Annotated in this window: 57 protein-coding genes (2 of these 57 cut by a window edge); 32 read left to right on the top strand and 25 right to left on the bottom strand. The window is 65.2% G+C overall.

Translation table 11 applies throughout. From position 1 onward, the window contains the following. From CO669_RS04245 to adhP, 7 genes are all read left to right on the top strand, one after another. Positions 1-290, top strand: partial view of an XdhC family protein gene (locus CO669_RS04245; RefSeq protein WP_097658284.1) — the 3' portion only. The gene continues 34 nt to the left of window position 1, outside the view; 290 of the gene's 324 nt are visible here — the last part of the coding sequence; the start codon falls outside the window, past its left edge; the stop codon is at positions 288-290. Positions 291-292: 2 nt separating this feature from the next. Beyond that, positions 293-994 (top strand): XdhC family protein, encoded by a 702-nt coding sequence (locus CO669_RS04250; RefSeq protein WP_097658286.1) that lies wholly within the window; start codon positions 293-295, stop codon positions 992-994. After that, positions 991-2,595: an NTP transferase domain-containing protein gene (locus CO669_RS04255; protein WP_097658289.1), complete on the top strand. Its 1,605-nt coding sequence runs from the start codon at positions 991-993 to the stop codon at positions 2,593-2,595. Before CO669_RS04250 ends, CO669_RS04255 begins: the two co-directional genes overlap by 4 nt. Positions 2,596-2,819: 224 nt before the next feature. After that, a complete protein-coding gene (locus CO669_RS04260; protein ID WP_097658290.1) occupies positions 2,820-3,209 on the top strand; it encodes a DUF4189 domain-containing protein in 390 nt (129 codons plus the stop codon). A 292-nt stretch (positions 3,210-3,501) separates the two neighbouring features. Then, the gene (locus tag CO669_RS04265; RefSeq protein WP_143278616.1) at positions 3,502-3,840 is read left to right on the top strand and encodes a hypothetical protein; all 339 of its coding nucleotides are present in this window, start codon (positions 3,502-3,504) and stop codon (positions 3,838-3,840) included. Positions 3,841-4,114: 274 nt separating this feature from the next. Next, complete coding sequence (locus tag CO669_RS04270; protein ID WP_097658294.1) at positions 4,115-4,525, top strand: DUF2000 family protein; 411 nt, start codon at positions 4,115-4,117, stop codon at positions 4,523-4,525. A 135-nt stretch (positions 4,526-4,660) separates the two neighbouring features. Continuing rightward, the gene (gene adhP / locus CO669_RS04275) at positions 4,661-5,686 is read left to right on the top strand and encodes an alcohol dehydrogenase AdhP (RefSeq protein WP_097658295.1); all 1,026 of its coding nucleotides are present in this window, start codon (positions 4,661-4,663) and stop codon (positions 5,684-5,686) included. Positions 5,687-5,690: 4 nt separating this feature from the next. Here the strand turns inward: adhP and CO669_RS04280 are convergent, their stop codons facing one another. The 3 genes from CO669_RS04280 to CO669_RS04290 are packed head-to-tail and all read right to left on the bottom strand — an operon-like array spanning position 5,691 to position 6,913. Then, complete coding sequence (locus CO669_RS04280; protein WP_097658297.1) at positions 5,691-6,104, bottom strand: GFA family protein; 414 nt, start codon at positions 6,102-6,104, stop codon at positions 5,691-5,693. A gap of 12 nt (positions 6,105-6,116) precedes the next feature. After that, positions 6,117-6,581: an SRPBCC family protein gene (locus CO669_RS04285; protein WP_097658299.1), complete on the bottom strand. Its 465-nt coding sequence runs from the start codon at positions 6,579-6,581 to the stop codon at positions 6,117-6,119. Continuing rightward, entirely contained in the window at positions 6,578-6,913 is a 336-nt protein-coding gene (locus CO669_RS04290) for an ArsR/SmtB family transcription factor (RefSeq protein ID WP_011088398.1), read from the bottom strand. Before CO669_RS04290 ends, CO669_RS04285 begins: the two co-directional genes overlap by 4 nt. Before the next feature lie 98 nt (positions 6,914-7,011). Between CO669_RS04290 and CO669_RS04295 the strand changes: the two genes are divergently transcribed. The 7 genes from CO669_RS04295 to CO669_RS04325 all read left to right on the top strand — a co-directional run bounded on the left by CO669_RS04295 (position 7,012) and on the right by CO669_RS04325 (position 13,402). Then, positions 7,012-7,698: a TetR/AcrR family transcriptional regulator gene (locus CO669_RS04295; protein ID WP_502694452.1), complete on the top strand. Its 687-nt coding sequence runs from the start codon at positions 7,012-7,014 to the stop codon at positions 7,696-7,698. Further along, complete coding sequence (locus CO669_RS04300; protein WP_097658300.1) at positions 7,695-8,483, top strand: HlyD family secretion protein; 789 nt, start codon at positions 7,695-7,697, stop codon at positions 8,481-8,483. The genes CO669_RS04295 and CO669_RS04300 overlap by 4 nt, the downstream gene beginning before the upstream one ends. Further along, the gene (locus tag CO669_RS04305) at positions 8,480-9,412 is read left to right on the top strand and encodes an ABC transporter ATP-binding protein (protein WP_097658302.1); all 933 of its coding nucleotides are present in this window, start codon (positions 8,480-8,482) and stop codon (positions 9,410-9,412) included. Before CO669_RS04300 ends, CO669_RS04305 begins: the two co-directional genes overlap by 4 nt. Beyond that, positions 9,409-10,590, top strand: a complete 1,182-nt coding sequence (locus CO669_RS04310) for an ABC transporter permease (protein WP_097658304.1) — start codon at positions 9,409-9,411, stop codon at positions 10,588-10,590. The genes CO669_RS04305 and CO669_RS04310 overlap by 4 nt, the downstream gene beginning before the upstream one ends. A gap of 28 nt (positions 10,591-10,618) precedes the next feature. Then, positions 10,619-11,926 carry an adenylate/guanylate cyclase domain-containing protein gene (locus CO669_RS04315; RefSeq protein WP_097658305.1) on the top strand — a complete coding sequence of 436 codons (1,308 nt, stop codon included), beginning with the start codon at positions 10,619-10,621 and terminating at the stop codon, positions 11,924-11,926. A gap of 145 nt (positions 11,927-12,071) precedes the next feature. After that, positions 12,072-12,287, top strand: coding sequence for a hypothetical protein (locus tag CO669_RS04320; RefSeq protein ID WP_097658307.1), 216 nt, complete (start codon positions 12,072-12,074; stop codon positions 12,285-12,287). 200 nt (positions 12,288-12,487) lie between these two features. Further along, on the top strand, positions 12,488-13,402 hold the full coding sequence (locus CO669_RS04325) for a PhzF family phenazine biosynthesis protein (protein ID WP_097658946.1): 915 nt from the start codon (positions 12,488-12,490) through the stop codon (positions 13,400-13,402). Positions 13,403-13,518: 116 nt separating this feature from the next. On the opposite strand, the gene CO669_RS04330 is transcribed toward CO669_RS04325, so the two are convergent. After that, complete coding sequence (locus CO669_RS04330; protein WP_097658309.1) at positions 13,519-13,980, bottom strand: DUF488 domain-containing protein; 462 nt, start codon at positions 13,978-13,980, stop codon at positions 13,519-13,521. A gap of 8 nt (positions 13,981-13,988) precedes the next feature. Beyond that, on the bottom strand, positions 13,989-14,825 hold the full coding sequence (locus CO669_RS04335) for a DUF72 domain-containing protein (RefSeq protein WP_097658311.1): 837 nt from the start codon (positions 14,823-14,825) through the stop codon (positions 13,989-13,991). 101 nt (positions 14,826-14,926) lie between these two features. Here CO669_RS04335 and CO669_RS04340 point away from each other — a divergent pair, with 101 nt between their 5' ends. The 4 genes from CO669_RS04340 (at position 14,927) to CO669_RS04355 (ending at position 18,478) form a co-directional block, all read left to right on the top strand. Further along, positions 14,927-15,307 carry a hypothetical protein gene (locus CO669_RS04340; RefSeq protein WP_097658312.1) on the top strand — a complete coding sequence of 127 codons (381 nt, stop codon included), beginning with the start codon at positions 14,927-14,929 and terminating at the stop codon, positions 15,305-15,307. Between the two features lie 65 nt (positions 15,308-15,372). Then, positions 15,373-15,576, top strand: coding sequence for a hypothetical protein (locus tag CO669_RS04345; protein ID WP_097658947.1), 204 nt, complete (start codon positions 15,373-15,375; stop codon positions 15,574-15,576). Positions 15,577-15,834: 258 nt separating this feature from the next. Next, the gene (locus CO669_RS04350) at positions 15,835-16,968 is read left to right on the top strand and encodes a glycosyltransferase family 2 protein (RefSeq protein ID WP_097658314.1); all 1,134 of its coding nucleotides are present in this window, start codon (positions 15,835-15,837) and stop codon (positions 16,966-16,968) included. Between the two features lie 7 nt (positions 16,969-16,975). Then, a complete protein-coding gene (locus tag CO669_RS04355) occupies positions 16,976-18,478 on the top strand; it encodes a glycosyltransferase family 39 protein (protein ID WP_097658315.1) in 1,503 nt (500 codons plus the stop codon). Positions 18,479-18,670: 192 nt separating this feature from the next. Here the strand turns inward: CO669_RS04355 and CO669_RS04360 are convergent, their stop codons facing one another. Continuing rightward, positions 18,671-20,557, bottom strand: coding sequence for a CHASE2 domain-containing protein (locus CO669_RS04360; protein ID WP_097658317.1), 1,887 nt, complete (start codon positions 20,555-20,557; stop codon positions 18,671-18,673). 59 nt (positions 20,558-20,616) lie between these two features. Beyond that, a complete protein-coding gene (locus CO669_RS04365; protein WP_198963829.1) occupies positions 20,617-21,138 on the bottom strand; it encodes a FecR domain-containing protein in 522 nt (173 codons plus the stop codon). Between the two features lie 665 nt (positions 21,139-21,803). On the opposite strand from CO669_RS04365, the gene CO669_RS04370 reads away from it, so the two are divergent. Further along, positions 21,804-22,892 (top strand): DUF2778 domain-containing protein, encoded by a 1,089-nt coding sequence (locus CO669_RS04370; RefSeq protein ID WP_198963830.1) that lies wholly within the window; start codon positions 21,804-21,806, stop codon positions 22,890-22,892. 63 nt (positions 22,893-22,955) lie between these two features. Here the strand turns inward: CO669_RS04370 and CO669_RS04375 are convergent, their stop codons facing one another. From CO669_RS04375 to CO669_RS04390, 4 genes are all read right to left on the bottom strand, one after another. After that, positions 22,956-23,780, bottom strand: a complete 825-nt coding sequence (locus CO669_RS04375; protein WP_097658323.1) for an SDR family NAD(P)-dependent oxidoreductase — start codon at positions 23,778-23,780, stop codon at positions 22,956-22,958. 82 nt (positions 23,781-23,862) lie between these two features. Continuing rightward, complete coding sequence (locus CO669_RS04380) at positions 23,863-25,218, bottom strand: caspase family protein (RefSeq protein WP_097658325.1); 1,356 nt, start codon at positions 25,216-25,218, stop codon at positions 23,863-23,865. A gap of 109 nt (positions 25,219-25,327) precedes the next feature. Continuing rightward, on the bottom strand, positions 25,328-25,957 hold the full coding sequence (locus CO669_RS04385; protein WP_097658327.1) for a glutathione binding-like protein: 630 nt from the start codon (positions 25,955-25,957) through the stop codon (positions 25,328-25,330). Between the two features lie 11 nt (positions 25,958-25,968). Continuing rightward, complete coding sequence (locus CO669_RS04390; RefSeq protein WP_097658329.1) at positions 25,969-26,562, bottom strand: cysteine hydrolase family protein; 594 nt, start codon at positions 26,560-26,562, stop codon at positions 25,969-25,971. A 129-nt stretch (positions 26,563-26,691) separates the two neighbouring features. Between CO669_RS04390 and CO669_RS04395 the strand changes: the two genes are divergently transcribed. From CO669_RS04395 to CO669_RS04405, 3 genes are all read left to right on the top strand, one after another. Beyond that, positions 26,692-27,531 (top strand): LysR family transcriptional regulator, encoded by an 840-nt coding sequence (locus CO669_RS04395; RefSeq protein ID WP_097658330.1) that lies wholly within the window; start codon positions 26,692-26,694, stop codon positions 27,529-27,531. A gap of 128 nt (positions 27,532-27,659) precedes the next feature. After that, the gene (gene lepB, locus CO669_RS04400) at positions 27,660-28,409 is read left to right on the top strand and encodes a signal peptidase I (RefSeq protein WP_097658332.1); all 750 of its coding nucleotides are present in this window, start codon (positions 27,660-27,662) and stop codon (positions 28,407-28,409) included. 97 nt (positions 28,410-28,506) lie between these two features. Beyond that, positions 28,507-28,794: a GIY-YIG nuclease family protein gene (locus CO669_RS04405; RefSeq protein ID WP_097658334.1), complete on the top strand. Its 288-nt coding sequence runs from the start codon at positions 28,507-28,509 to the stop codon at positions 28,792-28,794. A gap of 324 nt (positions 28,795-29,118) precedes the next feature. Here the strand turns inward: CO669_RS04405 and groL are convergent, their stop codons facing one another. Then, the gene (gene groL, locus CO669_RS04410) at positions 29,119-30,759 is read right to left on the bottom strand and encodes a chaperonin GroEL (RefSeq protein WP_097658335.1); all 1,641 of its coding nucleotides are present in this window, start codon (positions 30,757-30,759) and stop codon (positions 29,119-29,121) included. Between the two features lie 45 nt (positions 30,760-30,804). Beyond that, positions 30,805-31,119, bottom strand: coding sequence for a co-chaperone GroES (locus CO669_RS04415; RefSeq protein WP_097658337.1), 315 nt, complete (start codon positions 31,117-31,119; stop codon positions 30,805-30,807). A 378-nt stretch (positions 31,120-31,497) separates the two neighbouring features. Between CO669_RS04415 and CO669_RS04420 the strand changes: the two genes are divergently transcribed. Continuing rightward, complete coding sequence (locus CO669_RS04420) at positions 31,498-31,785, top strand: usg protein (protein WP_097658338.1); 288 nt, start codon at positions 31,498-31,500, stop codon at positions 31,783-31,785. Positions 31,786-31,952: 167 nt separating this feature from the next. Here CO669_RS04420 and CO669_RS04425 read toward each other — a convergent pair whose 3' ends face one another. Next, complete coding sequence (locus CO669_RS04425) at positions 31,953-34,082, bottom strand: O-linked N-acetylglucosamine transferase, SPINDLY family protein (RefSeq protein ID WP_097658340.1); 2,130 nt, start codon at positions 34,080-34,082, stop codon at positions 31,953-31,955. Between the two features lie 208 nt (positions 34,083-34,290). Between CO669_RS04425 and CO669_RS04430 the strand changes: the two genes are divergently transcribed. After that, positions 34,291-34,818 (top strand): cupin domain-containing protein, encoded by a 528-nt coding sequence (locus CO669_RS04430; protein ID WP_097658342.1) that lies wholly within the window; start codon positions 34,291-34,293, stop codon positions 34,816-34,818. Positions 34,819-34,935: 117 nt separating this feature from the next. On the opposite strand, the gene CO669_RS04435 is transcribed toward CO669_RS04430, so the two are convergent. Then, complete coding sequence (locus CO669_RS04435; protein WP_097658344.1) at positions 34,936-36,186, bottom strand: NupC/NupG family nucleoside CNT transporter; 1,251 nt, start codon at positions 36,184-36,186, stop codon at positions 34,936-34,938. 154 nt (positions 36,187-36,340) lie between these two features. On the opposite strand from CO669_RS04435, the gene CO669_RS04440 reads away from it, so the two are divergent. Next, the gene (locus CO669_RS04440) at positions 36,341-37,579 is read left to right on the top strand and encodes an MFS transporter (RefSeq protein ID WP_097658345.1); all 1,239 of its coding nucleotides are present in this window, start codon (positions 36,341-36,343) and stop codon (positions 37,577-37,579) included. Positions 37,580-37,788: 209 nt separating this feature from the next. On the opposite strand, the gene CO669_RS04445 is transcribed toward CO669_RS04440, so the two are convergent. From CO669_RS04445 to CO669_RS04470, 6 genes are all read right to left on the bottom strand, one after another. Next, entirely contained in the window at positions 37,789-38,547 is a 759-nt protein-coding gene (locus CO669_RS04445) for an SDR family oxidoreductase (RefSeq protein ID WP_097658347.1), read from the bottom strand. 26 nt (positions 38,548-38,573) lie between these two features. Further along, on the bottom strand, positions 38,574-39,332 hold the full coding sequence (locus tag CO669_RS04450; protein WP_097658349.1) for a proteasome-type protease: 759 nt from the start codon (positions 39,330-39,332) through the stop codon (positions 38,574-38,576). Positions 39,333-39,485: 153 nt separating this feature from the next. Beyond that, positions 39,486-39,893 carry a carboxymuconolactone decarboxylase family protein gene (locus tag CO669_RS04455; RefSeq protein ID WP_097658351.1) on the bottom strand — a complete coding sequence of 136 codons (408 nt, stop codon included), beginning with the start codon at positions 39,891-39,893 and terminating at the stop codon, positions 39,486-39,488. 66 nt (positions 39,894-39,959) lie between these two features. Further along, entirely contained in the window at positions 39,960-40,802 is an 843-nt protein-coding gene (locus tag CO669_RS04460) for a transglutaminase family protein (RefSeq protein WP_097658353.1), read from the bottom strand. Positions 40,803-40,906: 104 nt separating this feature from the next. Then, the gene (locus CO669_RS04465; RefSeq protein WP_097658354.1) at positions 40,907-41,851 is read right to left on the bottom strand and encodes an alpha-E domain-containing protein; all 945 of its coding nucleotides are present in this window, start codon (positions 41,849-41,851) and stop codon (positions 40,907-40,909) included. 4 nt (positions 41,852-41,855) lie between these two features. Beyond that, positions 41,856-43,274 carry a circularly permuted type 2 ATP-grasp protein gene (locus CO669_RS04470; protein WP_097658356.1) on the bottom strand — a complete coding sequence of 473 codons (1,419 nt, stop codon included), beginning with the start codon at positions 43,272-43,274 and terminating at the stop codon, positions 41,856-41,858. Between the two features lie 281 nt (positions 43,275-43,555). Here CO669_RS04470 and CO669_RS04475 point away from each other — a divergent pair, with 281 nt between their 5' ends. Genes CO669_RS04475 through CO669_RS04485 form a run of 3 tightly spaced genes read left to right on the top strand, consistent with a single transcriptional unit; the run spans position 43,556 to position 45,526 of the window. Further along, on the top strand, positions 43,556-44,293 hold the full coding sequence (locus CO669_RS04475; RefSeq protein WP_097658358.1) for a competence/damage-inducible protein A: 738 nt from the start codon (positions 43,556-43,558) through the stop codon (positions 44,291-44,293). Positions 44,294-44,330: 37 nt separating this feature from the next. After that, entirely contained in the window at positions 44,331-44,858 is a 528-nt protein-coding gene (gene gpt / locus CO669_RS04480; protein ID WP_097658360.1) for a xanthine phosphoribosyltransferase, read from the top strand. Between the two features lie 50 nt (positions 44,859-44,908). Beyond that, entirely contained in the window at positions 44,909-45,526 is a 618-nt protein-coding gene (locus tag CO669_RS04485) for a hypothetical protein (RefSeq protein WP_097658362.1), read from the top strand. 16 nt (positions 45,527-45,542) lie between these two features. On the opposite strand, the gene CO669_RS04490 is transcribed toward CO669_RS04485, so the two are convergent. Continuing rightward, positions 45,543-46,565 carry a methionine synthase gene (locus CO669_RS04490; RefSeq protein WP_097658364.1) on the bottom strand — a complete coding sequence of 341 codons (1,023 nt, stop codon included), beginning with the start codon at positions 46,563-46,565 and terminating at the stop codon, positions 45,543-45,545. 133 nt (positions 46,566-46,698) lie between these two features. Between CO669_RS04490 and CO669_RS04495 the strand changes: the two genes are divergently transcribed. From CO669_RS04495 to CO669_RS04510, 4 genes are all read left to right on the top strand, one after another. Beyond that, entirely contained in the window at positions 46,699-47,400 is a 702-nt protein-coding gene (locus tag CO669_RS04495) for a glutathione S-transferase N-terminal domain-containing protein (RefSeq protein WP_097658366.1), read from the top strand. A gap of 146 nt (positions 47,401-47,546) precedes the next feature. Beyond that, complete coding sequence (locus tag CO669_RS04500) at positions 47,547-48,155, top strand: 2-hydroxychromene-2-carboxylate isomerase (protein WP_097658367.1); 609 nt, start codon at positions 47,547-47,549, stop codon at positions 48,153-48,155. After that, positions 48,155-49,132 carry an NADPH:quinone oxidoreductase family protein gene (locus CO669_RS04505; protein WP_097658369.1) on the top strand — a complete coding sequence of 326 codons (978 nt, stop codon included), beginning with the start codon at positions 48,155-48,157 and terminating at the stop codon, positions 49,130-49,132. The genes CO669_RS04500 and CO669_RS04505 overlap by 1 nt, the downstream gene beginning before the upstream one ends. 108 nt (positions 49,133-49,240) lie before the next feature. Beyond that, entirely contained in the window at positions 49,241-51,289 is a 2,049-nt protein-coding gene (locus CO669_RS04510) for a methyl-accepting chemotaxis protein (RefSeq protein WP_245444157.1), read from the top strand. A gap of 30 nt (positions 51,290-51,319) precedes the next feature. On the opposite strand, the gene CO669_RS04515 is transcribed toward CO669_RS04510, so the two are convergent. From CO669_RS04515 to CO669_RS04525, 3 genes are all read right to left on the bottom strand, one after another. Beyond that, complete coding sequence (locus CO669_RS04515; RefSeq protein ID WP_097658371.1) at positions 51,320-52,210, bottom strand: crotonase/enoyl-CoA hydratase family protein; 891 nt, start codon at positions 52,208-52,210, stop codon at positions 51,320-51,322. A gap of 126 nt (positions 52,211-52,336) precedes the next feature. Next, positions 52,337-53,770, bottom strand: coding sequence for an amidase (locus CO669_RS04520; protein WP_097658372.1), 1,434 nt, complete (start codon positions 53,768-53,770; stop codon positions 52,337-52,339). A gap of 2 nt (positions 53,771-53,772) precedes the next feature. Next, positions 53,773-54,571 carry the 3' portion of a M20 aminoacylase family protein gene (locus CO669_RS04525; RefSeq protein WP_097658374.1) on the bottom strand. Its footprint extends 365 nt past the window's final position, so 799 of the gene's 1,164 nt are visible here — the last part of the coding sequence; the start codon falls outside the window, past its right edge; it ends in the stop codon at positions 53,773-53,775.

Here is a 54,571-nt window from a genome sequence, read left to right on the forward strand (position 1 = left end):
CGGAGGACTGGCAGAAGGCCGGCCATGGCGTCGCGCTGGCGACCGTTGTGGAGACCTGGGGCTCGGCGCCGCGCCCGGCTGGCTCCAGCCTCGTGATCAACGACGAGGGCACGTTCCTGGGTTCGGTCTCCGGCGGCTGCGTCGAAGGCGCCGTGGTCACCGAGGCCATGGACGTGATCCAGAGTGGCAAGCCCAGAATGCTGGAGTTCGGCGTCGCCGACGAGACCGCCTGGAATGTCGGGCTGTCCTGCGGCGGCACCATCCGCGTCTTCGTCGAGAAGGTCGGCTAGCCGTGAAGCTCGCAATCCTGCACGAACTCAACGCCGAACGCGCCGCGCGCCGGCCGGCGATCCTGGTGACCGACACCGAGAGCGGCGAGCAGCGCCTGGTGAAAGCCGCGGATTTCGCCAAGGATCCGCTGCGCACTGAGCTGGAAAAGCAGCTTCGCATGGGCAAGAGCGCCAATGTCGAGGCCGGCGGCAAGAAGCTGTTCCTCAACGTCTACGCGCCGACCGCAAAGCTCGTCATCATCGGCGCAGTCCATATCAGCCAGGCCCTGGCGCCGCTGGCGCGTTCGCTCGGCTATGACGTCACGGTCGTCGATCCCCGCACGGCCTTTGCGAGCCCCGAGCGCTTCCCCGACATTCCGCTCGTTGCCGAATGGCCTGATACGGCGCTGCCGCCGCTCAATGTCGATGCCTACACCGCCTTCGTCGCGGTGACTCACGATCCCAAGATCGACGATCCCGCATTGCTGCATGCCTTCGAGCGCGGCTGCTTCTATATCGGCGCGCTCGGCTCGCGGAAGACGCATGCCAAGCGCGGCGATCGGCTGCGGGCGCAGGGCGCGAAGGAAAGCGACATCGCGCGCATCCACGCGCCGATCGGGCTTGCGATCGGCGCCGTCTCCCCGTCCGAGATCGCGGTGTCCATCATGGCGGAGATCACGGCGGTGCTCCGTCTGCCTCCCAAAGAAAAAGAAGAAGCGGCATGAAATTCGGTCCGGCGACCCCTCAGGATGCGATCGGCGGGGTGACCGTCCACACCCTGCGCCAGGGACCGCTGGTGCTGAAGAAGGGCACGACGATCGGCCCCGCTGAGGTCGAGCAGCTCACGCGCGCCGGCATCAAGGACATCGTCGTGGTGCGCATGGAGGCGGGCGACGTCTCCGAGGACGTTGCGGCCGCCAGCATCGCGCTGGCCGTCGGGGGCGAAGGCATCCATGTCGAGCGCGCCTTCACCGGCCGCGCCAATCTGTTTGCGGCACAGCCGGGCGTGCTGGTGATCGATCGCGCCGCGGTCGACCGCATCAACAATATCGACGAGGCCATCACCTTTGCGACGCTCAACGCCTACAAGCCGGTGGTCGAGGGCGAGATGGTCGGCACCGTCAAGATCATCCCGTTCGGCGTCGAGGGAAATTTGCGCGATGCCGCGGTGAAGGCCGCGGGCAAGGACGTGCTCAGAATCGCGCCTTACGTGATCAAGCGCGTCGGCGTGGTCTCGACCCTGCTGCCGGGCCTGTCCTCCAAGGTGATCGACAAGACGCTGCGCGTCACCGCCGAGCGGCTTGCGCCGGCCGGCGCCGGCATCATCGCCGAACGGCGGGTCCAGCATGACGAAGCCGCGCTGTCGGCCGCGATCAAGGAATTGCTCGCGCTTGGCGCCGAGCTCGTCATCGTGTTCGGGGCCTCCGCGATCGCCGATCGCCGCGACGTGATCCCCGCGGCCGTCACCGGCATCGGCGGCGAGATCGAGCATTTCGGCATGCCGGTCGATCCCGGCAATCTCTTGCTGATCGCGCGGGCCGGCGGCGTGCCGGTGCTGGGTGCGCCGGGCTGCGCGCGCTCGCCGGTCGAGAACGGGTTCGACTGGGTCTTGATGCGGCTGCTCGCCGGCATCAAGGTGACGCGCTCCGAGCTGATGGGCATGGGCGTTGGCGGCCTGTTGATGGAGATCGTGACGCGCCCGCAGCCGCGCGCGACAGCGGAGACCGAGGGCAACAGCCACGTCGCCGCCATAGTGCTCGCGGCGGGACGCTCCACACGCATGGGCGGGCCGAACAAGCTGCTCGCCGAGCTCGACGGCAAGAAGCTGGTACGGATCGCGACCGAGCAGGCGCTCGCTTCAAAGGCGTCCGAGGTGATCGTCGTCACCGGCCACCAGACCGAGCTGGTCGAGCAGGCGCTTCAGGGGTTGAAGGTGCGGTTCGTCAAGAATCCCGATTTTGCCGGCGGCATTGCGAGCTCGGTCAAGGCGGGCATCGCCGCCGTGCCGGAGGCTTGTGACGGCGCCTTGGTCTGTCTCGGCGACATGCCGCTGATCGATGCCGGCCTGATCGACCGTCTCATCGACGGCTTTGCGCCGGACCGCGGCAACCTCATCGTCGTGCCGGTCAGCGAGGGGCGCCGCGGCAACCCTGTGCTGTGGTCGCGCCGCTTCTTCAAGGAGTTGATGACCCTCGACGGCGACGTCGGCGCGCGTCATCTGATCGCCAGGCACGCCGAGGCGGTCGCCGAAGTGCCGGTGGACGGCGAGAGTGCCTTCCTCGACATCGACACGCCGCAGGCATTGGAAGCGGCGAGACGCGGATGACGGTGCCGCAAATGTCGGTGCCGTAGGGTGGGCAAAGGCGCGGAGCGCCGTGCCCACGATCTCTCTCACGCAATCTGCAATTCGTGGGCTCGCTGCGCTTTGCCCACCCTACGGCACTGTCCGTGGGGACACATTACATCTCGCCGATTTCAACCACCCGTTCACCATCTGGAAACGACCGCCGCTTAGAGTTCCCCCACCTGCCTTGGGGGGGGGGTTTTTCCATGGCTTCGAACGTCGTCGCGCGCCGTTGCGCGATGTTTTTCTTTGCGCTGTCCGTTTGTGTCGCCGGCGCTCGCCACATCACGGATGCGCATGCGGCCGGCGCATTTGCGGTCGGCAAGTGCGGCGCCTATGGCCAGGCTTATGACTATGGCCACGAGCACGAGGCGCGGGCCGCGGCGCAGAAGCAGTGCAAGGGCGACTGCACGACCGTGACGATGAAGCGTGCCTGCGCGGCGATGTCGGTCGATCTGTCCAATCCGTGTGGCGCCTATGGCTATGCCGTCAAGCCGAAGATCTCCGCCACGCTCAATGCCGCCACGCGCGAATGCTACAAATACGGCGGGAAGGAATGCGTGATCCGCGCGTGGGTCTGTGACGCCAAGGGGTAGTTTGCCGTTGTCGGGCGCGCGCCTTTTGGCGCACGCTTCAGGCTGCAATTGCACATCGGAAAATCCTTAGGCTCCGCCGTGCATCGAAGACGTCGAGTTTCCTGAAAATCCCTGTGCCGCGGGCATTTCCCATATCGCTCGATTGGCGGCGACAAGACCACGATGAGACGCAATCTCCGACGACCGGTTTGGTAGTTCCAATCGTGCATTTCAACTTTTGGTCGCGAATACGCTGGCTTGTTTGATCTCGGTATGCGACCTTGCATTGAGCGAACTCGAACCGGGAGCGAAAATGAGAACGATCAATTGGGTGTGCACCAAGTCCGCTGGCTGGAATTGGCAGGGAGCAAATGGTGCGACGAATGAACCCAATCAGATGACGGGAACCATCAACCTCGGGACGAACACGGAGTTTTGGTGGCAGTGCGAATCTCTGATCCTGGATGGAAAGACCGTCGGTACGGCGGCGATCCGGCATTATCAGGAAGGTGGTCAGGATCTGATTCAAGTGTTCACGGACGCCAGAGGCGCTTGGCACGACCAGCCGTCGACTGGCAACTCCGTAGCCAGCCAAACGGGCGAGACAGGCAAGAGCGGGGGCATCAGTCTGACGGCTGCTTTCGTTGACTAACCCTCGCGTCGTCCAGACCTGCGATTGACCGTCGCGCGTCTTGACGCATGCGGAGGCCGGTAGGGTATCGATCGCGGCCGCATTGTCGCGGTCGATACGGCCAGTCCATGCCGCGCTCATGGTTATGCCGTGGAGCCGAGAAGTTTCAGCTCGTCCAACCCCGCAATCAGAAAATGCTGGGCCTGGGCCTGCGACGCGAAGGCGTAGTTCCTCTTTTGCTGTCGTTCCGGTACGATGCATGGCATCGCGTCTGGAATGACGTTTGGGGAATTGCATGCAGTTCGATACCAAGATCGCCGTCGTGATCCGCTCCGATCTTCAGGCCTGGCAGAAGCTCAACGTCGCGTCGTTTCTCACCAGCGGCATTGCCGCGGCCTTTCCGGACTGCATCGGCGAGCCCTATGAGGACGCCTCGGGCACGAACTATCATGCGCTGATCGGTCAGCCGATCCTCATCTACGGCGCCGACGGCCCTGCGCTGTCGCGGGCACTCGATCGCGCGCTCGCGCGCAACGTCAAGCCGGCGGTCTACACCGAGGACATGTTCAGCACGACGCATGATGCCGCCAATCGCGAGGCGGTGAGGGCAGTGGCGCGCGCCGATCTCAATCTCGTCGGTCTCGCCATGCGCGCCGAGCGCAAGGTGATCGACAAGGTCCTCGACGGGCTGAAGTTCCATAGCTGACAGAGATTCGGCCCGGCGTCATTGTGGTGTCATGATGAGGCCGGCCTTGCGCAAACTTTGTGCTGTTTGACCCCCATCAAAGGAGCGCCGGGCGGCGTCGCTATTCTGCCTCGCAACACGCAGAGGAGCAGACAGATGCCGACCATGAAAGCCGCAATCGTCAAGCAATTCGGCAAGCCCCTGGTGATCGAGGACGTGCCGGTGCCGCAGCCCGGTCCCGGCGAGGTTCTGGTCAAGGTCAAGGCCTGCGGTGTCTGCCACACCGATCTGCATGCAGCCTCCGGCGACTGGCCGGTGAAGCCGGTTCCGCCTTTCATTCCCGGCCACGAGGCCGCGGGCATCGTCGCGGCGCTCGGGCCCGGCGTGAAGAATCTGAAAGTGGGGGATGCCGTCGGCGTCGCCTGGCTGCATGACGCCTGCATGTCCTGCGAATATTGCGAGACCGGTTGGGAGACGCTGTGCGAGCACCAGCACAACACCGGCTACAGCGTGAACGGCGGCTTCGCCGAATATGTCATCGCCTCGGCCGCCTTTGCTGCCAAGCTGCCGGCGACGGTCGATTTCGCCGCCATCGCGCCGATCCTGTGTGCCGGCGTCACCACCTACAAGGGCTTGAAGGAGACCGAGGCCAGGCCCGGCGAGTGGGTGGTGATCTCAGGCGTTGGCGGGCTCGGCCACGTCGCGGTTCAGTACGCCAAGGCGATGGGGCTCAAGGTTGCGGCAGTCGATATCGCCGAGGACAAGCTCAAGCTCGCCCGCGAGACTGGCGCCGATCTCGCCGTGAACGCGCTTGCAGCCGATGCGGTGGACAAGGTGCTGGCGGCAACTGGCGGCGGGGCTCATGGCGTGCTGGTGACAGCGGTCTCGACCCCGGCATTCGCCCAGGCGCTGAAGATGGTGCGCCGGAAAGGCACCGTCAGTCTCGTCGGTCTGCCGCCGGGCGAATTCCCGACGCCGATCTTCGACGTGGTGCTCAAGCGCATCACGGTGCGCGGCTCGATCGTCGGCACGCGGCGCGACCTCGACGAAGCCGTCGCATTCGCCACGGAGGGCAAGGTGAAGGCCGAGGTGACGAAGGTGCCGCTCGCGCAAATCAACGACGTCTTCGATCGGATGAAGGCCGGCAAGATCGACGGCCGCATGGTGCTCGATTTCGACTAGGGCTTCATGCCGGCGGCATGCCCGCGAACTTTGGCAGGCTGGGACCGATATGATCCCAGCCTTGTCCGCGCGCAGCGTAGGTCACCGCCTGCGGCCTGTAGCGCGCGGGTTCGTCGAGACTTGCGGCGCGGATCGTGAAGATGTCGGGCTGCGCTGCGAAGGTCATGTAGACCGCAACGCCGCATTGCGGGCAGAAGCCGCGCGTCTTCACATTGCCGCTGTCGCCGACCATGTCCCAGTGCTTGGCCTCGCCAGTGACCGTGATGCCGGCCCGCGCGAACGTCGCGTAGGAACCGTGGCCGCTGCCGCTCTCCCGCTGACAGTCGCGGCACTGACAATGATTGCTGAACAGGGGCTCACCCGGAATCGAATAGCGGATCGTGCCGCAGGCGCAGCCGCCGGTATAGGGCTTGTCCATCGCGCTGCGTCCTCAACTGTCTTCGCCGGCGATGGTATCGAGCCGCTGCAGCACCTTGACCCAACCGTCGCTCATGTTGCGATACGCCGTGTCGTTCTTCGGCGTCACGAAGCCCGAATGCACCACGCGCACGCGCGTGCCCGCTTCGACCGATGTGAGCGACCAGGTGACGACGGTGTCGAGCGCCGAGCCGTAGCCGCTGTTGCTTTCGTCGCCGCCCTTCCAGGCATAGGCGAAGCGCTGGTTCGGCACGACCTCCAGAACGCGGCAGTGGATCGTGCCGTCCCACGCGCCCGCCGGATTGGTCTTGAACGTAAAGGTGTTGCCTTCCACGGCTTCGAAGCCGGTCGGCGGCATCAGCCAGCGCGCGATCAGCTCGGCGCTGGTCAGCGCCCTCCAGACCGTCGCGACGGCGTGAGGGAAGACCTCGTCGATGACGATGTTCTGAGTTTGGACCTTGGAAGCAACTGCACTCACGGATCGATCTCCTTCAAGAGGTCACGCAGGTTCTGGAAGCGCTCGCGCCAGAACACGCCGTAATGGTCCATCCAGGTGACCAGGGGCTCGAGCCCTTGCGGCGCGGCGCGGTAGTAGACGTTGCGGCCCTCGGCGCGCTCGGCGACGAGGCCAGCCTGCTTGAGGGACTTCAGGTGTTGCGAGATCGCGCCCTGGGTGACGCCGCTGCCGCGCGTCAGCTCGGCGACGCTGATCTCCTTGCTCTCGAACACGCGCTCGAACACGGCGCGCCGCGTCGGGTCGGCGAGGGCGCGCATGACGGTGGTGACGGGGTTTGGAGCAGCTTCGATCATGTCGACTAATTAGCAGATACTAATTAATTAGCAAGAACTAATTTATTAGGTCTGGCAATCATATTGACTATGACTGACTAGTCAGTCAAATATTGAGCATGCCGAAGAAGCCGACCATGCCTGCCAAGCCGTCTGCAGAGAGTGGAGGGCATGCGCCCACGTCCGGCGGACAGATGCCTCCGTCGAGCCGTGCGGCGCGCACGCTGGAGCGGCGCGCGGCGATCGTGGAGGCGGCGATGGAGGAGTTCATCGCCCGCGGCTTCGCCGCCACGCGCCTCGACGACATCGCCAAACGGGCCGGCGTCGCCAAGGGCACGATCTACCTGCACTTCAAGGACAAGGAATCGATGTTCGAGGAGTTGGTGCGGATCGTGATCGTGCCGGTGGTGGAGCGGCTGACCGCGCTGCCGCCGCCGACCGGCTCGGTACGCGACCTCATCGAGGTCTTTGCCGGCAACTTCCTGAAAGAGGTCATCGGCACCAGGCGCGGCGATCTGGTGCGGCTGATTGTGGCGGAGGGGCCGCGTTTTCCCGCCGTCGCCGATTTCTACTACCGTGAGGTCGTCTCGCGCGGAATCGCGGCCATGCGCGCCCTGATCGAGCTCGGCATCGCCCGCGGCGAGATCCGCGAAAAGGATCTCGGGCGCTATCCGCAGATCCTGGTCGCGCCCGCGATGATCGCGGTGATCTGGCAGAGCCTGTTTGCGCGGCATGCGCCGCTCGACGCGCAGGACATGCTGCGCGTCCATCTTGATTTGATTTTTGGCGAACGGAGGACGACATGAGGTCGTCACGCGCACTTGCTGCATTTGCATTGGTCGTCGCGCTCGCAACCGGCCTCGCCGGGTGCAAGGAGAAGCGCGATCCTGGCTTCCAGGGCTGGGTCGAGGCCGACATGATCTATGTCAGTCCCGATGAAGCGGGGCGGGTGACGAAGCTTGGCGTGCGCGAGGGCGATGAAGTCAAGGTCGGCGATCAGCTCTATTCCGTCGACGACGACCTTCAGCTTGCCGATCTCAACCAGAACAAGGCGACGCTCGCGAATGCGCAGCAGACCTATGATCGCGCGGCCTCGCTGAGCAAGACCGGCTCGGGCACGCAGGCCAATCTCGATTCCGCGGTGTCCGCCTTGCGCGTCGCGGAAGCGCGGGTGGCGACGTCGGAGACGCGAATGGCACGGCGCAAAGGCTTTGCGCCCGTTGCCGGCACCATTCAGCAGATCTATTTCCGCGAGGGCGAGATGGTGGCAGCGCAACGACCGGTGCTGTCGATCATGCCGCCCGGCAACATGAAGCTGCGCTTCTTCGTGCCGGAGACCGCGCTGCCGAAGCTCGCGATCGGCGACACCGTCCGCATCTCCTGCGACAATTGCGCGGCCGATCTCACCGCGAAGATCTATTTCATCGCGACCTCGGCCGAATATACCCCGCCGGTCATCTACAGCCTCGATGAGCGCAACAAGCTGGTCTATCTGATCCAGGCGCGGCCTTCGCGCCCCGACGCGCTGCGGGTCGGCCAGCCGATCGACGTCTATCTCAACCCGAAGACACCGGTGGCGGACAAGCGATGAGCGTTAGCAGCGGCATCGCGATCGACGTCAAGGGCCTGAGCAAGTCGTTCGGCGGCCGCGAGGTCGTGCACGATCTGTCGATGCAGGTGAGGCGCGGCTCGATCTACGGCTTCCTCGGGCCCAACGGCTCGGGCAAGACCACGACCATCCGCATCCTCTGCGGGCTGCTCACGCCTGACAGCGGCGAGGGCACCTGCCTCGGCTACGACATCCTGAAAGATGCCGAGAAGATCAAGCGCCAGGTCGGCTACATGACCCAGCGCTTCAGCCTGTACCAGGATCTCTCCGCGCGTGAGAACCTCGAATTCGTTGCGCGGCTCTACGGTCTGGCCGATGCGCAAGGCGCTGCGCGCGACATGATCAAGCGGCTCGGGCTCTCCGGGCGCGAGGAACAACTCGCCGGCGAGCTCTCGGGCGGCTGGAAGCAGCGGTTGGCGCTCGGGGCCTGCACGCTGCCCAATCCGCAATTGCTGCTGCTGGACGAGCCCACCGCCGGCGTCGATCCCAAGGCGCGGCGCGACTTCTGGAACGAGATCCACGCGCTGGCGGCCGAGGGCCTCACCGTACTGGTGTCCACCCATTACATGGACGAAGCCGAGCGCTGTCACGAGATCGCCTATATCGCCTACGGCCATCTGCTGGCGCACGGCACCGTGGAGGAGGTGATCGCGAAATCCGCGCTGACGACCTACACCGTGACGGGCGACGACCTCAACGGCCTGACATCCGAGCTCACCGGCAAGCCCGGGGTCGACATGGTCGCGCCGTTCGGTACCTCGCTGCACGTGTCCGGCCGTGACGTTGCGGCGCTCGAAGCCAGCATCGCGCCGTGGCGGCGAACAAGCGGCTTGCACTGGCACCAATCGTCGCCCTCGCTGGAAGACGTGTTCATCGAGCTGATGGGGCGCTCCAGGGACAATTTCCAATGAGCGCCGTCGATCGTCCGGCTCCAGCCCAGGGCCCAGTCCCAATCCACGCGGTCCGCGAGCGCTTCGGTTTCCTGCGGCGCTCCTATGCGATGCTGATCAAGGAGTTCATCCAGCTCAAGCGCGATCGCGTGTCGTTCGCGATGATCGTGATGCTGCCGGTGATGCAGCTCATGCTGTTCGGCTATGCCATCAACACCACCCCGCACCATCTGCCGAGCGCGGTGCTGCTCCAAGAGGATTCCGATCTCGCCCGCTCGATCCTGAAGGCGCTGGAGAACACCGCCTATTTCCGCTTCCTTTATGAGGTGCACGACGTCGACGATTTCGACAATCTCCTGAAATCCGGCAAGGTGCTGTTCGGCGTCGAGATTCCGCGCGGATTCGAGCGGGCGGTGCGGCGCGGCGACAAGCCGGCGCTGCTGGTAGCGGCCGATGCGACCGATCCGGTGGCGGCCAGCGCGGCGATGGGCTCGCTCGGCATGATCGTGCAGACCGCGCTCAAGCATGATCTCTATATCGGCGATCCCCCGGAGATGCCGTTCGAGATCCGCGCGCATGCCCGCTACAATCCGGCAGCTAGCTCCAGCCTCAACATCGTGCCGGGCCTCGTCGGCACCATCCTCACCATGACCATGCTGATCTTCACCGCGCTGTCGGTGACACGCGAGGTCGAGCGCGGCACCATGGAGAGCCTGCTGTCGATGCCGATCAAGCCGGTCGAGGTGATGTTCGGCAAGATCGTGCCCTACGTGCTGGTCGGGTTCCTCCAGGCCTTTCTCATCATCGGCATCGGCGTCGGCCTGTTCGGCGTCCCCGTGCTCGGCAATCTGTTCCTGCTGGCGCTGCTCTCGACCCTGTTCATCACCACCAATCTGTCGATCGGTTACACCATCTCGACGGTGGTGCAGAACCAGCTCCAGGCCATGCAGATGTCGATGATGTTCTTCCTGCCGAGCATTCTGCTGTCCGGCTTCATGTTCCCGTTCGCGGGGATGCCGACCTGGGCGCAATATGTCGGCGAATGCCTGCCCCTGACCCACTATCTGCGCATCGTCCGCGCCATCATGCTGAAGGGCGCGACCATGCAGAACTTGCGTTTCGACACGCTGGCGCTGGCGGCCCTGATGCTGTTCGCGATGACCATCGCCGTGACGCGCTTCCGCCGCACGCTGGATTGAGGCACAATGCCCCGGAATCGAGGGGCGAATGGCCAGATTTGCGAGCAGGAGGACACGGCAGCACGCCGTGCTATCGGAGGATTTCGAACGCGAGCTGACACGCGAAGTGCTGCGCACCGAGCTGCTCCGGGTGCGGGCGCTGATCACGACCGGCTGCGTTATGGTGCTGTTCCTCACCGCGATGTATCTGGTCGATCCCACTGTGGTGAACAGGGTGTGGCGCGGCACGGAAGGGCTCGTCGAGGTCTACGGCCTTCTCGGCGGCTTCATCCTGTTCGAGGTCTGGGTCCATACCCAGATCAGGAACAATCTCAAGCTCGACCGCGACGTGCCGGTGGTCCGGCGCTATGTCGGCGCGTTGATCGAGACGTCGCTGCCCACCGTCATCCTCGTCCTCCAGATCCGGACCTTGGGCGCGAGCCAGGCGCTCGGCTTCGCGGTGCCGCTGATCTATTTCATCTTCGTCATCCTCTCGACCCTGCGGCTCGATTTCTACCTGTCGACGTTCACGGGTTTCGTCGCGGCGGCCGAGCTGTTCGCCGTCGCGCTGATCTACGATTCTGCCAGTGGTGCCGGTGAGCCGCAGGCCTATTTCCATGCCGTGCGCAGCACCATCATCCTGATCTGTGGCGTGCTGGCGGGCGCCGTCGGCGCGCAGCTCCGTCGCCAGTTCGCCGCGAGCATTGCGGCGGCGACCGCGCGCGACCGGGTGACGAACCTGTTCGGCCAGCATGTCTCGCCGCAGGTCGTGGAGCAACTGATGGCGGCAGGGACCAGCACCGGCGGGGACGTCCGCCGCGTTGCGGTGATGTTCGTCGATTTCCGCGGCTTCACGGCCGGCGCGCAATCGCGTACCCCGCAGGAAGTGGTGGATCGGCTCGACGGCGCCTTTGCGGTGCTTGTGGACATTCTCGACCGTCACGGCGGCATCGTGAACAAGTTCCTCGGCGATGGCTTCCTCGCTCTGTTCGGCGCGCCGCTGGAAGCCTCCGACGCCGCGCAGCGGGCGGTTGCCGCGGGCCGCGACATGCTGCACGCAATGGGCCGCATCAACGCGCAGACGAGCTGGCCGCTGCGCATCGGCATCGGCATTCATTTCGGCGAGGTCGTCGCCGGCAATATCGGCTCGCCCCGGCGCAAGGAGTACACCGTCATCGGCGACACCGTGAATTTCGCCTCGCGGCTGGAAGCGCTGAACAAGGAGTTCGGCTCGCAGCTCCTGATTTCGGCGACCGTGCGCGAGGCGCTGGGCGAGGCCGGCAGCGACGCTGTCGCGCTCGGCGAGGTCGCCGTGCGAGGCTATGAGCAGAAGGTGGCGGTGTTTCAATTGGGGTAGCGCGCCTTCACGCGGGAGTCGCGGTTCGTTGAAGCGCCGTCGCGCTGCGTTGAAGACGCGTGATGACATATCCCTGCTAGCTTTCGGGTCCTGCACTGTGGAAGCCGAATGTCTCGGCTTTCACTCTTCACCCCGGAGAAAGCCAATGACCCGATTGACCCTTGTTGCGGCCGTCCTGCTCGCCGCAGCCGCCACCCAGACCCAGGCCGCAACGGTGCGCCACGCTGCCCCGCCGCGCGCGGCCGTCACTCAAGCGATGACCGACACCTGCGTCAGGGCTCCGGCGGAAGGCGCGTATGCCTCCGCGCCCTACACGCAGCCGCCGTGTCTGCCGAACACGGGCTACGCGTACGCTTACTGACGATCGCGCCAGACGATGTCGGGTTGGCGGATTCCGCCAGCCCGACCTCGATAGATGACTGCAGTCCGTCAGCCCTCCAACACGCCATTCGCTATTGCTCCGATTGCTCCGAATTTTGGGGCATGACGAGCGATGTCGCCGGCCTGTAAAGTCCCGGCGATGCGGCCGGTTGCGGCCGCGACTTGCATGGGGAAGTGACGATGCTGCGCCGCTACATCACCGTCGACGTGTTCACCGACCGCGCTTTCGGCGGCAACCAGCTTGCCGTGGTGCTCGACGCCGGCGGGCTTTCGTCCAGGCAGATGCAGGCGATTGCCACCGAATTCAACTATTCCGAGACCACCTTCGTGCTGCCGCCGCGCGACAAGGCCCATGATGCGGAGGTGCGCATCTTCACGCCGGTCCGTGAGATGCCGTTCGCAGGCCATCCCAATGTCGGCACGTCCTTCGTGCTGGCGAGCCTTGCGAAGGAGCCGAAGCCGCGCCTGCTGTTCGAGGAGATCGCGGGCCTCGTGCCGGTCGACATCTTCAGGGAGCAGGGAAAGGTGGTCAGCACCGAGCTGACCGCGCCGCAGCCGCTGTCGCGGCTTGCGCAGCTTTCGGCCGAGGACGTCGCAGCCTGCATCTCGTTGAGCGCCGATGACATCAGGACCGATCGTCACGCCCCGCAGGTCGTTGGCGTCGGGACGCCCTTCGTGGTCGCGGAAGTGCATTCGCGCGATGCGCTGAAGCGGGCGAGGTCCGACGCGGCGGCCTTCGGCAGGCTCTTGCCGCGCGACGGTGCAGTCTCGGTGTGGTTCTACACGCGCGATGTGCCCGCGGCGGAGGCGCCGAGCGAGATCCAGGCGCGGATGTTCATGCGCGGTGCCGGCGGCTACGCTGAGGATCCGGCCACCGGCAGCGCCACGGTTGCCGCGGCCGCACTGTTCGCCGATCTCGATCCCGTGCGCGATGGCGAACTCAAGCTCACGGTCGGCCAAGGCTTTGACATGGGTCGGCCGAGCATTCTGCTGACGCGCGTGCGCAAGCAGGACGGCAAGATCGTCTCCGCCCATGTCGGCGGCAGTTGTGTGCAGATGATGGAGGGGACGTTCAAGCTGACGGGGGAGGGGTAACTGGTCATTCCGGGGCGCGCGTAGCGCGAACCCGGAATCCATTTATCCACCCACTCTGCCGCTCCATGGATTCCGGGTTCGCGCCAAGAGGGCGCGCCCCGGAATGACGACAATAGCTACACCTGCCGCCCCGCCAAATTCGTCACCGTCACCCCATCGCGCTCCTCGATGATCTCCGCGATCATCTGGCGATGGCAGTGGGTGTGATCGCGCTCGTAGCAGAGCAGGCACACCGGGCCCGCCTTCTTCACCAGCGCCGAGAGCTCGTCCATGGCTTCCCTGGCCTCGGGTGCCTTCAGATGCTTTGAGAAGATCTTCTCCAGCAAATCGTACTGCCCGCTGCGGGCGGCGAGGCGGCCTTCCTTCGGCGTGCCGAGCGCGGCGAGATGGACATAGGCAATGCCGCGCTCGTCGAGCCCTGCCGCAAGCTGCTTCTTGGAAAAGCCCGGCCGGCGCGACGACGTCACGGCGCGCACGTCCACCACGAGCTTGACGCCGGCCTGGTCCAACTCGTCCAGCACGGCCTTGGACGGCGTCTGCTCATAACCGATGGTGAAGAGCTTCTTCGCTTTTGCCATGGGGCGCCTCAGCTGACCCGCGCGATCAGTTCCATGGCGCCGTGCGGTGCGCGCACCTTGCCCTCGTGAATGACATAGGCGAACACGTCGCGCGGCTCCTTCTTGGGCTTGGCCTCGTCAACTTTCGGCAGGTCGTCCGGTTCGCCGCCTGCGGCCCAATCCTTGAAGCGCCCGGCCCAGGCATCGAGCTGCTTCGGCGGGTAGCACGTCTTGATCTCGTCATTGCCCTTCTGCAAGCGCGCATAGACGAAGTCGCCGGCGACGTCGGCGATGGCGGGATACTTGCCGTGCTCGGCGAACACGACTGGCGTCTCGAACTCGCGGATCAGCGCCACGAAGTCCGGCGTGCAGAAGCTGTCGTGGCGGACTTCGACGACATGGCGCAGCGCGCGTCCGTCGAGCTTGCGCGGCAGCAGCTCGAGAAACTTGCCGAAATCGGCACCGTCGAATTTCTTGGTCGGCGCGAACTGCCACAGCACCGGCCCGAGATGGTCGCCGAGTTCCAGTACGCCGGAATCATAGAACCGCTTGATGGAGTCGCCGGCCTCGGCGAGCACGCGGCGGTTGGTGGCGAAGCGCGGTCCCTTCACCGAGAACACGAAGCCGTCGGGCACCTCGCTCGCCCATTTGCGAAAGCTCTCCGGCTTCTGCGAGCCGTAATAGGTGCCGTTGATCTCGATCGAGGTCAGCTTCGAGGCTGCGTAAGACAGCTCCTTCGCCTGTGTGAGTTTCTCCGGATAGAACACGCCGCGCCAGGGCTCGAAGGTCCAGCCGCCGATGCCGATGAAGATGTTGCCGGATTTTTTGGACGCGGTTTTTGCTTTTGCCACGGGAGGATCTCGCATCGACGGGGAGGGAGGGCTTTATCCTAGTCAAACGAGATGTGATTGGCCAGTTCTCGCCTCGAGTCTAAGCTCGGCAGTGATCTGCGAAAAAGGAGAACAAGATGCGGATGCTGACGGTGGGAGCGACGCTCGTCATGATGACATCTGCTGCCATGATGACTTCGGTCATGGCGGATGACGACGATGCCAGGAGCGCACAGAAGCTCGCCCAGCAGGGCCGCGATGATTACTGGCATTGCCTGGCGCGGGAATATTCGCGGGACAGCAATCAGGGAATGACGGACCAGGATTTTGGCCGCTCGGTCGCGGGCGCCTGTCCGTCGGAGCGGCAATATTACCGGGTGGCGCTGCTCGGCTATCTCACCACGCAATATCCGAACATCGATGCCGGCGCCCATCTCGCGACCGCGAACAGGGCGGTGGAGTCCGCGCAGAAGGATATCGTGTCGGCTTTCGTCAAGCACAGGCCGCCAGCGAAGTAGGGGCCCTTCCGGCTCCGCGCGCATCCGTGGTATCACGGGGCGTATCTGGATGAGGGATGGGTTTCATGGCGTCTGAGTCGATGGGTGGCATTCTGGGCGCGATCGTCGCCGCGATCGTGCTTGCGGTCGCCGTCGTGTTCGGGCCGATCGGCCAGTACGGCAAGCCGCCCAAACCGGCGAAGGTCGAGCCGGCCCCGGCTGCGGCACCCGTTGCCCCCGCCGCGCCGGCGCCGCGGGGCCCGATCATCCGGGAAGTACCGAACCAATAAGCACAAGAATTCCGGTTTCCGGCCCCTTGCGGAGCGGTCCTAGCGTTCCTATCTAGGTTCTAACGGCGACGTTGAGCGGAAAACTCCGTCGCTGGGACGACCTTGGAATAGCTTCAGGCCTGCGCCGGATGTACGCGCGGCCCGCCGTTCCGGGGTCGTTGGCATTTGGGACCCCTTTTGGGTCGATTCCCACAGACCTCCCGGCTTGGCAGTGCAAGAACTTGGCAGCGCAGGACGCGGCGGATATACGCTGCCGTCATGAATGAAGCGATCAGACCCGGCTCCGACCATCCGCCACAGGCTCAAGAGGGCCCGGAACTGTCGGTCATCGTCCCGACCTTCAACGAGCGCGACAACGTCACGGTGCTGTACCGGCGGCTGGAGGCGACGCTCGCCAACGTCGCCTGGGAGGTCGTGTTCGTCGACGACAATTCGCCCGACGGCACTTGGGACGTGGTGCGTGCGCTCGCGCAGCAGGACAGCCGCGTGCGCTGCATCCGCCGCATTGGCCGCCGCGGCCTGTCGGGTGCCTGCATCGAGGGTATCCTGGCCTCCAGCGCGCCCTTTGTGGCCGTGATCGACGCCGACCTCCAGCACGACGAGACCCAGCTGCCGAAGATGCTGTTGCTGCTCGCCAGCGACGAGGCCGATCTCGTCGTCGGCAGCCGTTACATCGAGGGCTACAAGAGCGAAGGTTTCAACAAGCAGCGCGCCGGCGCCAGCGCGCTGGCGACCGAGGTGGCCAGGAAGATGCTGCGGGTCGAGATCGCCGATCCCATGAGCGGCTTTTTCATGGTCCGCCGCGACCGTTTCGAAGAGCTCGCGCCGAAACTGTCGGTGCACGGCTTCAAGATCCTGCTCGACCTTGTCGCGACCGCGCATGGCGGCTTGCGGGCCGTCGAGATTCCCTACACCTTCGGCGCCCGCCAGCACGGCGAGAGCAAGCTCGATTCCATGGTCGCGCTGGATTTCCTCGGCCTCGTGCTGGCCAAGCTGACCAACGACATCGTCTCACTCCGTTTCGTCCTGTTCGCGATGGTCGGCGGTATCGGCCTCGTGGTGCATCTCACCACGCTGTTCATCGGACTTCAGCTGTTCAAAGCGCCGTTCGCGGAGGCGCAGGCCGCCGGCGCCATCGTCGCCATGACCAGCAATTTCGTCCTCAACAACTTCCTCACCTATCGCGACCAGCGGCTGAAGGGCTTTGCGCTGCTGCGCGGCCTGATCGCCTTCTACATCGTGTGCAGCGTCGGGCTGCTCGCCAATGTCGGCGTCGCCTTCTCGGTCTACGATCAGGAGCCGATCTGGTGGCTGGCCGGCATGGCCGGTGCACTGATGGGCGTGGTGTGGAACTACGCGATGTCGGGCCTGTTCGTCTGGCGCAAGAAATAGCCGGAAGATGGGCGGAGCTGACGCGCGGATCGTCCGCAACACCGCGCTGGTGATTTTCGCGCTGGTGACCCTGCGGCTGGTCGCGGCAGCCGTCACGCCGATCACCTTCGACGAAGCCTATTACTGGATGTGGTCGAAGAACCTGGCGGGCGGTTACTACGACCATCCGCCGATGGTCGCCTACGTGATCCGCGCCGGCACCATGATCGCTGGTGATACCGAGCTCGGCGTTCGCCTGGTCTCCATCCTGCTCGCGCTGCCGATGAGCTATGCCATCTACCGCTCCGCGGCGATCCTGTTCGGCGGGGTGCGCGTCGCGGCGACCAGCGCCATCCTGCTCAACGTGACGCTGCTGGCGTCCGTCGGCACGCTGATCGTGACGCCGGATGCGCCGCTGCTGGTGGCCTCCAGCTTCGTGCTGTTCTTCCTCGCCAAGGTGCTCGAGAGCGGTCGCGGCGCCTGGTGGCTCGCGGTCGGCGCCGCGGTCGGTGCGGCGCTGCTGTCGAAATACACCGCGATGTTCTTTGGCGCCGCAATCCTGATCTGGCTTGCTTGCGTGCCGAAGCTGCGGCGCTGGTTCCTCTCGCCGTGGCCCTATCTCGGCGGTCTCGTTGCGCTGGCGCTGTTCTCGCCGGTGATCCTCTGGAATGCGGATCATCAATGGGTCTCGTTCACCAAGCAGCTCGGTCGCGCCAGGATCGAGGACTTCCGCCCGGTCTTCATCGCCGAGCTGATCCCGACCCAGATCGCGTTCGCGACCCCGCTGGTCTTCATCCTCGGCGCGATGGGATTGCACGCGCTGACCTGGCAGCGCGCAGGCGCGCTGGCTTCGCGCGTTCTGATCGAGGCGATGTTCTGGACCGTCGTCGCCTATTTCGTCTGGCATTCGCTGCATGCCCGCGTCGAGGCCAATTGGTTCGCGCCGGTCTATCCGCCCTTCGTCCTCGCTGCGGGCGCCGCCGCCAATCTCGTGCAGTGGAGGCCGCGCCAGCGGCGCCTCGTGGATTTCTGCCTGCGCTGGGCCGCGCCCGCGGGCATCGTGATGTTTGCCGCGCTGGTCGTCCAGGCCAACACCGGCTGGCTGTCAGGCTATCGCCGCGACGCGACCGTGCGCAGTGTCGGCGTCGGCTGGCGCGAGCTCGCCGCGGGTATAGAAGCCGAGCGCGTGCGCCATGGCGCGACCTGCGTGCTCGCGCAGGATTACGGCACCACGGGCTGGCTCGCCTTCTATTTGCCGCGCGGCACCTGCGTGCTGCAGCAGAACCAGCGCATCCGCTGGGTCAACATGGGCGAGCCCGATCCAAGGCTGCTTGCCGGCAAGCTGCTCTATGTCGACGAGCTGCGCCCTGACGGTCACCCCGTCCTCAACGATCTCTTTGCGAAGGTCACCCAGGTTGCGCAATTGCAGCGCAAGCGCGGCCCGCTGGTGGTCGAGACCTACGGCATCGATCTGCTGGAGGATGCCAAGGGTGACGTGCTCGACCGCTCGCCGCCGCCGGAGGCAAGGTAAGTAGGCTCTGCTGCTTTCACGGTGTCGTCCCCGCGAAGGCGGGGATCCATACCCCCAGGGAGGAGTTTGGCGAAGACTGCTCGTGGGCTTATGTAGTCGGTGCGGCCAGCTGTGCTCGTCGATGGATCACGCGGTATGAGTCCCTGCGTTCGCAGGGACGACGGCGGCGTGCTGAGTCGATAGCAACGACTTTCAGTCGATCATCTCAGCCTTCGTCGCAGCGTGGCCTGGCCCGCTCTGGTCGCGCCAGAACCACACGGTCACGGCGCCTGAGCGACCGCGGACGTGGGCGAGGAGGGGGCCCGACAGAATGCCGTCGGGCACCCCGTGGAAGTCGGCGGCATCCAGCAGCGTATCGCTCAGCGCGAGCCGCGCATCGTTCTGGACGGCGACCTCCATCAGCCGGTTCGCGACGTTGACGGTGTCGCCTGTCGCGGTGATGTGCTGGTGGCTTTCGCCGAGGCGGGAGGCGACGATCTCGCCGAAATGCACGCCGATCTTGAAGCCCAGCGGATCACCGATGGCAGGTGGCAGCGAGGCGATCCAGCGTTCGACGCCGCGATGCAGGTCGATCGCACATTTCAGTGCGCGCGCCGCATCATCGGGCATCGCGCCCGGAAGCCCAAACAGAATCATGGCGCCGTCGCCGAGAAAGCCCGTAATCGTGCCGCCGCAATCGACCGCGATCCTGTCGATCAACGCGTGAAATGCCTTCAAAACCCCCTGGATCGCGTCAGGATCAGTCCGTTCGCTTAAGCCGGTGAAGCCGGAGAGGTCGATGAAGACCACGGCTGCATTTTGCCGGACCGGCCTGGACAGGAAATTCGGATCGCGCGCCAGCCACTCTTGCACCGCAGGCGCCTGCAACCGGGCGAGCGACCTGCTCTTGGCTGCGAGATACTGCGTGCGGCGGCCTCCGACCCACAGCTGTACGCCAGCAAAGATCGCAACCGGCGGCACTGCGGCGGCGAGCGTGGTTGCCGCATTCAGCCAGACGCCATGCGTGAAGGCGAGCGCATTGAGGCCGGCCCAGGCAATCATCACCGCAGCCGCCGCCATGATGCCGAGCGCGCTGCGCCGCCAGGCCAGCAAGCCGACCAGCAGCATCGGCAGCAGGATTGCAGCGAGCGCGTCGGCAACATGAACCCTGTAGTCGCGTACGATGCCGTCGCCGGCAACGAGATGCGTGATCGCGGTCGAGACCACTTCGACGCCGGGCATCAGCGAATCGAACGGGGTGGGATAGAAGTCGCCGCCGCCGGCGACCGAGGCGCCGATCACGACGATTCGGTTCTCGATCGCCGCGCGGTCGAGCGTGCCGTCGAAGATGCTCTGCGCACTGACGGTGCGGATGGTGCGTCGCGGACCGTAATAGGTGATCGGCAGCGCGAAATCGGCATCGGTCGGCACTGCGCGCTCACCGAGCATGAGGTGATCCGAGGCGATCGTCAGCGGCTTGTCGAGCGCGCGGGTGGCGACCCGCAAGGGGAACGACAGTTCGACCTTGTCGTGCGTCCGGAACAGCATCGGCACCGAAAGCGGTGAGCCCGACTGCCCCGTCGCGACGTTGACGACGCCCACTTCGGCGTGGTCGGCGAACGCCGGCAGCGGCAGCAGGAAGCGTTCGGCCTGCGGCAGCACGGCGAGGGGGCCCGCGCTGCTCGGCTCCACGGTTTCGCTGGCGCTTGGAAAGATCGCCGCGGCGGCCAGCACCATGGGGCCGGTCGCCAGCGTGTTGGCCAGCGTTGCGTCGCCGATCGCGGCGCTGCGGTCCACCAGGAGGAGATCGATCGCGACGACCTTCGGCTTGAACTGCACGATGGTGTCGACGACCCGGGCGAGATCGGCGCGCGGCAGTGGATAGCTGCCGCCGCGCTTCACCACGGTATCGTCGATCGCGACGATGGTGACGAGATCGGGTGGGCGCTGCACGCCGCGGGCCTGGGTCCGCCAATCGGTCAGTGTCGCTTCGAGGCGATCGAGAAAGCGCAGATGGCCGCCTGCGTGCGCGGCATAGATGCCGGCGCCCCACAACGCGGTGAGGACGAGTGCTACCAGGATCTGAACGCGTCTAGTCACTACGTACTGCAATCTTCTTTGTTCTAAGTCCTGTTGACCAAAGCCTTAAAGACCAAGCCTTATTGACCAAGCCTTGCCATCAGCGCGTCGACGCGCGGCTGGCCCCATGTCTTGACGGTCAGCGGGCCGGCCGCTTCGACGTCGACGCCTTCGCCTGGGCCAAGTACGACGCCGCGCCCGCGAGCCCTGCGGCTGACGCCGACGCGGCCGTCAGCGACGAAAACGGAGGTCTTGGCCTCAGCGACGTCGACCGCCCATCTTGTGCCGCGCACCGCCGCAATCGCCTGCGGGGTCAGCACCTTGAAGGGATTGCCGCCGGACTTCTTGGGCACCTCGATCAGCAGGGCTCTGCTGCTCAACTCGACGGAGTCTATATGTCCGTCGCGGTTGGCATCCTTTAGTTCAAATCTGGCGCCGTTTTCTGCAACGATGGTGATACCGTTGTCGCAGCGCCAAACTTGCGTGCTCGCGGCCGAAATCGACGACGTGCAACCTGCATTGGCGGGCTGCGCGGCCGCATATCCCATCAACAAGAACGACCACACGAGAGCGAAAAACCCAGCGCGCGCGATCCCACTCATGCCAGCCTCCATTTGCGTGCCTGGCACAGTTCAAGGCGATGTTGATACGGTACCGTATCACACGCTGAGGCTGCCGGAAAGTGCCGAGTTTGGAGCTATTTTCTCCACACGGCCTTTTCCAGATCGGTGCGATCAACTTTCGGTCAGGGTCCCGTGTTGCGTGAGTGCTCTGTGCGCGATGTGTGATGCGGGACGAGCCCTGGTGCCCATGCTGCGGAATCTCGCGCGCCGCGGCTGGCAAGGCGCGCGCGCCAGCCTCGCACAACCCTTCCCCGGTATCTTCCGGGCATTGATGACCACGAAAAGGACTTGGTTGGATGCGCTTAGAGAGGGGGCCGGCGAGGTCCGCTGAACGCGCCGATCCGGCCGAGAATTATGGTTAACAGACGCGCCTAAGTCCGTAGTTCTGCGGGCTTTTTCTCAGAATGATACAGCGTTGATGCGTTGCCCTACATCCGCCCGAACTTAATCCGCATTTAACTAAAAGTCGCCTTAATGACGCTCCGACCCTCTGCGAGATGCTGTTCCCGGATCGTGACCAGCGGCACTTTGAAGGGGGACTGAGTGACACCGTCCTGGACGCAAGGCGAATGAGTACGAGTATCGCTGCGCAAATTAACGCGGCACGGAAGTCCAAGAGAAATTCGCGGAAATCTTCCCGGAAAATGACCACGACCAATTGGCTTGGCGCCGCAGCGATCGGCTGCGTCGTGATGGGCGCCGGCTGGACCATCTACAACAACGTCTTCGGCGCGAGCGTCTATCCGACCGTCGGCAGCATCGGCTATGACGAGCCGGTGGTGAAGCGTGCGCCCAAGGTCGCGCTGCGCGAGGCCGGCGACGCCATCAAGGAAGCTTTCGCGCTGCTGCCCGACCGGTTGCAGGTCGCCGCCCCGATTTCGCGCGAGATGTTCAACGAGCGCTTTGCCGCGGCCGCGACCCAGGGCGTGGCGTCGAATGCGGCGAGCGCGGCGCCCGCGACCCAGGTTGCGGTGGTGAAAGATCCGCCGAAGCAGAGCGTGATCGCGAAGGTCGCGGAGGCGCTGAAGCCGGCCCCGGCCAAGAACACGGACAAGACGACCGACAAGGCTGCGGACAAGGCCAAGCGCGCTCCGGATGCCCAGATCCAGCTGGCCTCGGCAGATCCCGCGCAGATCGTGCCGGCACCCGAAGCCAAGAAGTCGTTCGCGGACCGCGCCAAGGCGGCGGTGATGTCGATCACCGGGCCGCGCCAGTCGATGGTCGAAAAGCTCTGGGGCAAGCGTGAGCCGTCCGGCGGGCTTTTGGCCTATGCCTCGGCCGATGCCAGTGTGACTTCGGCCATCGCGCCGAAGGAGCAGAACCCGATGTTCGGCGGTGCGCCGCCCTATGAGCGCGACACCGCAGTCTACGACATCACGGCCAAGACCGTGTATCTGCCCGATGGCACCAAGCTCGAGGCGCATTCGGGTCTCGGCTCCAATCTCGACGATCCGCGCTCCCAGCGCACGCGCATGCGCGGCGTGACCCCGCCGCACATCTACACGCTGAAGCCGCGCGAGGCGCTGTTCCACGGCGTGCCGGCGCTGCGCCTGACCCCGATCGGCGGCGAGAGCGCGATCTACGGCCGCGACGGCCTGCTCGCCCACACCTTCATGCTCGGGCCGAACGGCGACTCCAACGGCTGCGTGTCGTTCAAGGACTACTACGCGTTCCTCGACGCCTACCGCAACAAGGGCATCCGCAAGCTCGCGGTGCTGGCGCGGGTGGAGTGATCTCCGCTCATTGTCGATCATGCAAAAGGGCCGCTGCAGCGGCCCTTTTCTTTTTCCGGGTCGTCAGCCCGGCCAGCATTGTCCGCCGCCGTCGATCCTCAGCACCTGGCCTGAGACGAAGGCGCCCATGGGGCCTGCGAACAACTCGACAACGCGCGCGACCTCGTCGACGGTGGCGATGCGATCGAGCGTGCCGGTCTCGACCATCCGGCCAGGGTCCACCGCGCGGGTGCCGAGAAAGCGGCCGGTGCGGGTGTCGCCGGGCGCAATGCAGTTGACGGCGATGTCGTAGGGGCGAAGCTGGTCGGCGAGGCAACGCGTGTAGTGGGTCACGCCGGCCTTCGACACCGCATAGATCGAGCCCTGGGTGCGCCCCTTGAAAGCGGCGACCGAGCCGAGCGTGACGATGCGGCCAGCCCGCCGCTCCATCATGCCTTTCGCGACCGCTTGGCAGGTCAGGATGGTCGAGAGCAGATTGCGCTCCAGCACTGCGCGCACGTCCGCTTCCTGGATGTAGACCGCGTCGTTCGGATCGGGCTTGCCGCCGGCGGCCGCGATATCGCCGCCGGCATTGTGCACGAGAATGTCGATCGGACCGAGCGCGCCCTTCGTCTCGGCAATCACGCGCGCGATGTCATCGCCCTTGGTGAGATCGCCCAGCACGCGCTGGCTGCGGACGCCGAATTCCTGGCCGATCTCCGCGGCCACCGCGGTCAGCGTGGTGCCCTCGCCATATTCCGCCGGCCCGTTCTCGCGCATGCCGTGGATCGCGACGTCGGCACCGAGGGCGGCGAGCTTTTCCGCGAAGGCACGGCCAAGCCCGCGGCCTGCGCCCGTCACCAGTGCGATCTTGCCAGCAAGAATCCTCGTTCCGTCATGCGTTGCCATGATCTTGTTCCTGTCGTGAGATGCCCGCGTGTTGCAGGATCGAGGCCGCCCCCCGTTGCCCGCATTGCGTGATATCGCACGATCAGCGCTTGACGAAAACAAGATTGCAGGCACGCGCCTCGTTGCGCTTGCCGCTGCCGCGGGTGCGATCGAACTGCGCATCGACCGTGAAGGCGTAGGGTGAGCCGGGTGCGAGGTTATTGAGCGTGTAGGTGCTCGCGCCCGTCGTGCCGCGCGCACTCAAGGTCGTCTTGCCGTCGGCCGGGATCTGGCCGTCGATCTCCAGCCGGTTGACGCCGTCTCTGCCCTGGGCTTCGGCGTGGAACACGCCGTTGGCCACCGTGGCAACCAGCGGCCTTGTAAATCCCTGTGCCTTGCCGGTCGGCGGGCAGTTCAGCGTCACGTCCCAATTGCCGTCGAAATCCTTGCTGCCGGTGGTTCGTGCGTTGCCGCTCGGCGCCACCGCGACCTTCTGCTTCAATCCTTCAACGCGCGCCTTGGCGAGGGTTGCGAAGATGCAGTTCGGAAATCGCGCGAGATGGTCCTCGAAGGCCGCCAGCGTGCCGATCCCGTCCGCGGCTTTCCAATGGGCTTCCGCGGCCGAACAGGGATCGGCCTTCGGCGCGGCCTGCGGCGTCGCGGGCACGACCGTCACCGACACCGGTCCGTTCAGATAGAATTTTCCGATGATCGACAGCGACAGTTCGGGCAGCTGGGACTTGCCGCTTGCGTCATAGACGTCGCTGCTGATGTCGCGAAAGACGTCGCCGATCTCGTTCGGCTCTTCGATGTGCTTGAGGAACGCGCTGGTGTAGGGACTGTTGCGGCCGACGCCGTCGGCGGCGACCTGACCCGATTGGGTCGAGAACGACACGATCGTGCCGCGCGGGGCCTCGACTTTCGACAAGCCCCGCCCGATCGAGGCGGCACGCGTCGCGCCCGCAGAGCGCTTGAGGGTTTCGGCCAGCGGATTGTCTCGGCAGGAATCGAGCACGAGGATGCGCAGGTTCTTGGCCTGCTGCAGATCGTTGATGATGTCGTCGACGCGCACGAAGCGCTTGAGGTCGGCTTCGTCCGCCAGCACGGCGTCGACGGGCATCAGATAGTTGACGCCGTTGTACTGCATGGCATGGCCGCTGTAGTAGAACATGGCGACGTCGGCGCGGCTCGCCGCGCGCGCAAAGCGGATGGTGAGGTCCTGCATGTCGGCCTGGCGCAGGTCGATGCCCTGGATCACCTCGAAGCCGCTGCGCCTCAGCGAGGCCGCGACGTCTTCGGCATCGTGCGAAGGGTTCGGAAGCTGCGCCGTCGAGGCATAGGCGCCGTTGCCGATCACCAGTGCCACCCGCATCTCCGCAAGGACGGAACCCATGCCAAGCCAGTAGGTGAGGAGAGCCAAACAGAATCCGGGCAGGTGACATCCTGAAAAAAGGCGCATGAAAGCCGTCCGGGAAAAATTGAAAAATATCCCGTCAGATTAGCGCATGCCGCGCTGACTTCAATGCCCTTGCGATGGCCCTTCCAAATTCGGCAGCCGTGGCATCCTGTCACGCCGCGAGGGTTTTGCGCAGCGCCATCTCCGCTGCAACCGCCTCCCGCACCGCCGGCCGCGCCTGCATGCGCTCGAGATAGGCCGACAAGGACGGCCATTGCGTGATCTCCAGCCCCGCGGGACGGAGCAGCAGCAAGGCCCAGGTGAGGTGCGCATCCGCCACCGTGAAGCGATCGCCGACCAGGAACTCGCGCTCCGCCAGGTGCGCCGCCGGCACCGCCAAGGTCTGCGTGATCCTCGCGCGCGGCTTGGCGAGCGAGCCGTCGTCCTCGTACCAGAAGGTTGGAAACAGGAACGCCTTGTGGATCTCGGCGCCGATGAAGCTCAGCCATTCCTGCAGCCGATAGCGATCGGGATCGCCGAAGCGCGGCGCGAGACCGGCCCCCGGATTTGCGTCGGCGATGTATTGCAGCACGGCCGCGCTCTCGGTCAGCCGATCGCCGTTCTCCAGCACCAGGACCGGCACCGCGCCCTTCGGCGAGACGCCGCGGAAATCGCTGCCGTCGTCCACGATCTTCTTGGTCCAGATATGAGCGAGGTGATATTGCGCCTCGATGCCGGCCTCCATCAGCGCGATGCGGCTGGAGAGGGAGCAGGCCATCGGGAAGAAATAGAGTTGCAGCATGATCGGCTCCGTCAGGTCAACGCATCGCTCTGCGTGATGATCGCGAAGCGGTCCGAGAGTTCGGCCAGCGCGACCTCGTGAATCGTTCGGGCGTCGAGCGTACCGCCGCGGCCGTCGGGCAAGTCGCGGGTGGCGCAGGCGTCGGCTGCGATCGTGGCGCGCAGGCCGAGATCGAGTGCGGCGCGGGCGGTCGAGGAGATGCACATGTGCGTCATGAAGCCGGCGAGCACGATGTTCTTTCGCCCGGTGGCGGTCAGCCGGGCTTGCAGGTCGGTGCCGGCGAACGCGTTCGGCAGCGCCTTCTCGATCACGGCTTCGCTCGCGAGCGGTGTCAGTCGCTCGACGATCGCGCCGCGCGCGGCCTCGCGGTCGAACAGGCCGCCGGTGCGGCCCTTGTGCGCGACATGGAAGATCGCAGCGCCGCTCTCCCGGGCCCGCGCCAGCAGGCGCGCGGCTGCCGCGATCGCCGGCTGCGCGTCCGGCAGGGTCAGCGGGCCGGCGCAATATTCGTTCTGGATGTCGATCAGCACGAGGCAGGCTTCGTGCAGCTTGGGCGGATTGAGATCGGCGCCGGCGAGGTCGAGCAGGGTCTTGGGAGCGGTCATGCTGGTCAGGGCCTTCTAGCGTATCGGATGGCGCGACATTAGCGCGGCCGCGTCCTGCCATTGTGCAGGACTTTTGCAGCTTATGGCTGCAGAATTGCAGGCGGCGGCATGGTCTGCTAGACCCGGCCCATGAACTGGGACGATCTGCGCATCATCGCCGCGGTGAGGGACGAGGGCACCTATGCCGGCGCCAGCGCGCGGCTGCGCATCGACGAAACCACCGTCGGGCGCCGGCTGGCGCGCATCCAGCGCGATCTCGGCGTGCCCCTGTTCGACGCCGTGGACGGGCTGCGGCGGCCGACGCGCCATTGCGAGGCGGTGCTCGAGCATGTCGGCGCGATGGCCACCCATGCCGCGGCGATCGATCGCATCAAGGAGAGTGAGATGGGCCCGGTCGGGCGCCTTCGCATCGCCTCGACCAATGCCGTCGCCGAGGAGCTGCTGGCGCCGAGGGCGATCGGCTTCCTGCGCGATCATCCCGGCCTGACCCTGCAATTCCTTACGTCGAGCGGCAACGTCAAGTTCTCGCGCTGGCAGGCTGATCTCGCCATTCGCCTGCGCAAGCCTGAGAAGGGCGACTTCACCATCTCCAAGCTCGGCGACGTCAGGCTGTATTATTTCGAGCCTGCCGACCGCACCGCTGGCGAGCCGGTCGCCTGCGTCTATCCGGACGAGCTCGACACGATCCCGGAAGCGCAGTTCCTGCGGGCGAAGCGGCTGACGAACGTCCGCTGCGTCACGGACAATGTCCGCATCATCAGGACCATGATCCAGTCGCATCAGGCCGTCGGCGTGCTGCCCGAGCACAGCTGCACCGCCTTGCTCGCCGACCGCGGCCTGCGCGCCACGCTGCTGTCGAAACGCCGCGACGTCTGGCTTTTGGTGCAGAACCATCTCAGGCGCGACGCGGCGACGCGCGTGACGATCGATTGGGTGAGGCACTGCTTCAAGGATGTGTCGCCCGGCTGACCGCCGGGGAGGCTCGGGCCTGCGCGTTGAACGCGGCCTGCGCGATGTGCGACCAAGATCACGGAGCCGGGATTGCGCGTGCGCCAGGGTTGCGTAATCTCGCGACGAAACTTGATCGGGGCAGGTGCATGACCAGTCTTTCGGAAACGATCCGGCCCTCGCGGGCGCAAGCGCGGGATTGGAAGGCGATTGTCATCCTGATCCTGCTGGTCCCGGTGCTGTGGTCGCCGCTGATCCTGTTTCGTTTCGTGCTGTATCAGCCGTTCAGCATCCCCTCGGGTTCGATGGCGCCGACGCTGATGGTCGGCGACTACGTCTTCGCCGCCAAATATGCCTATGGCTACGGCCGCTACTCCATTCCCTTCGCGCCGTCCTTCATCTCGGGCCGCGTCCTCGCCGCCGACCCCGCATACGGCGACATCGTCGTGTTCCGGACCGCGAAAGACAATTCGGTCGACTACGTCAAGCGCGTGGTCGGGCTGCCCGGCGACCGTATCCAGATGCGGCAGGGCCAGCTCATCCTCAATGACCGTCCGGTGACGCGCGTCGCCCTGGAGACGAAACCCGCCGGCTCGACCTGCGGAGGCGACGAGGATGCCAAGGTCAAGCGCTGGCGCGAGACGCTGCCGAACGGCGCGTCCTACGTGACCAACGATTGCGACGACAACGGCTACCTCGACAACACCAGCGTCTTCACGGTGCCGCCAGGCCATTTCTTCGTGCTCGGCGACAACCGCGACAATTCCACCGACAGCCGGATGATGTCGACATTCGGTTTCGTGCCGATGGACAACCTCATCGGCAAGGTGACGCGGATCTTCTGGTCGCTCGACGAAGACGGCGAGCCGCACATGGAGCGGCTGGGCAAGGTGCGGTAGGTCCGTTGGCTATTTTGGGGCGGCGCTCTCCATTCCCTTGTCATTCCGGGGCGGCGCGTAGCGCCGAGCCCGGAATCCATAACTACAGGCGGATGGAATGGCGTACTATGTCTACATCCTTGCAAGCAGGAAACACGGCACGCTCTATATCGGCGTGACCAATGATCTCGTACGCCGTGTGTACCAGCACAAGACAAAGGCGGCGCCCGGCTTTACGACGAAGTACGGCGTCGACAAGCTCGTCTTGTTCGAGATCTACGACGATCCTGCGAGCGCCATTGCACGTGAGAAAGAGCTCAAGAAGTGGCGTCGCGACTGGAAGACGCGCTTGATCGAGGAGCAGAACCCGAACTGGGATGATCTTTATCCAGGGGTAGCCAACTGAGGCTCGTGCCCCGCTCCCTCCTGTCATTCCGGGGCGCGCAAAGCGCGAGCCCGGAATCCATAACCACAGGCGGATGGAATGGCCGCTGTGCCGTCGCCCGTAAGACGGGGGGACAAGAAGTGGGGGATTGGAAGACTCGGTTGATCTAGGATCAGGATTTGAATTGGGAAAAACCAACTCAGATTCGTGGTTATGGATTCCGGGCTCGCGACTTCGTCGCGCCCCGGAATGACCAACCTTGCTACTTTGGCGTGTGTCGTGCAAACAAAAACCCCGGCATCGCTGCCGGGGTTTCGCATTTCGTATCTTGCCTGAATGGCTGGATCAGAAGTCCATGCCGCCCATGCCGCCGCCCGGGGGCATCGCCGGACCGGCGCCGCCCTTCTTGGGCAGCTCGGCGACCATGGCTTCCGTGGTGATCAGCAGCGCCGCAACCGAGGCTGCGTTCTGGATCGCGGTACGGACCACCTTGGTCGGGTCGATGATGCCCTTCTTGACGAGGTCGCCGTATTCGCCGGTCTGGGAGTCGAAGCCGTAGGCGTACGACTTGTTCTCCAGCACCTTGCCGACGATCACCGAGCCGTCTTCACCGGCGTTGATCGCGATCTGGCGAGCGGGAGCCGACAGCGCCTTGCGCACGATCTCGACGCCGGTCTTCTGGTCGTCGTTCTTGGTGCGCAGGCCCTTGAGCTGCTCGGAGGCACGGAGCAGGGCGACGCCGCCGCCCGGGACGATGCCTTCCTCGACAGCCGCGCGGGTCGCATGCATCGCGTCATCAACGCGATCCTTGCGCTCCTTCACCTCGACCTCGGTCGCGCCGCCGACGCGGATCACCGCGACGCCGCCGGCGAGCTTGGCCAGACGCTCCTGGAGCTTCTCACGGTCGTAGTCCGAGGTGGTCTCCTCGATCTGCGCCTTGATCTGGGCCACGCGCGCCTCGATGTCGGCCTTCTTGCCGGCGCCGTTGACGATCGTGGTGTTCTCCTTGTCGATCATCACCTTCTTGGCGCGACCGAGCATGTTGAGCGTGACGTTCTCGAGCTTGATGCCGAGATCTTCCGAGATCGCCTGGCCGCCGGTCAGGATCGCGATGTCCTGCAGCATGGCCTTGCGGCGATCGCCGAAGCCCGGAGCCTTGACGGCCGCGACCTTCAGGCCGCCGCGGAGGCGGTTCACGACCAGGGTCGCGAGCGCTTCACCCTCGACGTCCTCGGCGACGATGACCAGCGGCTTGCCGGTCTGCACCACGGCCTCGAGCAGCGGGAGCAGCTCGTTCAGCGAGGAGAGCTTCTTCTCGTTGATGAGGATGTAGGCGTCGTCCATCTCAACGCGCATCTTGTCGGCGTTGGTGACGAAGTAGGGCGAGATGTAGCCGCGGTCGAACTGCATGCCCTCGACGACGTCGAGCTCGGTCTCGAGCGACTTGGCTTCCTCGACGGTGATGACACCCTCGTTGCCGACCTTCTTCATGGCGTCGGAGAGGAACTTGCCGATCTCCTGGTCGCCGTTCGCCGAGATGGTGCCGACCTGGGCGATCTCGTCGTTCGAGGTGACCTTCTTGGAGTTCTTGACGAGGTCCGCTACGACGGCCTCGACCGCGAGGTCGATACCGCGCTTGAGGTCCATCGGGTTCATGCCGGCGGCAACCGACTTGGCGCCTTCGCGCACGATCGCCTGGGCGAGCACGGTGGCGGTGGTGGTGCCGTCGCCGGCCGCGTCAGCGGACTTGGAGGCGACTTCGCGCACCATCTGCGCGCCCATGTTCTCGAACTTGTCCTCGAGCTCGATCTCCTTGGCGACGGTGACGCCGTCCTTGGTGATGCGGGGAGCGCCGAACGACTTGTCGAGCACGACGTTGCGGCCCTTCGGGCCGAGCGTGACCTTCACCGCGTTGGCGAGGATGTCGACGCCGCGAAGCATCTTGTCGCGCGCATCGACGGAGAATTTGACTTCTTTAGCTGCCATCTGGATTTTTCCTTGAGGTGTTTGGCTGGGGGAGAGAGGGGGCTCTTAGGCCGCCTTCTTCTTGGAAGCGGGGACGTCGAGGACGCCCATGATGTCGCTTTCCTTCATGATCAAGAGATCGACGCCGTCGATCTTGACCTCGGTGCCGGACCACTTGCCGAACAGCACACGGTCGCCGACCTTCAGGTCGATCGGGATCAGCTTGCCGGCCTCGTCGCGGCCACCGGGGCCGACGGCGATGACTTCGCCCTGCGAGGGCTTTTCCTTGGCCGTGTCGGGAATGATGATGCCGCCAGCGGTCTTCTCTTCTGCGTCGATGCGCTTGACCACGACGCGGTCGTGAAGCGGACGGAAGTTCATGCAGTCCTCCTAAGCAATTGCTCGGGTTGAAGATTTCAGATTGTTAGCAGTCTGTGCCCGCGAGTGCTAGCACAGCGAGGCTGAAATAGGACAGGAATTTTGCGGGGACAAGGGCTTCTAGCAGAAAAATAAGCACTCGGAAGCGCGGTTTGCCAATTTCGCGCGGCCATCGTTAACCGAGCCCGTGACGGTATTAGCACGGGGACGTATCTGCTGCTAAAGCATTGAATTTCAACAGCTTGTTAAACTTTTGGGCTTGAGATGGATTGTCAGTTTGCGTCACATTTCTCTCATGTGAGCGCATCAGTACCGGGTGGCTCGTAAGGCGCACACCGAACCAAGCCGCCCCTTGAATGCGCTCCTGCAAAGGAGGTTGGCATGGGCTTGCGGAATGGGGGCGTTTCCGAGGATTTCCGGAAACAGATGCTGGGTTACGGGCTGACGACGGCACAAATTCTCTATCGGATGCCGGATCATCCCTCGCTGCTGCAGACCTACGTCTGGCAGAACTACGACATGTTTCCGAAATTCCCGGCGCTGAAGGATTTCCTGGCATTCTGGCAGGAAAAGCTCGACGGCCCCCTCCATTCCGTCACCGTGGCGCATTCCAAGCTGATCAAGCCGGCCGAGCTGCGCGCCGTGGACGGCGTGTTCCGGCTGCATTGAGCAGGACACCGGGAGGGTCGGCAAAGGCGCGCTCTGCGCGCGCCGTGCCCACCATTTGTCTCCGATGGAGAGAGGTCGTGGGCACGCTCCGCTTTGCCCACCCTCCGATATCTCCATTGCCGCTGCGTTGAGCGAACGGCCTATTGCCGTGATCGCCTGAACGGCAATCAGACGTCGCTGCCGCAGTAACGCTTCCACATCGCGCGATAGGCCTCGTCCACCGCGCGTCCGTATGAGACGGGGTTGCTGGCGGCCGTGGCCCGGATCATGTCGGGCAGTTCGCGGCGCAACCTGTCGAGCTCTTCGCTCTGCGAGCCGCGGCGCGTTGCGATGTCGATATAGGCCTCGCGGCTATCGGTGACCCAGTCCGGCAAGCCGAGCGCGGTGAGGATGGACCCGGCAGCACGGCTCGGCAGGCTGTTGCCGAGCTTCGCGACCACCGGCACGCCCATCTGCAGGGCTTCCCACGTGCTGACGCCACCATTCTGCGGGAACGGGTCGAGGCAGATATCGACGCGATTGAACGATGCCAGATGTTCGCTTCGCGAGGTGGCCCCGAGCAATTCGACGCGGTCGGCCGGCAATCCGCAAGCCCCGAACCGCGCCAGCAGATTTTCGCGGACCATCTCATCGTCCAGTGCGACATCCTTGATCAGCAGTCGCGAGCCCGGCACCTGCTCGAGGATCCTGGACCAGACCTCCGCGGCCTCGTCCGAGATCTTGCTGATGCGGTTGAAGACGCCGAAGGTGACGAAGCCGTTCGAGATCGCGGGCGTCGGCGCCCGCGCAATCCCGTCCGGCAGCGGCGCCAGCGTCACGAAGCATGGCAGGTCGACGACGGTCTCTGCGAACAGATGCCGGACGTCATGAGGAATCGCGACAGGGTCCGACATCAGATAATCGATCGTCGGCAGCCCGGTGCCGGTGCCGTGGCCCCAGCCATGGACCTGGATCGGTGCCGGCTTGCGCGCAAACACGCCGAGGCGGTTGCCTCGGGTATGGCCGGACAGATCGATCAGGATGTCGATGCCGTCGGCGCGGATCTCGTCGGCGAGGCGATCCTCGGTCCATTGCGAGGCATCACGCCAGCGATCGGCGATCTCACGAAATTCCCCGGTCGTCGCATCCACTTTCGCCGAGCAGGCGTAGCACACGATCTCGAACTGTGCCCGGTCATGGTGCTGAAGGACCGGCTTGAAGATCAACGCGGCCGAATGCGCGTTGAAATCCGACGAGACATAGCCGAGCACCAGACGGCGATGCGGATCGCGGCTGTTGTCGTGCGGTTGCGCCGCGCCCGAGGCGATCTTCGCGCCGACACGCTCCCACCACACCTGCCGCGCCTGCTGATGCCGTTCGACGGTGGCGTCCCCTGCAAAGTCGAGCGTGAAGATCTTGTTGGAGATCGCGCTCTGCAGGTCAGGTTGGATGTCGAGCGCCCTGTCGAAACTGGCGAGGGCTTCGTCGACCCGGCCAAGTCCGGCGAGGCAGAGGCCCAGCACCAGATGGGCCTGAATGGAGCCGGGATCGATCGCGAGGGCCTGCTCGCAATCGCGCGAGGCCTGGGCAACCTGCTGGATCTGGAGCAGCACACCGGCCCTTGCGAGCCACCCATTGGCGTCGTCCGGTGCCAGCGCGATGGCCCGATTGCCGTCTGCCAGGGCGTCGTCAAAGCGCTGAAGTTCCCGCAAAGCGGTGGCGCGGTTCGCGAGCGCCGCCGCGTAATTGGGCTTGATCGACAGCGCGCGGTTCAGGCTTGCGACGGCCTCGTCATAGCTGCGCTGACGACAGAGCGCCCAACCCCGGCCGTTATGGGCTTCGGCAAGGTTCGGGTCGAGTGCGAGCGCCTTGTCGTAGCTGCGCAGCGCTTCCTCGTGCAGCTCCAGGGCCACGCTCGCGTTGCCGAGATTGGAAAGCGTGACGGGATGGTTGGGCCGCAAGGCGAGGGACTTTCGGTAGCTCGCGCAGGCCTCGTCGTGACGCCGGAGGCCGTTGAGGGCGACGCCGAGGCTCATATGGGCATCGGCAGATCGCGGATCGGCAGCGACCGCCCGGCTCAGCAGGCTTTCGGCTTGCTGATAGTTCTTGGCATCGGACTCCATGATGCCGAGCATGTGCAGCGCGACGACTTGGTTGGGCGCGAGCTGCAGCAGTTGGCGATAGGCGGCCTGCGCCTCCGGCAGGAGTCCCATCTTGTGCAGCTGGAGAGCGTGCCCGAGCAGTGGCAGCACTTCCGCCTTTTGCCGCTTCTGAAGCCGGGCATTCTGAAATGCACGCTGACCTACGCTGCCGCCCATGAATCAAGTCCCCCAGAATCTCCCTGCAAGATTAATTCAGCGAGAAAACGAATGCGAGATAAGGGCCGTTCGCGACGACAGCTTCGGACAAGCTACGATCTTCGCGTGACCGGCCTTACGCCCGCAATTGCTGCCTCGTCCAAGACTGGCTAGTCTGCCTGCGGGGCGCGCCGTCCGGCGGCAGCGGCTCAAATCAGGGAGGCAGACAATGGCCAGGCAAAAGGCATCAAGACCCGCAACCAAGACCGCGGTGAAGAAGCGCGGCGGCGTGAAGGCGGCGGCGCGATCGCCGGCGCGCAAGGCGGTGAAGGCGAAGGCCCCCGTCACGGCTCCGAAAAAGCCCGCGCGCCCGAGGCAGCGCATCGCGATCAGTCATCACCGCGAGGAAGACTTCAAGGCCGACGGCCTGCGCGCCTACGCCAAGTACCGCGACCTCGGCATTGCCGATGCGACCCGCGGGCTCGCGCAAGCGCATGTGATCCGCCTGCAGGGCCCCTGCGATCCGGCCGAGGTCTCGAAGCTGCACTTCCACGACGTCGAATTCCAGATGGTCTACGTGCTCAAGGGTTGGGTGAAGACCTACATGGACGGGCAGGGTGAGACCTTGATGAAGGAAGGCAGCGCCTGGACCCAGCCGCCGAAGATCAAGCACATGATCCTGGATTATTCGGACGACGTCGAGCTGCTGGAGGTGATCCTGCCGGCGGAGTTCAGGACGGTGGAGTTGAAGGCCTGATGTCATTCCGGGGCGCGCGTAGCGCGAACCCGGAATCCATTGAGCGGCGGAGACGGTGGATGAATGGATTCCGGGCTCGCGACTTCGTCGCGCCCCGGAATGACGGTGCGGAGAGACCTACGCCAGCACCCCCACCACCGCGCCCATCAGGCACGTCGTCAGCGTCCCCGACACGATCGACTTCAGCCCGAGCGTGTTGATTTCCTCGCGGCGCTCCGGCGCCATCACCCCGAGGCCGCCGATCATGATGCCGAGGCTGGCGAAATTGGCGAAGCCGCACATCGCGTAGAGCATGATCAGGCGCGAGCGCGGGTCGAGTGCGCCGGGCGGCAGCTTCGCGAAGTCGACATAGGCGATCAATTCGTTGAGCACGGTCTTGGTGCCCATCAGGCTGCCGGCGGTGACGGCCTGGTCCCACGGCAATCCCATCAGCCAGCAGACCGGCGCCATCACGAGGCCGAGCAGGCGCTGCAGCGAGATCGCGGCGCCGCCGATGTTCGGCAGCAGGCCGAGCATGGCGTTGACGAGATAGACCAGCGCCACCAGCACCAGCAGCATCGCGACGATGTTGAGCAGCAGCTCGAGGCCGGCCGTGGTCCCCTTGACGATCGCATCCATCGTCCCCGACACCTCCATCTCGGGATCTTCCAACGTGCCGCCGGTGCGCTTGTCCGAGGTCTCGGGCACCATGATCAGGCTGACGAGGATCGCGGCCGGTGCCCCCAGCACGGACGCGATGACGAAATGCGCGGCGGCATCGGGGATGAGGGGCGCAAGCAGCGTCGCGTAGAGCACCAGCACCGTGCCGGCGATGCCCGCCATGCCGCCGGTCATCACCAGGAACAATTCGCTGCGGGTCATCTGGGCGAGATAGGGCCGCACGAACAGGGGTGCCTCGACCATGCCGAGGAAGATGTTGGCGGCGGTCGACAGGCCCACCGCGCCGCCGACGCCGAGCGTCCGCTCCAGCAGCCAGGCCATGCCGCGCACGACAGGCGGCAGCACGCGCCAGTAGAACAGCAGCGTCGTCAGCACGCTCATGACCAGCACGATCGGCAGCGCCTGGAACGCCAGGATGAAATCGGCGCCGGGCACTTTGACATCGAACGGCAGGGTGCCGCCCCCGACATAGCCGAACACGAAGGCGGAGCCGGCGCGCGAGGCCGCGGAGATCGCACCGACGGCGTCGTTGATGGCGCCGAAGGCGTGCGCGACGACCGGCAGCTTCAGGAGCACGATCGCGGTGGCGAAGGTGACGAGCAGGCCGACCGCGGCCTGGCGCAGCGACACGGCGCGCCGATTCTCCGCCAGCGCGAAGGCGATCAACAGCAATGCGAAAATGCCGAGTGCCGATTGCAAGCGCAGCATGATGTCCCCAAACCCTCAATGATTATGGCCGCGCCCGCGCTGCAAAGGCAATGCCGGAAGGCCGCCGGAGCCGTCTGCTGTTGACAAGAAGGTCCCCGTCAGTCACGCGAGGCACGTCCATGGGAGCGACGTGCCAGGGGTGACCCAAGAGGCGATGCCAGAGCAGCCGATCGCCGTTAATCCGCCGGTGACTGCCGGCGAGCTCCTCACCCATCGCGCCTTCCTGCTCTTCGTGATCTCGCGCAGCCTGTCGCGCTTCTCCAGCCAGATCGCGGCGGTCGCGATCGGCTGGCAAATCTACGATCTCACCGGCTCGGCCTTCGACCTCGGCATGGTCGGCCTCGTCCAGTTCCTGCCGACCGCACTGCTCGTGTTCGTCGCCGGTCACGCCGCGGACCGCTTCGAGCGCAAGCGCGTGGTCCAGCTCTGCCAGCTCGTGGAAGCCGCGACCGCGCTCTATCTCGCCGTCATCACCTATGTCGGCGCGGTCAGCGAAGTGCAGATCTTCATCGCGACCTTCGTGCTCGGCATCGCTGGCGCGTTCGAGAGCCCGACCACGGCGGCGCTGCTGCCGCTGATCGCGCCGCAGGGATCGCTGCAGCGCGCTACTGCGGTCGCGAGCGGGGCGGGACAGGTCGCGACCATCGCCGGTCCCGCGCTCGGCGGTTTTGCCTATGCGATCGCGCCGCATCTGGCCTATTCCGTGATGCTGCTGTTCTGGATTTTCGGGATGATCCTGACCGGCTTCATTCGGCCGCGCCCGCAGGCCGTCGCCGTGGAAGGGACCGACGCGGACAATATTTTTGCCGGCGTCCGCTTCATCCGCAGCAATCCGGCGATCCTCGGCACCATCTCGCTCGACCTGTTCGCGGTGCTGTTTGGCGGCGTCACGGCGCTGCTGCCGATCTATGCGCGCGACATCCTGCAGACCGGCCCTGTGGGGCTCGGCGTGCTGCGCGCGGCTCCGGCGGTCGGCGCGCTGCTGATGACGATGGTGCTGGCACGCCACGCCATCTCGCGCCATGTGGGCCTGCGCATGTTCCAGGCGGTGATCGTGTTCGGTGTCGCGACGATCGTGTTTGCGCTGTCGCAGTGGATGTGGCTGTCGGTGCTCTCGCTCGCGATCCTCGGTGCTGCCGACACGATCAGCGTCGTGATCCGCTTCTCGCTGGTGCAGCTCTCGACCCCCGACGAGATGCGCGGCCGCGTCGGCGCGGTGAACTTCCTGTTCATCAACGCCTCCAACCAGCTCGGCCAGTTCGAGAGCGGCGTGGCGGCGGCCCTGTTCGGCACTATGCCTGCCGCCGTGCTCGGCGGTGTCGCCACCGTCGCAGTGGCGCTGCTCTGGATGAAGCTGTTTCCAAGCCTGCGGAAGGTGGAGAGTTTGGAGTAGGCCTACGCTCTCTCCCCGTCATTGCGAGGAGCTCTTGGGACGAAGCAATCCAGAATCTTACCGCTGAGGCAGTCTGGATTGCTTCGCTGCGCTCGCAATGACGATAGTGGCGGTAGCGCAGGGACTTAACGCGCGTCACCCCCGTGGCCAAGCAACAGCAGGCGCCTCTTGACGCCTACTGTGCATGGGGTTGTTTTCGCGTTTTTTACTCAGCCCCGTCCGACGAACGGCATCTTCGTCGCCATCACCGTCATGGTCAGCACGTTGGCGTCGAGCGGCAGGCCGGCCATGTAGGCGACGGCGTCGCCGACGGCCTTGGCGTCCATGCGCGGCTCGTGCTTGGTGGTGCCGTCGGGCTGCAGCACGCCGGGGCCGTTGACCATGCGATCGGTCATCGGGGTCGCGGCATTGCCGATGTCGACCTGGCCGACTGCGATGTCGTACATGCGGCCGTCGAGGTTAGAGGCCTTGGTGAGGCCGGTGATGGCATGCTTGGTCGAGGTGTAGGCCGCCGAGAACGGCCGCGGCGCGTGCGCCGAGATCGAGCCGTTGTTGATGATGCGGCCGCCGCGCGGGCTCTGGTCCTTCATGATGCGGAAGGCGTGCTGGGTGCACAGGAACGGGCCGGTGAGGTTGGTGTTCACCACCGCCTGCCACTGCTCCAGGCTGAGGTCCTCGAAGTTGACGGCGGGCGCACCCATGCCGGCATTGTTGAACAGCACGTCGAGCCGGCCATAGGTCGCCTTCACCTTGTCGAACAGCGCGGCGATGGAATCCGGCTTGGTCATGTCGGCGGTGACGCAGAGGCTCTTTCCGGCGGGGCCGAGCTTTGCGGTCTCCTCGAGCATGTCGAGCCGGCGCCCGACCAGCACCACGGTGAAGCCGATGTTCATCAGCGCCAGCGAGGCCGCGCGGCCGACGCCGGTGCCGGCGCCCGTCACCAGGGCGATCTTCTTTGCTTCACTCATCGTTTCCTGCCTTTTCTCTTGAGCTGTCAGGTTTTGGGTTCTTTTTCGTTCTTGTAGGGCGGGCGCGGAATGTTCTGATGCGCCGCACGCAGCGCAGCCGACCAGCGCGAGCGCAGATCGTGGAAATAGGGCTCGCCCGCCTCGATGCGGTGGTTGAGGTCGGCCTCGCAGGCGTCGGCGCGCACCACCAGCACGTCGATCGGCAGGCCGACGCCGAGATTCGAGCGCATGGTCGAGTCCATCGAGATCAGGCCGGTCTTCAGTGCCTCGTAGAGCTCGACGTCGTAATGCATGGCGCGGTCGAGCACCGGCTTGCCGTATTTGTGCTCGCCGATCTGCAGATAAGGCGTGTCGGTGGTGCACTCGATGAAATTGCCGGCGGTGTAGACCATGAACAGGCGCATGCGCGCGCCCTTGATCTGGCCGCCGAACAGGAAGGAGACGTCAAAGGACACGTCCTCGGATCTCAGCGCCGGCCCCTCGGTGGCGTGCACGGCGCGGATGGCCCGGCCGATGCGCTGGGCCGCCTGGAACATGGTCGGCGCGTTCATCAGCGTCTCGAGCTCGCCCGTGTTGGGGTCTTCCAGGCCTTCAGTCAGCGTGGAGAGCACGGACTGGCTGATCGCGAGGTTGCCGGCGCTGGCGATCGCCATGATGCGATCGCCCGGCTTGGAGAAGATGTGCAGCTTGCGGAAGGTCGAGACATTGTCGAGGCCGGCATTGGTGCGGGTGTCGGCGATCATCACCAGACCGTCCCGAACCAGGATTCCGCAACAATAGGTCATTTCCAGTCCCCGAACGCGTTTGCGCGGAATTACTAGCCAATTTCGGGGGGGCATGAAACCCCCGATTCCCGGGGGTGAGGGCCGTCATGCCTGGGCGCGACGAAGTCGCGAGCTACGGGTGCGCGCGCCCCGGAATGACGACTGGTTCTGGCCTCAATCCGCCGCATCGGCCAGAAACGCCTCGTCGACCGGCACGCCGAGCGCCGTGACCAGGCGGTTGGTCTCCGCGGCCATGCCGACGATGGCGAGCAGCTCGCCATATTCGGCTTCGCTCATCCCCTTGGCCCTCGCGGCGGCGGTGTGCGAGTGGATGCAGTAGCTGCAGCCATGCGCGATCGACACCGCGACATAGAGCATCTCCTTGACCTTGGGATCGAGCGCGCCCGGCGCCATCACCTCCTTGATGCTCTCCCAGGTCCGCCGCAGCGTCTTCGGATCATGCGCCAGCGCACGCCAGAAATTGTTGACGAAGTCCGACTTCCGCACCTTGCGGATATCGTCGAAGACGGCGCGCGCCTCGCTGGAGAGTTCGTCGTCCGAAAGCAGTTTTACGGTGGCCATGGGTACCTCGCTGGGACAGGTCTGATCCCGCAAGTTTAGCACGGCGCATGTGTCGTTCGGCGGCGGCTAGCTCTGCCACTGCGATTGCGACTGCCCGCCGCGGCCGGCCTGGTCGACCTTCACGGCCACCGTCAGCGTCTCCGCGCCGCCGCCATAGCGGGTGCCGCGCACGGGGGCCGCGCCGAGATAGTCGAGCCCGATCGCGACGCGGACATGGGCATCGGTGGCGCAGATGCTGTTGGCGGGATCGAAGCCGACCCAGCCGAGATCGGGCACGAAGGCTTCCGCCCAGGCGTGCCCGGCGTCCTGGTGCAGCATGCCGTCCGCGCGCAGGAAATGGCCGGAGACGAAGCGCGCCGGTACGCCGCCGGCGCGGGCGCAGGCAATGAAGATATGCGCATAGTCCTGGCAGACGCCGCGCTTGAGCGCGAATGCCTCCGCCGCCGAGGTGCCGCTGTTGGTCGGGTCCTCGTCGAACGTCATGTGATCGGCAATCTCGGTCATCAGCGTGTGCAGGAAGCCGAGCGTGTCGCTCTCGGCCTCGCTGCGCAACTGGCGCGCCACCGCCGCCATCGCCGGGTTGACGGAGGTGAGGTCGGTGGAGCGCAGGAACATGCCGGCCGGAAAGCGCTCGTCGGTGCCGCGCAGCACGCCGCCGGTGTCATGGGTCTCGATCAGCCCTTCGGCGGTGATCTGGATGTCGCCGACAGGCCCGCAGGACAGCACATGGGTGACGTTGCCGAAGGCGTCCTCATGCATGTCGAGCTTGGTATCGGTGGAGACGTCGATCTGCCATTCCGCCACATATTGCCCGTCATGGCTGCCGGGCGTCATGCGCAGGATCTGGATCACGCTCGTGGCCGGCGGCTCGTAGCGATAGGTCGTGGTGTGCAGGATTCGCAGGCGCATGGTGTTTTGATTTCCGTCATTCCGGGGCGATGCGTCAGCATCGAACCCGGAATCTCGAGGTTCCGGGTCTGGTCCTTCGGACCATCCCGGAACGACAGCGTGGATCAGATCAAATACTGCTTCGTGATGATTTCGCCCAGCCTGGAATTGTCCGTGATGAATTCCTGAATGAATTCATGCACGCCGTGCTGGAAAATGTCGTTCATGTTGCTGTGTTCCAGCCGGTTGCGGACGCCGCGGGCGTGGCGCTGGGCCGGGCCCTGGCGGCCATAGGCGACGCCGATCTGGTCGAGATTGCGCACGAGATTGTCGTAGCAGCTCGCGAGCGAGCGCGGCAGCGTGCCGTTGAGGATGAGCAGGTCCGCGACCAGCCAGGGTTTGAGCGTCTCGCGGTAGACCCAGTGATAGGCCGTCAGCGCCGACACCGAGCGCAGGATCGAGCTCCACTGATAGAAGTCGAGCGGACCGCCGACATGCTCCTCTTCCGGCAGCAGCACGTGATACTTCACGTCGAGAATGCGCGCGGTGTTGTCGGCGCGCTCCAGGTGCAGGCCGAGGCGCGAGAACCAGTAGGCGTCGTTGCGCAGCATGGTCCGGTAGGCCGAGCCGTCGAAGCGCAACGAGGTCTCCTGCACGAAGCGCAGGAACTTGGCGAGATCCTCGCGGGTCGACGTGCCCTTGCTCCAGACCTCCTGCAGCTCGATCCAGGCCGAGTTGATGGTGTCCCACATCTCGCTGGTCAGCGCGGTGCGCACCGAGCGCGAGTTCAGCCGCGCCGCCTCGATGCAGTTCCTGATCGAGGACGGATTGTCCACGGAGAAGGAGAGGTAGTCGACGACGTTGTGCTCGTTGGCTTCCTCATATTGCCGATAGAAGCTGCCGGCGACGCCCGCGGTGAGCAGCGCCGAGTCCCATTCGTTGGTCTTGCCGATATAGGCGGCGGGAAGCGCGGTGACACGCAAGGTCGCATCGATGGTGCGCGCGAGATATTCGGCCCGTTCGACGTAGCGGGCGAGCCAATAGAGGTTTTCGGCGGTACGCGACAGCATCGAGCTACTCGTCCAGGATCCAGGTGTCTTTGGTGCCGCCGCCCTGGCTGGAATTCACGACCAGGGAGCCTTCCTTCAGCGCAACGCGGGTCAGGCCGCCCGGCACGATGGTGGTGCGTTTGCTGCCGGTGAGCACGAAGGGCCTGAGGTCGACGTGGCGCGGCGCGAGGCCCGAGGCGGTGCAGGTCGGGCAGGTCGAGAGCGCCAGCGTCGGCTGTGCGATGAACCCTTCCGGCTCGCGCTTGAGCTTCTCGCGGAACGCTTCGATCGTGGCTTTGGTCGCGGCCGGGCCGATCAGCATGCCGTAGCCGCCGGAGCCGTGCACTTCCTTGACGACGAGCTCGCTCAGATTGTCCAGCACATAAGCGAGGTCCTTCGGCTCACGGCAGCGCCAGGTCGGCACGTTCTTCAGGATCGGCTCTTCGCCGAGATAGAACTTCACGATGTCAGGCATGTAGGAGTAGATCGCCTTGTCGTCGGCAATGCCGGTGCCAACCGCGTTGGCGAGCGTGATGTTGCCGGCCGCATAGGCCGACATCAGCCCGGGCACGCCGAGCACGGAATCGGGGCGGAAGGTGAGGGGGTCGAGGAAGTCGTCGTCGACGCGGCGATAGATCACGTCGACCCGCTTCAGCCCCTCGGTCGTCCGCATGAACACTTCGTTGTTCTTGACGATGAGGTCGCGGCCCTCGACGAGCTCGATGCCGAGCTTGTCGGCGAGGAAGGAGTGCTCGTAATAGGCGGAGTTGTAGACGCCCGGCGTGAGCAGCGCGACCGTCGGCTCGCTGGATGCGCTGAGCGGCGCCACCGAGCGCAGCGCCGAGAGCAGCTCGTCCGGATAGCGCTCGACCGGCGCCACCCTGTGGCGGGCGAACAGATCCGGAAACAACCGCATCATGATCTCGCGGTTTTCCAGCATGTAGGACACGCCGGACGGCGTGCGCGCATTGTCCTCCAGCACGATGAAGTCCTCGGCGTCGACCCGGACGATGTCGATGCCGGCGATGTGCACGTAGACGTCGTGCGGCACCTGCTGGCCGTTCATCTCGGGGCGGAACACCGGGTTCTGGAAGATCAGATCGTCGGGCACGATCTCGGCGCGGAGGATGTCGCGGCCGTGATAGATGTCGCGCAGGAACATGTTCAGCGCCTTGACGCGCTGCTTCAGTCCCTTCTCCAGCAGCGACCATTCCTTGCCGGACATGATCCGGGGGATTACGTCGAACGGGATCAGCCGCTCGGTCGACTCCGAATCGCCGTAGACCGCAAAGGTGATGCCGATCCGGCGGAACAGCAGCTCGGCCTCCTGGCGGCGATATTCGAGCGCCTCGGGAGGGGTCTCCTTGAGCCAGCGCGCCAGCTCCTGGTAGGCGGGGCGAAGGTCCCCGCCGGGAATATTCATTTCGTCAAACGCGACTGCCATAGATCCCGACTGTTCTCCCCAGGCGTTGCGCCATTGGTCAGGTCGTTTGGTCCTTGGTGGAGACCGCAACGTCCTGTGGCCATGCCGTGAGAGTGCATGACTTCCGTAGGAGGTAGCAAGGGCCGGGCCAGCGCGATAAGCATGGACTGGCAGCGTTTGCCGGGGAGGAGCGGCGGCCTGCCTCAAAAAATGGCTGAGGACTGCTTATTTCGGCAGCAAAACCGCGTGACTTCAACGCGTTACCCCGGCAAAGTCGGCGCCACAGGTGAGGGACTTAAGGCATGAGCGAGATCGTCACGGCGGGCATTCTGGTCATTGGGGACGAAATCCTGTCCGGCCGGACCAAGGACAAGAATATCGGCTTCATCGCCGAATACCTGACCAATATCGGCATCGACCTGAAGGAAGTCCGGGTCGTCTCCGACGACGAGCCCGACATCATCGCGGCCCTGGATGCACTGCGGCATCGCTACACCTATGTCTTCACAACCGGCGGAATCGGGCCGACCCATGACGACATCACCGCCGACAGCGTCGCCAAGGCGTTCGGCGTCGGCATCGACCACCACCCCGAGGTGGTCGCCCGTTTCCGCGAGCGCTGGAGCGAGCAGGACCTCAACGAGGCCCGCCTGCGCATGGCCCGCATCCCCGATGGTGCCGAACTGATCCAGAGCGCGACCATCCTCGCCCCCGGCTTCAAGATCGGCAATGTCATCGTCATGGCGGGCGTGCCCTCGATCATGCAGGCGATGATGGATATCGTCGCGCCCAAGCTGAAATCGGGCGTGCGCATGCTCTCCGACACGGTGCGCGCCAATGCGCGCGAGGGCGACATCGGCAGCCCCTTGCGCGCGATCGCCGCCGCCCATCCCGACACCATCATCGGCAGCTATCCCTTCATGGACGAGGAGCAGAAGCCCAACACCAATCTGGTGGTGCGCTCGCGCGATCCGGAGAAGCTGGCGGCTGCGATGGCAGCCGTGAAGGACATGCTGGCAGGCTTGAACATCACCCGCTAGCGGGGGATTTTGCCGGCAGGCGAAGCAGGAGACGACAATGGCTGGTGAAGCACCGGAACTGAGCGCACAGGAGCGGGCGGGCAAGGCCTTTCCGGTCTCGTGGGACCAGTTCCACCGCGACTGCCGGGCGCTGACCTGGCGGCTCAACGAGGTCGGCCCGTTCCATGCCGTGATCGCAATCACGCGCGGCGGCCTGGTGCCGGCGGCGATCGTGGCGCGCGAGCTCGGCGTGCGCGTGATCGATACGGTCTGTATCGCCAGCTACGATCACGACAAGCAGGGCGAGCTCCAGGTGCTCAAGGGCATTTCGGATGCGGCCATGCAGCTCGGCGGCGGCACCGGCAAGGGGCTGTTGATCGTCGACGACCTCGTCGACACCGGCAAGACCGGCAGGATGGTGCGCAAGATGCTGCCCGACGCGCATTTCGCCACCGTTTACGCCAAGCCGATGGGGCGGCCGCTGGTGGACACCTTCATCACGGAAGTCTCGCAGGACACCTGGATCTTCTTCCCCTGGGACACCGCACTGTCCTACCACCCGCCGCTGCGCGACGGCGCGGCGTGACGGCTGCCGTCATTGCTTCGCTTCGCTCGCAATGACGCGTGGAGGCGTCCATGCCCCTGCAAAACCGCGTCCTGCCCACCGGCGACATCATCGCGACGCCCCATCGCGGCATGTTCACGGGCAATCGCGGCATCATCCATGATCCCGCCACCAAGACGCTGCTGAGAAAGCGCTGGTCGTCGCCGGCTTGGATCATTTGCCTGTGCGAATTCCGGGGCTGGCGGCGGCCGGTAATGGCGCGGCGGAGCTGGACCGAGCTGTTCTTTCTCGACGAAGCCACCGCCTTCGCCGCAGGGCACCGCCCCTGCTTCTTCTGCCGCCGCGCCGACGCCAACCGGTTTCGCGCGGCCTGGGACAAGGGGAATGGCACGAGCAAGGTGAGTGCGAAGGCGATGGACACCCAGCTGCACCTCGAGCGCCTGGATCACGGCCGCAAGCGCCTGCACCCGCTGCGAGGGCCGCTCGCGGAATTGCCCGACGGCGCGATGGTGCAGCAGGGCGAGGAGAGCTTCCTGATCAGACAAGGCCGGCCGCTGCTGTGGTCGCTGGCCGGCTATGCCGGCGCCGGACACGAGCTGGCGAGTCCCATGCTGCTGACGCCTCCGTCCACAGTGCGGGCGCTCGGCGCCGGCTATCAGCCGGCGCTGCATCCGACCGCTCTGGACTAGTAGAGCGGCCTGCGGATTACCCCAGCTTCTCGCGCGCCAGGGCTGCGCCCGCGCCGAGCGCCATCAGCTTGGCCTCGGCGATCTCGCGCCGCATCGGCGCCATGCCGCAATTGGTGGTGGCGATGATGTTGCTCTTCGGCACGAATTTCGACACCGCGTCGATCACCTTCACGACATCCTCTGCGGTCTCCACCGTGTCGCTGGCAACGTCGATCACGCCGGCCTGCACGATCTTGTTCTTCAGAAGCGCGAGCAGGTCGAGCGGCACTTTCGAATTGCGACACTCGATCGCGACCTGCTGGATCGGGCTGGCGTCGATCGCCGGGAAGATCTGCTCGTACTGCCGCCACTGCGTGCCGAGCGTCTCCTTCCAGTCGGTGTTGGCCTTGATGCCGTAGCCGTAGCAGATGTGCACGGCGGTGGTGCAGGTCAGCCCCTGCGCCGCGCGCTCCAGCGCCTTGATGCCCCAATCGTTGACCTCGTCCATGTAGACGTTGAAGGCGGGCTCGTCGAATTGCACGAGATCGACGCCGTCGGCCTGCAGGGCCTTGGCCTCCTCGTTGAGCAGCTCGGCGAAGGCAAACGCCATCTTGACGCGATCGCCATAGTAACGATCGGCAATGGTGTCGATGATGGTCATCGGGCCGGGCAGCGTGAACTTCAGCTTCTTCTTCGTGTGCGTGCGCGCCACGCGTGCCTCGAAGGCATGGACGCGATCCTTCAGCCGAAGCGGCGCGACCACCTGCGGCACCATCGCCTTGTAGCGATCCTTGCGGATGCCCATCTCGACCTTGTGGGCGAAATCGATGCCTTCGATCTTCTCGAGAAATCCGTGGACGAAATGCTGCCGGGCCTGCTCGCCCTCGGTGAGGATGTCGATGCCGGCGTCCTCCTGGATCTTCAGCCAGATCAGCGTCGCGTCGCGCTTGGCACGCAGCAGCTCGTCGCCTTGTGATTTCCAGGGTGCCCAGAGCATGTTCGGCTCGGCGAGCCATTCCGGCTTCGGCAAGGAGCCGGCGATCGTGGTTGGAAACAGCATGGCGGCCCTCCCGGCAGGTTATGTTGCGCCCCTTCCTGCCATGTCTTAACGTCGAGGTACAGAACAACGAAAGTCGCTCTCTATTCCAGCGGCGGCGACAGGACATACCAAGGGAAGAGCCAAGGGTCAGGTCATGATCGACCTTTATTATGCGCCGACGCCGAACGGCTGGAAAATCTCGATCATGCTGGAGGAGCTCGGGCTTCCCTATACGGTGAAGCCCGTCAACATCCGCGCCGGCGAGCAGTTCAGCCCCGAGTTCCTGGCGATCTCTCCGAACAACCGCATTCCCGCGATCGTCGATCATGATCCGGCTGACGGCGGCGAGCCGTTCTCGGCCTTCGAGACCGGCGCGATCCTGATCTATCTGGCGGAGAAGACCGGCCGCTTCCTGCCGGCGGATCTGCGCGGCCGCTCCACCACGATCCAGTGGGTGATGTGGCAGATGGCCGGCCTCGGACCGATGCTCGGCCAGCACGGCCATTTCGCGCTCTATGCCGCCGAGAAGATCCCTTACGCGATCGAGCGCTATCGCGACGAGGCGGCGCGGCTCTACGGCGTGCTCGACCGGCAACTGGAAAAGACCGGCGCCTATGTCGCCGGCGATTATTCCATCGCCGACATCGCCTGTTTCCCCTGGACCATGACCCACAAGGCGCAAGGGTTTACGCTCGACGACTATCCAAGCGTCAAACGCTGGTATGCCGAGGTCCGTGCCAGGCCGCAGGTGCAGGCGGGGCTTGCGATCGGAAAATTCGTCAAAGAGCCGTTCGACGAGGAATCACGCAAGATCATGTTCGGGCAGAGGGCTAAGGACGTGCTGGGAAAGAGGTAGCGGTCATTCCGGGGCGGCGCGCAGCGCCGAGCTATGGTGCGCAATTGCGCACCTGAGAATCCATCGGGCCGCAGTGACGGTGGTGAAATGGATTCCGGGCCTGCGCCTGCGGCGCATCCCGGAATGACGCGAACAAAGGAAACGCCATGATCGAATTCTTCTTCGACTGTTCCAGCCCCTGGACCTATCTCGCCTTCCACAACATCCAGCCGCTCGCCAAGGAGCTGGGTGCCGAGATCGTCTGGCGCCCGATCCTGGTCGGCGGCATCTTCAATACGGTCAATCCGAGCGTCTATGCGCAGCGCGAGACGCCGGTGCCGCTGAAGGCGCGCTACATGAAGAAGGATCTTCAGGACTGGGCGCGCTCGGCGGGCCTTGCGATCAAGATGCCGCCGACGGTGTTTCCGGTGAACAGCGTGAAGGCGATGCGCGGCTGCATCTGGCTCGGCGACAACGTGGTGCCGTTTGCGACAGCCGTGTTCGAGACGTATTGGGGCGAGGACAAGGACATCTCGCAGGACGCGGTGCTCGCCGAGATCTGCAAAAAGGTCGGCATCGACGAGGCAAAGTTCTTCGCCGGCATTTCGGAGCAGGGGATCAAGGATCAGCTCAAGGCGAATACGGAAGAAGTGGTCGCCCGCGGCGGCTTCGGCTCGCCGACGATCTTCGTGAACAGGACCGACATGTATTTCGGCAACGACCGTCTGCCGCTGATCCGCGAGGCGCTTCTGCGCAGCAAGGCGAGCGCGGCCTGATGGTGCGCGCCGTCGTCTGTCACGCGCTCGGCGAGCCCGAAACCCTGCGGCTCGAAGAGTTTCCGTCGCGCGCCCTGAAGCCGGGCGAGGTGCGGGTCAAGATCCGCGCCGCTGGCCTCAATTTCCCAGACGTGCTGATGGCGGCCGGGCAATATCAGCTCAAGCCGGAATTGCCGTTCACGCCCGGCATGGAAGCCGCCGGCGACGTCACCGAGATCGGCGCCGAAGCGAAGGGGGTTGCCGTCGGCGACAAGGTCATCGTCAAGATGCGCCATGGCGCGTTCACGGACGAAGCCGTCGTCACGCCGTCGCAGCTCACGCCCAAGCCGTCGACATTCGACTACGCGGAAGCGGCGACTTATCTTGCCGGCCATGGCACGGCCTATCACGCGCTGATCGATCGCGGCCGGGTCGAGCCGGGAGAGGTGTTGCTGGTGCATGGTGCTGGCGGCGGCACGGGATTGGCGGCAGTCGAGATCGGCAAGATGCTGGGCGCGACCGTGATCGCGACCGCCTCCAGCGACGAGAAGCTCGCCATTGCGAAGGCGCGCGGCGCCGATCATCTCATCCGCTACGACCGCGAGCCGTTTCGCGATGCCGTCAAGCGCATCACCGACGGTCGCGGCGCGGACGTCGTGTTCGATCCCGTCGGCGGCCAGGTCTTCGAGGACTCGATGCGCTGCATCGCCTGGGGCGCGCGCCTCCTGGTGATCGGCTTCACCGGCGGCATCGGCTCGGCGAGGACCAACCTCCTGCTGATCAAGGGCGCCAGCGTGCTCGGCGTACGCGCAGGCGAAGCGGTACGGAAAAACCCTGCGCTCGGACAGGTGCGTTTGAACGCGCTGCTGCAATGGGCGGAGGAAGGCAAGCTGCGCCCCAACGTCTCACACCGCCTGCCCCTGCACGATTATGCAAAGGCGATGCGGCTCCTGATCGACCGCAAGGCGATCGGGCGTGTGGCGCTGACGATGGACTGATCGGCGTTGCCGCGTTCGTGAGCAGGCGTCGCCTATCTTTTTCTCACTCGTATAAGGCGTTTTCTTTACCAGTCCGATCCTATCACGAGTACGCAATCGTGAACTCGGATGATGTTCAGGAATATAAGAATAATTCATCGCATCGCGCTGGCGGCGCTGCTGCCTCTCGCGACGCTCGCTGCGCTCGCCCTGTACGATATTTCCGCCAAATGGGCCGTGCGTTCGGAAATGGTGGCGATGCAGCCTGTCGTGGATGGCGTCGGCAAGTTGAGCGGCCTGGTCCACGAGCTCCAGCGCGAACGCGGACTGTCCCTGACCTTTCTGAGCAGCAAGGGCGCGCAATTGGGCGCCGAGCTCCAGCAACAGCGTCGCCGCACCGACGCGGGCCGCGCGACGGCGCTGGGCGCGCTGGCGGATCTTGCACGCGAAGGCAGTGGTCGACTCACCTCTGCAAGCCAGGCTGCGACCGAAGGCCTTGGGCGCCTGGATTCGCTACGCGCGCAGATCGATCGCCAGGCCATTGCGCCAGCGGCCGCGACGGGCGCCTTGACGGAGATCTTGGGGCGCCTGATCACGGTGGCATCAGGCATTTCCAAGCTTGCGACGGACGACGAGATCTCGCGGTCGATTGCCGCGCATGCCAATCTGGTGGAGGCCAAGGAACGCGCCGGCCTGGAACGCGCGACCGTCGCCGGCGCGATCGCCGCCGGACGTTTCGAGCCGCAGGCCTATGTCAGGGCGATCGGCCTTGCAGCGGCGCAGGACAGCTTCTTTGCCGCCTTCCGCGCGGTGGCCTCGCCTCATGCGAGGGACCTGTTCAGCGCGGAATTGTCGGGGCCTGCGATCGACAAGTTTGACGGCATGCGCAAGGTCGTCGAGCGCGGCGGGCTTGCGGGCGAGTTTGGTTCGCTTGACAGCAAATCCTGGTTCGATGCCGCCACGGCTCGGATCGATCTGCTGAAGAAGATCGAGGATGGGCTGGTGACGGAGCTCACCGGTCTGATGGCGAAGAAGAAGTCCGAAGCAACTCTCAGCCTTGGTCTTGTGACGGCGCTGTCCTTGCTCGCGCTGCTGACGAGCATGTTGACCGCGGCGATCATGGCGCGGGGCATTACCGTGCCGATCGGGCGGCTCGCCGGCACCATGACGCATCTTGCAGATGGCAAGCTCGACCAGCAGGTCGAGGGCACCGACCGCACGGACGAGATCGGAGCGATGGCGTGCGCGGTTCAGGTCTTCAAGGACAGCCTGGTCCGGAGTGTCGAGCTGAACGCGAGAGAGCGCGAGGCTGCTGCGCAGCGGGCCGCGCGTGCGACGCGAATCGACGAGCTCTCCAACCGCTTCGACGTGGATGTCACCGAGGTGATCGAGACCGTCATCTCCGCATCGTCCCAGTTGGAGGCGACCGCGGGCGGGATGAGGCGATCCGCCGGCCAGACCAGCGACGAGGCGGCGAGCGTGGCGGGCGTGACCGAGATTGCGTCGGCGAACATGCAGACCGTCGCTGCGGCCACCGAGGAATTGTCCAGTTCAGTCGCCGAGATCGGACGGCGCGCAACGCAGTCGGCGCAGATCGCGGAGAAGGCCGTCGCCGAAGGCCGGCGCACCAACGAAACCGTGCAGGGGCTCTCGTCCGCGGCGGAGAAGGTCGGCGACGTGCTCAAGCTGATCAACGAGATCGCGCGGCAGACCAATCTCTTGGCGTTGAACGCGGCGATCGAAGCGGCGCGGGCGGGGCAGGCGGGCAGGGGATTTGCCGTCGTGGCGGGCGAGGTGAAGAGCCTCGCCGAGCAGACATCCAAGGCGACCGACGACATTCGCGATCAAATCGCCGCCATCCAGGCCAGCTCCGGACAGGCCGTGAGCGCGATCCACGGCATCACGGCCACGATCGAGGAGATCAACGAGATCACCTCGTCGATCGCCGCCGCGGTCGTCGAGCAGGACGCCGCCACGCGGGAAATCGCCCGCAATGTTCAGGAGGCCGCGCGAGGGACCGGCGAAATCTCACGGAGCATCCAGGGCGTCAAGGTCGGTTCGAGCGAGTCCAGCGCCGCCGCCGGCGAAGTGTTCGATGCTTCCGAGGAGCTGACGCGTCAGTCGGAAAACATGCGTCAGTTCGTCGAGACCTTCATTCGCGCCATCAAGGCGGCGTAGGCCTCGTCCGCCTACGCCACCGGACGCGCCTCACTTGTACTCGCGCTCCGACCACCAGGGGAAATAGTCCGGCATGTCGGTCGAGACCTTGTTCTTGAACTGTGCGGGGCGCTTCTCCAGGAACGACACCACGCCTTCCTTCACGTCGTCGGAGCGGCCGCGGGCGTAGATGCCGCGGCTATCGATCTTGTGGGCCTCCATGGGATCATCAGCGCCCATCATGCGCCACATCATCTGGCGGATCAGGGCGACCGAGACCGGCGCGGTCTTCGCGGCAAATTCCTTGGCGAGCGCGCGGGCGGTCGGCAGCAGATCATCCGGCGCCACGACCTTGCTGACGAGTCGGCCGGCGAGGGCTTCCTGCGCCGGGAAGACGCGGCCGGAATAGCACCATTCCAGCGCCTGCGAGATGCCGACAATGCGCGGCAGGAACCAGCTCGAAGCGGCCTCCGGCACGATGCCGCGCTGGGAGAACACGAAGCCGAAGCGCGCGGCGTCGGAAGCGATGCGGATGTCCATCGCGAGCTGCATGGTGACGCCGATGCCGACCGCAGGGCCGTTCACCGCGGCGATCACCGGCTTCAGGCATTTGAAGATGCGCAAGGTCACCTGGCCGCCGCCGTCGCGCACCTGCGGGTCGCTGTAATCGACCTTGCCGTCGGCGAGGCGCTTCACCGGGCCGCGCCGCGCGTCGCGATCGAACGTGTCGGCGCCGGAGGAGAGATCGGCGCCCGCGCAGAATCCGCGTCCTGCGCCCGTCACGATGATGGCGCGGACATTGTCGTCCTTGTCGGCGGCATCGAACGCGTCGATCAGCTCGGACTGCATCTGCGCGTTGAAGGCGTTGAGCTTGTCGGGCCGGTTCAGCGTGATGGTGAGGATCTGCTCGGCGACCTCGTATTTGATCGTCTCATACGCCATGGGTGGTTTCCTTCCGTGGGATTCTTGGCCCAATTCTGTCATTGCCGGGCTTGACCCGGCAATCCATCTTTTCAAAGACGATGGATGCGCGGGTCGAGCCCGCGCATGACGAATTGTGCAGTGACGCTAATGCTGCGTCTTGTGTGAAGGCGGCTTCGGCCAGGGCTTCTGCGCGCCGCGCAGGCCCTCGAACGCCTTGGCCATGCCGAGCACGCCGATATCGTCGAAGCGGCGTCCGACGATCTGTACGCCGATGGGAAAGCCGTTGGAATCGTAGCCGCCATTGAGGGAGACCGCCGGATTCTCCGACATATTCCACGGCACGGTATAGCAGATGTGCTCGAACGGCCTCATGGGATCGTTGGTGGGCGAAGCCCAGTCCGCCGGATAGTTCACGTTCGGCGCGGTCGGCGAGATCAAATAGTCGAGTTCGCAGAACAGCTTTGATGCGGCGGCGCGGATCGCCATGGTCTGGTTGAATCCGCGGATGACATCGACACCCGATAGCTTTGCGCCCGATGCGCCCCATTTGAAGATGTAAGGCAGCACCTTGGCCTGTTCGGCCGGCGTCAACTTCGACAGATCGTCCCACATCCGCGCGCGCCAGAAATTGTCGAGACCGTCGAGCATCTCGCGCGTCAGGATGCCGTCGACCTCGGTGACGACGCTACCCGCGGATTCAAACGCCTTCGCGGCTTTCACGGCAACGTCGCGAACGGGCTTTTCCGCCGGCAGGCCGACGCCGGCATCGAGCATCAGGCCGATCCGCAGCTTCCGCGGGGATTTTTCCAGCCCCTTCCAGTTGAGCGGCTCGGCCGGCAGGCTCATGCCGTCGCGCCGGTCGGGCTTTGCGATCACGCTCATCATCAGCGCGCAATCGTCGACGGTGCGGGTCATGGGACCGGCGACGCGGCCGACATAGGTGGGGTCGATCGGCACGCGGCCGAAGCTCGGCTTCAAGCCGACGAGGCCGCACCAGCCTGCGGGCAGACGCACCGAGCCGCCGATATCGGTGCCGAGGTGCAACGGGCCATAGCCGGCTGCAGCAGCAGCACCTGCGCCCGCGCTGGAGCCGCCGGGATTCTTGGAGAGGTCCCAAGGGTTGCGCGCGAGCGCGTGAAAACTGGAGAGTCCGGAGGACAGCATGCCGTAATCGGGCATGGTGGTCTTGGCGAAGATGACGGCGCCGGCTTCACGCAGGCGCGCGGCGGGCGGGGCATCCTTCTCGGCCGGCACCAGCTTGACGCTGGCAGCGCCCAGCGGCACCGGAACGCCCTTGGTCGCGATGTTGTCCTTGACCGTCACGGGAACGCCGTCGAGCGCACCCGACGGCTCGCCGCCGCTCCAGCGCGCGGTCGAGGCCTTGGCAGCCTCCCGCGCGCCGTCGGGATCGAATGCATAGAGCGCCTTCAGATGCGGCTCCCACGCAGCGACATGCGTGAGCAGATCCTCCAGCACCTCGCTCGGCGAGAATTGCTTGGCGCGATAGCCCGCGATCAGATCGACCGCGGACAGATCGTGCAGCGAGGTGACCGCTTCCTCGGGGCTCTTCTTGTGCATTGCTAACCTACCGGCATCCGGGTCTCGATGATGCGGGCGAACATGCTGGCGCCGATCGGGAGGATCTTGTCGTCGAGCACGAAGCCGGGATTGTGCACCGGCACCGAGCCGTCATGGCCGACCCAGAAATAGGCGCCGGGAATGGTCTCCAGCATGTCGGCGAAATCCTCGCTGCCCATCTTCGGCTGGGCGCGGGTGATGACGTTGGCGGGGTCGACGATGGTACGCGCGACGTCCTCGACCACCTTGGACTGCTCGACCTGGTTGATCAGCACGCCGAAGGTGTCGCGGATATCGACGTCGATCACGCATTCGTAGGCACTCGCGATGCCGGCGCAGATGGTGCGGATGCGTTCGCTGACCAGGGTGCGAACCTCCTTCGAGAAGGTGCGGATGGTGCCGCAAAGATGCGCGTCACCCGGGATGACGTTGTAGGCCGAGCCGGCATGGATCTGCGTGATCGAGATGACGGCGGCCTGGAGCGGCTCGACGTTGCGGCTGACGATGGTCTGGATCGCCTGCGCCAGCGTGGTCGCGATGATCACCGCGTCCTTGGAGCGCTCCGGCATCGCGCCATGCGCGCCATAGCCGGTGATGCGCAGGTCGAAGAAGTCGGCGCTCGCCATCGCGGGTCCGGGCAGGATCGCGATCTCGCCGTGGTTGAGGTCGGGCGCGTTGTGCAGGCCGTAGAGCTCGTCGCAGGGAAATTTCTCGAACAGCCCGTCCTTGATCATCGCGCGTGCGCCGCCGAGGCCTTCCTCGGCCGGCTGGAAGATCAGGTGCACGGTGCCGTCGAAATTC

Source organism: Bradyrhizobium sp. Y36 (genome assembly GCF_002531575.1).
GTDB lineage: Bacteria > Pseudomonadota > Alphaproteobacteria > Rhizobiales > Xanthobacteraceae > Bradyrhizobium.

What these genes read in the sequence shown, in the direction of transcription:
- CO669_RS04365 (WP_198963829.1), bottom strand. Translation starts at nt 21,138, where the DNA reads ATGAGTGGGATCGCGCGCGCTGGGTTTTTCGCTCTCGTGTGGTCGTTC.
- gpt (WP_097658360.1), top strand. Translation starts at nt 44,331, where the DNA reads ATGGCTGGTGAAGCACCGGAACTGAGCGCACAGGAGCGGGCGGGCAAG.
- CO669_RS04475 (WP_097658358.1), top strand. Translation starts at nt 43,556, where the DNA reads ATGAGCGAGATCGTCACGGCGGGCATTCTGGTCATTGGGGACGAAATC.
- CO669_RS04500 (WP_097658367.1), top strand. Translation starts at nt 47,547, where the DNA reads ATGATCGAATTCTTCTTCGACTGTTCCAGCCCCTGGACCTATCTCGCC.
- CO669_RS04330 (WP_097658309.1), bottom strand. Translation starts at nt 13,980, where the DNA reads ATGGCAAAAGCGAAGAAGCTCTTCACCATCGGTTATGAGCAGACGCCG.
- CO669_RS04375 (WP_097658323.1), bottom strand. Translation starts at nt 23,780, where the DNA reads ATGGCAACGCATGACGGAACGAGGATTCTTGCTGGCAAGATCGCACTG.
- CO669_RS04485 (WP_097658362.1), top strand. Translation starts at nt 44,909, where the DNA reads ATGCCCCTGCAAAACCGCGTCCTGCCCACCGGCGACATCATCGCGACG.
- CO669_RS04440 (WP_097658345.1), top strand. Translation starts at nt 36,341, where the DNA reads ATGCCAGAGCAGCCGATCGCCGTTAATCCGCCGGTGACTGCCGGCGAG.
- CO669_RS04260 (WP_097658290.1), top strand. Translation starts at nt 2,820, where the DNA reads ATGGCTTCGAACGTCGTCGCGCGCCGTTGCGCGATGTTTTTCTTTGCG.
- CO669_RS04465 (WP_097658354.1), bottom strand. Translation starts at nt 41,851, where the DNA reads ATGCTGTCGCGTACCGCCGAAAACCTCTATTGGCTCGCCCGCTACGTC.
- CO669_RS04405 (WP_097658334.1), top strand. Translation starts at nt 28,507, where the DNA reads ATGGCGTACTATGTCTACATCCTTGCAAGCAGGAAACACGGCACGCTC.
- CO669_RS04505 (WP_097658369.1), top strand. Translation starts at nt 48,155, where the DNA reads ATGGTGCGCGCCGTCGTCTGTCACGCGCTCGGCGAGCCCGAAACCCTG.
- CO669_RS04515 (WP_097658371.1), bottom strand. Translation starts at nt 52,210, where the DNA reads ATGGCGTATGAGACGATCAAATACGAGGTCGCCGAGCAGATCCTCACC.
- CO669_RS04325 (WP_097658946.1), top strand. Translation starts at nt 12,488, where the DNA reads ATGCTGCGCCGCTACATCACCGTCGACGTGTTCACCGACCGCGCTTTC.
- groL (WP_097658335.1), bottom strand. Translation starts at nt 30,759, where the DNA reads ATGGCAGCTAAAGAAGTCAAATTCTCCGTCGATGCGCGCGACAAGATG.
- CO669_RS04280 (WP_097658297.1), bottom strand. Translation starts at nt 6,104, where the DNA reads ATGGACAAGCCCTATACCGGCGGCTGCGCCTGCGGCACGATCCGCTAT.
- CO669_RS04350 (WP_097658314.1), top strand. Translation starts at nt 15,835, where the DNA reads ATGAATGAAGCGATCAGACCCGGCTCCGACCATCCGCCACAGGCTCAA.
- CO669_RS04345 (WP_097658947.1), top strand. Translation starts at nt 15,373, where the DNA reads ATGGCGTCTGAGTCGATGGGTGGCATTCTGGGCGCGATCGTCGCCGCG.
- CO669_RS04270 (WP_097658294.1), top strand. Translation starts at nt 4,115, where the DNA reads ATGCAGTTCGATACCAAGATCGCCGTCGTGATCCGCTCCGATCTTCAG.
- CO669_RS04445 (WP_097658347.1), bottom strand. Translation starts at nt 38,547, where the DNA reads ATGAGTGAAGCAAAGAAGATCGCCCTGGTGACGGGCGCCGGCACCGGC.
- CO669_RS04390 (WP_097658329.1), bottom strand. Translation starts at nt 26,562, where the DNA reads ATGACCGCTCCCAAGACCCTGCTCGACCTCGCCGGCGCCGATCTCAAT.
- CO669_RS04495 (WP_097658366.1), top strand. Translation starts at nt 46,699, where the DNA reads ATGATCGACCTTTATTATGCGCCGACGCCGAACGGCTGGAAAATCTCG.
- CO669_RS04455 (WP_097658351.1), bottom strand. Translation starts at nt 39,893, where the DNA reads ATGGCCACCGTAAAACTGCTTTCGGACGACGAACTCTCCAGCGAGGCG.
- CO669_RS04315 (WP_097658305.1), top strand. Translation starts at nt 10,619, where the DNA reads ATGGCCAGATTTGCGAGCAGGAGGACACGGCAGCACGCCGTGCTATCG.
- CO669_RS04430 (WP_097658342.1), top strand. Translation starts at nt 34,291, where the DNA reads ATGGCCAGGCAAAAGGCATCAAGACCCGCAACCAAGACCGCGGTGAAG.
- CO669_RS04355 (WP_097658315.1), top strand. Translation starts at nt 16,976, where the DNA reads ATGGGCGGAGCTGACGCGCGGATCGTCCGCAACACCGCGCTGGTGATT.
- CO669_RS04310 (WP_097658304.1), top strand. Translation starts at nt 9,409, where the DNA reads ATGAGCGCCGTCGATCGTCCGGCTCCAGCCCAGGGCCCAGTCCCAATC.
- CO669_RS04425 (WP_097658340.1), bottom strand. Translation starts at nt 34,082, where the DNA reads ATGGGCGGCAGCGTAGGTCAGCGTGCATTTCAGAATGCCCGGCTTCAG.
- CO669_RS04395 (WP_097658330.1), top strand. Translation starts at nt 26,692, where the DNA reads ATGAACTGGGACGATCTGCGCATCATCGCCGCGGTGAGGGACGAGGGC.
- CO669_RS04255 (WP_097658289.1), top strand. Translation starts at nt 991, where the DNA reads ATGAAATTCGGTCCGGCGACCCCTCAGGATGCGATCGGCGGGGTGACC.
- CO669_RS04265 (WP_143278616.1), top strand. Translation starts at nt 3,502, where the DNA reads ATGAGAACGATCAATTGGGTGTGCACCAAGTCCGCTGGCTGGAATTGG.
- CO669_RS04510 (WP_245444157.1), top strand. Translation starts at nt 49,241, where the DNA reads ATGATGTTCAGGAATATAAGAATAATTCATCGCATCGCGCTGGCGGCG.
- CO669_RS04490 (WP_097658364.1), bottom strand. Translation starts at nt 46,565, where the DNA reads ATGCTGTTTCCAACCACGATCGCCGGCTCCTTGCCGAAGCCGGAATGG.
- CO669_RS04415 (WP_097658337.1), bottom strand. Translation starts at nt 31,119, where the DNA reads ATGAACTTCCGTCCGCTTCACGACCGCGTCGTGGTCAAGCGCATCGAC.
- CO669_RS04290 (WP_011088398.1), bottom strand. Translation starts at nt 6,913, where the DNA reads ATGATCGAAGCTGCTCCAAACCCCGTCACCACCGTCATGCGCGCCCTC.
- CO669_RS04295 (WP_502694452.1), top strand. Translation starts at nt 7,012, where the DNA reads ATGCCGAAGAAGCCGACCATGCCTGCCAAGCCGTCTGCAGAGAGTGGA.
- CO669_RS04385 (WP_097658327.1), bottom strand. Translation starts at nt 25,957, where the DNA reads ATGCTGCAACTCTATTTCTTCCCGATGGCCTGCTCCCTCTCCAGCCGC.
- CO669_RS04300 (WP_097658300.1), top strand. Translation starts at nt 7,695, where the DNA reads ATGAGGTCGTCACGCGCACTTGCTGCATTTGCATTGGTCGTCGCGCTC.
- CO669_RS04335 (WP_097658311.1), bottom strand. Translation starts at nt 14,825, where the DNA reads ATGCGAGATCCTCCCGTGGCAAAAGCAAAAACCGCGTCCAAAAAATCC.
- CO669_RS04460 (WP_097658353.1), bottom strand. Translation starts at nt 40,802, where the DNA reads ATGCGCCTGCGAATCCTGCACACCACGACCTATCGCTACGAGCCGCCG.
- CO669_RS04435 (WP_097658344.1), bottom strand. Translation starts at nt 36,186, where the DNA reads ATGCTGCGCTTGCAATCGGCACTCGGCATTTTCGCATTGCTGTTGATC.
- CO669_RS04340 (WP_097658312.1), top strand. Translation starts at nt 14,927, where the DNA reads ATGCGGATGCTGACGGTGGGAGCGACGCTCGTCATGATGACATCTGCT.
- adhP (WP_097658295.1), top strand. Translation starts at nt 4,661, where the DNA reads ATGCCGACCATGAAAGCCGCAATCGTCAAGCAATTCGGCAAGCCCCTG.
- CO669_RS04470 (WP_097658356.1), bottom strand. Translation starts at nt 43,274, where the DNA reads ATGGCAGTCGCGTTTGACGAAATGAATATTCCCGGCGGGGACCTTCGC.
- CO669_RS04420 (WP_097658338.1), top strand. Translation starts at nt 31,498, where the DNA reads ATGGGCTTGCGGAATGGGGGCGTTTCCGAGGATTTCCGGAAACAGATG.
- CO669_RS04380 (WP_097658325.1), bottom strand. Translation starts at nt 25,218, where the DNA reads ATGCGCCTTTTTTCAGGATGTCACCTGCCCGGATTCTGTTTGGCTCTC.
- CO669_RS04520 (WP_097658372.1), bottom strand. Translation starts at nt 53,770, where the DNA reads ATGCACAAGAAGAGCCCCGAGGAAGCGGTCACCTCGCTGCACGATCTG.
- CO669_RS04370 (WP_198963830.1), top strand. Translation starts at nt 21,804, where the DNA reads ATGACCACGACCAATTGGCTTGGCGCCGCAGCGATCGGCTGCGTCGTG.
- CO669_RS04320 (WP_097658307.1), top strand. Translation starts at nt 12,072, where the DNA reads ATGACCCGATTGACCCTTGTTGCGGCCGTCCTGCTCGCCGCAGCCGCC.
- CO669_RS04450 (WP_097658349.1), bottom strand. Translation starts at nt 39,332, where the DNA reads ATGACCTATTGTTGCGGAATCCTGGTTCGGGACGGTCTGGTGATGATC.
- CO669_RS04305 (WP_097658302.1), top strand. Translation starts at nt 8,480, where the DNA reads ATGAGCGTTAGCAGCGGCATCGCGATCGACGTCAAGGGCCTGAGCAAG.
- lepB (WP_097658332.1), top strand. Translation starts at nt 27,660, where the DNA reads ATGACCAGTCTTTCGGAAACGATCCGGCCCTCGCGGGCGCAAGCGCGG.